Raw genomic sequence first — 57,671 nt, 5'->3', positions numbered from 1 at the left:
ATTAGCTCTTTTAGCCAGCGCCACTGTGCGCTTGACCTGCTCTACGGTAATATTTTTTTTGATCAGCTTCAATATTCTGTCACTGCCGGATTCGACGCCGAAAGAGATCTTTTTGCAGCCGGATGCCGCCATCTCTTGAAGCATCTCTTCGTTGACTGTATCTACCCGGCTGTCACAGCTCCAGGAGCTTAAACCCAACCTTCTGAATCCATCCAAGATACTGCTTACTCTCTTTTTATTTAACGTAAAAGTATCATCCTGGATGATAATATGATTATACTTATAACGTGAGATGCATTCTTCGATCTCGCCCAGGACATTATCTACCGTCCTGAACCTTACGCAATTCCCATAGGATATGTTCACCGCGCAGAAAATACATTTACCCGGACACCCCCGGGAAGTAAAAATCTCCGTTACATTATGATTTGCCGGCGATATGCCCCTCGTGGGATGACGATTACCAGGCGTACTTCTGGCCAGCAAATGCCTGGCCGGATAATCTAACTCATCCAAGTTTTTGATCAATTCCCGCTTTTCGGTACAAACAGCCGTGCCGCCTTCACGAAAAGCCAGACCATTCACATTCTTCAAGTCATTCCCGCTGGATATGGCGCGGCACAGTTCTGCGATAGTCGCCTCCCCTTCGCCGATGACCACTATATCAAAATGAGGGAACTCCGTTAAAGTATCGATAGGCAATGCAGAAGAGTGGGGCCCGCCGACTATTGTCATTATTCCCGAAAAATGTTTTTTGATGATTTCGGCCAAATAATGCCCCTGGATGATACTAAACGTCTTGCAATGGACCCCTATCGCAAACGGGTTACTCTCTCTGATCCGATTAAGAAAATCATTTTCAACGAACTCACCGATGCTGTAATCCCAAATTTCAGCAGAAAAGCCGGCCTTGATCACCGCGGCCGCCAGATAAGCCAGATTAATAGGTTGTTGATAAGATACAAATTTCAACGTTAAGGAATCAGCTGGCGGAATTATAAAGACGATCTTTTTATTATCCATGTTTAATCCGAGATTATGCGGCAACCCCACGCAGTCCAAAGATGGTGTTGGGGGCCTCTTCCCGTATATGAAGCTGTAAGGCCCTCTTATTTATAACAAATCTAATACTCCAACATAATTTGTGGATCAGTTTTGGGGGGGCAGGTTATCTATCTCTCGCATCAGGAGGAAACCATCGTCGAGGTGATCTTGGCATCCCGGAAATCTATCATGATGGCCCGGTTAAAATCCGGCCGGATCACCTCTTTTCGGCTTTCACCACTATTGAGCATCTTGGACCCCCAATTTAACGATTATTATTCATTATATCAGATAGTTATACATATTACAGGCAATTATTGCGGCATAATCCAGGGTTACAGCCAGCTTTGCAGCCCAATTGTCTCGTAGGGAGCCTGATAGCTTTGATTTTTATGATAACACAAATCCCCATGAAAATGTATTTCCGCCTTAAACTTGGGCTTACCACCCACTCAGCGGAGGGTCTTTCAGGCTGATGAAAAACTAGTTTTTTGTCATCCTGAGCGGAAACCGAAGGATTTCAACTATCAGGAAATACGAGATTCTTCGCTACGCTCAGAATGACATACCAGGGAAAATTGAGGTTTTGAAATGGCTTGTAGGCCGACACCACCCGGGATTGGTGGGACAGGAAAAAGGCTGCTGAAACATATGCGCCCCTGCGAAGAAGCCCCAGGAGCGGCGATAAGGGCGGCCCCCTTGTCTTACCTCCCTGGGGGATCGTTTTTAAGCTGGCCAGGGAGCAGACTACGGTTCCCTTCAAGCATCCCCTCAGGGGGGGGGCCCTTTTTGAGAGACAACATGTACTGGGCGCCCAGAGGGAAGAACCCTAGGTGGAACTCCAGCCTGCGGAAGAAGCTGAGGAACTTAGGAAAAAAGACAATGTAGCGCCTGCAGTCGACCTCCAAGTCACAGCTCCCGGCCAGTCGGATAAATTGAAGAGCGGAAAGCAGCTCGGCGTCAGCGTCAAAGGGGCAGGCCTTCACCACCCAACGGGTTAGAGGATTTAGAGGATTGTGCTCGAAAATAACCATCCTCCCGGTGGGCTTCAAGGAATCTCGTAGTTGGAGAATGACTCTTTTCCGGTCTTTAGGCTTGATGTGGTGGAAAACGTTGGCGGCAACAATCAGGTCGAACTGATGCTCGGTAAAGCTGTCCCCAAAGGTGAGGTTCTCAAGTGCCCCGCATCTAGCCCTGGCCAATTCCAGGGATCGGGAGGAGACATCGTAGCCATAGACCGCGGCGTGGCGGAAGGTTTGCGCCATGAGGGCTGCGAGCTTGCCAGTGCCGCAGCCAAAGTCGAGGATCGTGTCGGAATATTCTATTCCGGCTATCCACCTTTGGAGGCAAGAGAGTTTGTAAGCATGAAAGTAGTCGTGTTTTTCTCCGAAGAAGGCGATCCCCGAGTTAACCATCTCCTCATACTCATACGCGTAGCTATCAAATTCAACCCGTTCCACCTTCAAGCCCCTAGGTTGTTTCATTCACACCTCATCTTGCCGCCGGGCAAAGCCCTCCTAAAACCCCCGCATGCGATTGTCGGCGTGCCTCACCTCTGCTGGTCCTGGGACATCACCCCAGGAAACTCGCGGCTACCGCAGGATTGCTGCCTCGCGGATCAGCTGAATGCCGCCCCTAAACGTGATGACCAAAATTATCGAAGCAATCCGGTAAACCGTGATGGAGGACAAAAACCAAGTTCACTCCGCTGACGTCTCCACGAAATACCGCGGCCGGCCTTTGGTTTCGTTATAAATCTTGCCGATATATTCCCCGATAATACCGAGCGACAAAAGTTGCACCCCCCCCAGAAAATAAATTGGCAGCACTGTGGAAGCCCAACCCGGCACGACCTTGCCTCTCACTAGCGCATAATAGAGTATAAAACCGCCCATTAATAGGCTGAAGGAAAAAACCGCGAGCCCGGCAGCCGAAACGATCCGCAGAGGAACAACGCTAAACGAGGTAATACCCTCAAGCGCAAAAGCCATCATCTTTTTGAATGGGTATTTGGATTTTCCGGCAAAACGTTCCTTTCTATCATATGGAACAGTAGCTATGGTGAATCCAATCATCGGGAATATCCCACGTAAAAACATATTCACTTCCTTATAACTGAGGAAACAATTTAATACAGTTCGATCAATGAGACGATAATCAGCGTGATTATATATAATGCCAACTCCAATGAAAGAGATTAATCTATAAAAAAAGTAGGCTGTAGACTTCTTTAACCAAGTGTCTTTCTTTCTTTCCCGCCTGACAAAATAAACTATATTGGCTCCAGAATAATATTTTTCCAGACCGACCTCGATAACATTGATATCATCCTGAAGATCCGCATCTATGGATACCATACAATCGCATTTATCACGCACGTGCTCCATGCCCGCCACCAGGGCATTCTGATGGCCAAAGTTCCTGGAAAGTTTTAGTCCTCTAATCTTCCCCCCCACCCGATGGGCCTCCGAAATGACCCCCCAGGTCCGGTCGCGACTTCCGTCATCCACAAAGAGCAAGAAACTCTTTTCGGAAATTTTTTCCGCAACCACAAGTTCCTGCATCAGCCGCGATAACCTATTGATCGTCTCGGGTAAGACCTCTTCCTCGTTGTAACAGGGAACCACAATCGCCAGCACTGGTTTGTTATTCATTTCCTCTCCTAAGATTAACCGGTTTTCCGATTGCTGAAAGCTCATCATGGGAACCCGAAAGTCGTCAATCATCCTTGCAACTGGAGCTATGTTGAACTGATTTCTTCGTATAATTAAGACTATTTTTCAAGGGACTTTCGCAGAAGTCTCAATTGGACTTATTACTTTTATCATGGCAAGCTTGCTCAGTGGCAAAGCTATGCGAAAATTCCAAAAGAGGCTTTGTCTGATTTTCAAAATAAAAAACCCATACAACATATATGTATGGGAGAGTCAACCGGATAGCCCCATTAACTTAAATCCCTCCCCAATATTCCCGCCATATCTGGTAATAATAGGCGGCCCCCCAACGCCAGATCCGCAGCTTTCGCTCTCCACCGATTCTCGGGGGCTCGTCGCCGGGAATTTCGGTAATCCTGAGCCGCTTTTTCGCGGCCCGGGCGGAAAGCAGCGGCTCCCAGCTTATTTTGCAAAAAAAAAGTTTCTCCGGGGTGGTATACCATTTGTCCCGGTCCAGCTCCAGATCGTAAATAACCTGCTTCTTATAGGCCCTAAAAATCACCATAACATCGGTGATGTTCCCCCCATACAGCCATTGGACGGTCTTGGTGAATAGCCAGTTGCCGAAGCCGGTGATAAAGTCGTCATCCTCGCTCTTGGCGTCACCGAGATACCGGGAGGCTATGACCATGTCGTAGCCATCCCGCATCTTCTCTATTAATTGGGGGATCAATTCCGGGATGGAGTTGCCATCCGGGCTAAAGGTGATGATCACATCACCCTCTACATAGGGAAACGCCTCGAAGTAGGCAAACCTGAACCCTTTTTGCTTTTGCACATAGACGCGATAGCCTTGTTCTCTGGCCCATTCTATGGAGCCATCCGTGGAGCCGCCGTCCACCACGATGATTTGATCCACCCAATCCTTTTTGATCCGAGGCATAATGGCCTGCATGCCTTCGATTTCGTTTAAGGACATGACCAACAGCGTTACTTTCATGAAAGCAGATCCTTGCGCGTAGATTTAGTTGAGCCTCAACGGGGTAAGGTGCTCTTGCCAAACAGCCGCCGGGACAGCAGCATGATAACCACCAGAACTACCAGGGCCAGGGAAACCACCATAACCAGGCGCACCAGCCTGGTGGCCTCCCCCTCCAGCATGAACCCGCCTACCGAGTGGCCGATAATGGAAAAGACCATAGCGACGGGGGTCATAAAAACCAGCGACGACCAAGCATAACATGGAAAAGTAATGGAAGTCAGGGCCAAGACAAAATTTAATGGCCCGGAAGGAAACACCGGATTGATCCTGGTAAAAGCCACCAAACGCCAGCCTTTGGTGGCCAACTCTTTTTGCAGCCACTGGGCCATGGCATTATCGAAGCGCCTGGCCAGGGGCTGCCCCACCGCCGTGCGAGCCATGAGAAAGGCCGTCATGGCCCCTAAGCCGCAGCCGGCAACGGAAAAGACCGTTCCCCAGAGAGGTCCCCAGAGAAATCCAGCTCCTAAATTGAACGGCAAAGTGGGGATGAGAGCCACCACCGAGACCAGATACACGGTTACGAAGATGACCGGGCCCCATACCGGATAGTCATGGACGAATTGAAAGACTGTCTCTGGAGTCAGATACCCATGTTTGCGCAGATACCAGAGCACCAACAGAGAGGCCGAAAAAAGGAGGATAATGACAACCCTTTTGGGCCCGATGTAGCGGCGCAGTCCCTGCTTTTGCCGGAACCATCTCTGTTCGCGTGAAAATTCTTTGGTCAACTAATTCCCTGCATCGTCTAGCGTGTATATTAAAAGGAAGCCCCAATAGTCAACCCAAAAAGGCCCGTCGTCAAACTCCAACTCCTTCCAAGCAGGTAGGTGGGGTTCATATAGAAAAGCCAGCTATCTATATCGGCGTGGAATCAGAAGGAAGCGTATTTCCTCGGCAACTGCTTGGCTGACATCTCCTTGAGGTGGTTTGCTGTTTCCCTTCCGAATTTCCGACAGATCATCTCCAAATATCGGGGACTGCGGTAATAAACATCAAAGGCGTAATCCCTGAAGGCCAATACCTGACCGCCGGACAGGTATTTCGTTGGCAGGGGCAAGGACTCGTAAGCGTACTGCGAATAGCCCTGCCAGGTTTCCGGCAGGGGCCAGTTATCCGCCACCGCCAGGTCGTAGAGCCGGGAGCCGGGATATGCCATGGCCGAGTAGATGTTGGCCCACTCGGCGTTGATGTCCAGCATGAGTTTCAGGGTTGCATGCATGGAGTCTAAATCGTCTTCGGGTAGACCGAAAATAAAATTAGCGCAGATATGGATGCCCTGATCATAGGTCATCTTAACCACCTGTTCAACTGCCCCGGCCTGATAGCCCTTGACCGCGTCCTTAAGGACGCGGTCGGATCCCGATTCGAAGCCATAGGCCACCCAGTTGATGCCAGCCTCCTTCATCTTGGCCAGCATCCGCTCAGTGACGGTATTCACCCGGGCATAGGCCCATAGGTTCAAATCGTAGCGCCGCTCAATGATCAGGTCGCAGAGCTCTACCACTCGGGCTTCCTGCAGTGCAAACATTTCGTCGATGATCTTGATATTCTTCATCCCATATCGGTTCACCAAAAAGTCGATCTCTTCGATGACGCTTTGAGGGCTCCGGTAGCGGATGCCGGCGTTGCCGAAAAAGGCGTTAATGCAGCAGAAGCTGCAATGAAAAGGACACCCCAGACTCGTGTAGATGGCTACATAAGGCTGGCGCTGGTCCAGGTGCGTGAAGCAATGCCAGTTGTGGGCCCGGTATTCATGCAAGGGCAGGAGATCCCAGGCTGGCATGGGCAGTGCCGTCAGGTTGGAGTAGAGAGTGGCCCTGGGGTTAGAGACCACTTGGCCGTCTTGCTTATACCAGAGCCCGGGAATTTTAAAATCCGCTCCCCTTGCCTTAAGGATGTCTAAAAGTCCCGGCAGAGTGAAAAACCCCTCCCCCTGGCAGACAAAATCTACCTGCTCCTCCCGCATGGTGCGCTCGGGCAAGGCCGAAGGGTGCAGCCCCATGAGAAGGGTGTGGGTCTGAGGGCTGATGGCGCTCAGATGCTCTAAAATCGCCCCGGCCCCGGTCATGTTGCTGGTGGAGGCGGATGGATTGGTACCGGAAACTACGATGGCCGCCAGCCAGGGGTTGGCGTCTTTGATCTTGGCAGCGGTCTGTTCATAGGTAAGACGTTCCACTTCGGCGTCCAACAAGATCACGCCATACCCTAACTGCCTCAGATAGGCTGCCAAAAGCGCCGCCCACAACGGCGGCTCCAAGGCTGTCAGCTCTAAAGTGCTGAGTTCTCCGTAAAGCTGTTTCTGACTCCCTGGTTTGACCAGGACGATATCCGTGTCGGGCATTAATGACTTTCTTTATTTTTGATATTTTGTCCCACTACTGTTGGCCTGCCCCCATGGATTATACCAGAACTTAAGTTGGGACCAAGTTTTTTCTGGCAGTGTCTCTCCATCTGTTTTTCATTTCACCGTTTGCCAGCAAGCTTTAAACAAAGCATTTCCTGAAAAGTCCTTGAGTATAATTTCTAAAGTGGCTCGAAAATAAATAATATAAAAACAAAGCTCCCGCAGAAGCTAATCCGCCGGTGGCAATTACAATAAAAAGGTCAAGCGCATTCTTTTCGGCGGGCATAAACTGATTTAGGTATGCCAGTGATAGAATTAAAAAACTCAAGGGGATTGCCACTGGTCCAAGAATCTTTCGCACGAAATCGCCTGCTGATATATCCAGAAACTTTAGCGTAATAAATAAATAGAACAAACTACTTATTGACATGGCAATGAGCTTGAACAAGGCAAAAGATGTTAATCCTATATAAGGAATCGTTAAAAATATTCCGATCCAGTAAACAATAGGTGGTATGACGCTTGTTAAGTATAGTATTTTTATCTTTTCCTGGGCAATGATGAGAAAACTAGCTGGATAGGTAAAAAATCCATATATAAAGCCCAATATCAGCAATTGCGCAATGATAACTGACTTTTCATAATAGTTGCCAACCCACGAATGCACCAAAGGTTCCATTAATAAAGCTAAACTTACAATAGGGAAGACAACGAAAGGTAACGTCAAAGGAAGAATGTTCCTGTATAAATCACGCAAGCCATCCATGTCATGCAATCCGATAAAATGATTGAAACGAGCTAAAAAGGGGGCATAAAGAACCCCCAAAAGATTTCTTAGAAAAGAAAGGATTGTAAAGCCAACTGCATATATTGCGACACTTTCGCCCCCCATTAATTTTGCAATAGCAAATGCATCAAGCTCATAATAAAATATAAACATAATTGTACTGAACAAAGAACCAAAAGCAAGGGTTCTTGTTTTATTGAACATAGGTTTTGAAAATCTAATTGATTTGAAAAAAACGATAAAATTATATTTGTATTTAATTTTTGCAATTAATAAGCAGGAAAAGAGCGCTAATAAATATACCAGTTGGCAAAATAAGAAATAGCCCACAATATCATATTGTTGGTTTTTAAAAAAGTAAAATATGGATAATATTTTCAGTATATTAGCCGCAATCATGATCCGCTGGAGTATAAATTGTTCCAATCTAATTCCATAGACAATCTCTAATATCCTTTGAAAGATGATTGCTGGTGAAAATAGAGCAAGGATGAATAATAAATTAGAGGTAATATTAATCTCTGTGGCGCTATTTATATTTTTAATTAATATACTTGGATTTAGCGCAACATAAGAAACGGTCAACGCAAATATAATTACAAATAAAAAAAGGACAAACCCGATAAAACCAACAATGTTTATTTCTTCCTCCAGATTTTTCTGCGCAAAGCATTCACTGGCATATTTATAACCGGCCCCGGCAAAGCCTATATCTGCATAGGTCAAAAATATGTTTGCCGAGATGCAGACCACGTAAATTCCATATATCGAAGGATTATCAGCCAGGCGGGGTATGACGATAAACATGGAGAGAAGATTCAGTACAATTGCAATACCTTGCCAGAAGTATATTTTCAGGTAATTGAAAGTATATGATTTCTGCATTAGATCATTGTCTTTACAAAATATACTAATCGGAACATAAAATAAGTTGCCTTGCTAGATGCCCTGTTTTAAATCAGCCCCTACGTTCCCCATAGCCGATGCAATACAATTACTAGGGACGTATGAATTTATCATACGGTTGTGTCTGTGATTAGCGAGTTATAATCCCCTCTTTTGATATGCGTATAAATTCTTCTGCCCACTCGTTCACTGCATCCGATGATGTTCGGGCAAAGCGGTTGCAGAATATCCGACGGGCCTCCTGCCGCGCCGGATCGTTCCACCAAGCTACGACATTATCATAGACGACATTCACTCCATCGGTAGCGGCTTCCGGGGTGTCGTACAGTATCCCTGCAGCACGCAATCGATCATAATATGGTTGCGCTTCCGGCCTCATTTCGTTGATTGCAGGATCCCAGAATAAAATTGTAGGTTTGTCTGCTGAAAGTGCTTCCTGGAAAGTGGTTCCTATGTGATCACATACATAGAGGCGGCAATTCTCAAGACTTCGTATAAAAGGGGTATCCCAGGTCTCAACCCTTATTTCCGGGTATGAGGTCCGCCAGCGCTGGGCGATATCCCAACCGAAATCTTCCGCAAAAAACCGAACTCGAATTTTTGGAAGCAATCGCAAATTAAGCGATGCTAAAAAGCGTGATTGCCAGAGAAGGTAACGACTAAATCGGCATGGAGTATGGGGAATTTGTAACAGATATCGCGGGTCAGCTGTGGCCACGAAAAGAATCCCTGCTTTCTTGCTATCGGCGCCCAGTTGCTTTCTTCCCGCCAGCTTGGTCACGAACCAGGGGGTCACCTTGGCGCGATGATCAGAGCGCTCCCATCCCCCGGAAAAATATCGGTCAGTGATAGTAATTTCATGATCTTCTCCCGGGTGGTACGCCAAGACGCCATAGTTACCTCCGTGCTGTGCGCCGAGGAGCTGGGTTCCGGTTTCCGTTGAAACCGCCGCCCAGTGTTTAAAAGCTTCGTCGAAGTACCAGGCTCCGGAGCAAAATATTGCTTTGGGCATCGACGGATAGATGCGCTCCGCTTCATTCTGGAGTCCATCGAATCCCTCCATAAGACTCTGAGGGACATCTAACGGAAGCATTTGATTCAACAACCTTTCAAAGTCATTTTCTGCCGGCAAGACATTCTGCAGGCTCAATCTTGCAGTCGTGTTCGGTTTTAAATGGGGTATTTGCGTAAGGTCTTCAAATACCGGCCATATTCTGCCAAAGGTTTTTATGATTAGCTGTAATTCTACGCGTCGAGAAAAATATGAATCCCTAAAAATAATCGAATGGTTTGCCCTGCATCTCTTGCTTAATACAGCCAGTTTTGTGACCAAGAATTTTCTCAAACGGTTTTTCCCCCACGGCGAATTCCTTTCAGAGAGGGAAAATGGTGTGGCCACCACAGAAAATGTTTTTTGTGGAAAATCGTATCCTAATAGTTTTAGTATTCGACTATACAGTTGCAGATTATAGGGGTCTTTCTTGATCAATTGCACAAATTCCAGCGTATCGCACGGGGTTACCCACGCTTCCTCTCCCAACACGGTCGATGTAACAACAGGATAATCGTCTAACGCGGTGCGCAAGCACATGTATCTGTCATAGATAACCGGAAGGTAGAACAGCAGCCAGGGGCCGAGAATTATTCGCCAATAGCGTTTACTATGATTAACCTTGTGGGTGGAATTGAGGGCCTCTCCTAAAACCGGCAATAGTCGCTCGTATACATCAGCGACATAATGATAAGCCTTATGGAGTTGTTGTCTGTCATGCCATGGGTTGACCAGTACTTCTCCAATGAGCGGTTCCCAAAAAGATTTGCGATTGTAGCGTCTGCACCATTCTCCGAGAAACAAAAGCGGCTTTGACGTGTCCCAGAACTCTTCGAGGGCGGTTGTCGCCAGGAAATAGGTAGGCTGATTGTTCTCGGTCAATTTATTCATCAATGCCGAATTCGATGCACCGAAAATGACGGAAACTGTTACAAGTCATTGCAGAACCCATTAAGCCAAATAATTGTCATTCTGATCTCAGCTAAGAATCTTTTAAATTCAATTAGTTGTAGGCTGTTTATCCGAGTAATTATTTTTTCGGGCTAGATATTGCTGTCCACGGTCTTGATTAATTCTTCATACAGCAGGTTAACTGGCCATTTATCGTGTCCACGCTTAAATCCTTCGAACCCACTGTAATGCTCCCCTATCTCAGCCCTACCAGAAAAATCATTCTTCAGGCTTGGACTTGGTTCGATAAAAACTAGTTTTGATCAAGCTATCCGGTTGCAAATCCATCCCCAAGGCGCGGTTTGCACGGGCCATTTCATCTTTTACTATCGCTTCTAGTTCTTGATCCGGAATCTTGGTCATGTTCACGTGTAGATCTTGCCGGTCGCCCATGCTTAACAAATACTCCTCTTCATCCTGAATATACTTATGTTGCCGGGCATAATCGTACATGGGGGTTCCGGGTTGGGGTAACAAATATCCGATGCTGGGGTAAACTCCATTGTCAATGCAACAATCAATAGTGGCCTTGATAGTTTCTGGAGTTTCTTCGGGATAGCCTATTACTAAGCTGGTATGGACCGCCAGACCGGCGCGCTTACAAATTTTCACTTGTTGAGAAAATTCGAGGGGACCCACATTTTTATGCATCCGTTGAAGTATTTCGGGGGAGGTCGACTCCAAGGAGAAGCTTAAGGCTAAGCCACCAACTTCTTTCAGTTTCTTGGCCACCTCAAGATGTTCTTCTTTGGTAAACAGGCCGCTGCGACAACTGGCGGCCCAGTAAATTTTGAGTCTCTTGGCAAGCATGGCATTGGCAAATTCTTCTGCCTGTTTCACGGAAAAGAAAGAGAGTTCATCATGAAAATAAAAATGGTTAATATCATAACGGTTGTTATGATATTCCAATTCCCCGATTATAGACTCCACTGACCGCCAGCGGTATTTCTCCCCTTGGAATACGTGATAGCAAAAAGTGCAGTTATGCAAGCAACCCCTGGCGGTGTTGATGACAAAAGACCTGAGCTGATCCCGGGGGATTGGCGGTAAAGGCTCATCCAGGGCCTTCGACTGATTTTCGATGTAAGCTTCGATATCAAATAAATCCCAGTCTGGAATGGGAATGACATTTATATCCGGGATAATCGGGCGGTGAGGAGTGATTTTAACTTCACCATCTATCTTATAAGCAATTCCCCGGACTCCGCCCAATTCCCTCTTGTCCTCAATTGTTTTTAGTAATTCTACAATAGTTTCATCCCCTTCACCCAGTACGGCGATATCAACTCCGGTTTTCTGCAATAATAAAACCGGTATGGATGAAGCCACAGAATTTCCCACCACTATTGTGGATTCCGGATAATTCTCTTTAACAATACGGGAAAGCCATTTGACAAATTTGTACCCAGTGACGATGCAGCCCATGGCCACCACATCATAACGGTTAGTGCGAAGAAAATTTTCGACTTCTTCGGGAGCCTTGGGCTGGATGTCCAAATCCAGCAAATCGAATGAGAAACCAGCTCGCTTCATGGCAGAAGCAATGTAGCCTAAGCCTATGGGGGGATATACACGCGACGGTGGAGGGCGTAACGCGATATTAATTAATAATATTCTCATGGTATCTCCTAAGTTTGTTCTTTATCGTTATTACGGTTTGGATAGCAAGAAGTTAGGAGATTGGGAAAAATCATCGTTCCGTTGGCTCCATCTTTTGACCTGCGCCAACCATAATTCCAAATTAACCAGTTGCCACAAAAACATCATATGATTTTCGGCAGATTTACCGGAGGTTACGATGAGGTCGTGTTCATTAATAATGTTGGTTACTTCATGAAGATTATAGACCCCGTGCTCCCGAAATGATCGGGAATGAATCAAATCTATGAGTTGGTCTTTGCCGCGACCTGAAAACCATATATGACTAGGTGCATTCCATCCGGTCTTCTTAACCCGTCTTCTCGTTTCTTCGGGCAACATCCCACGCATTGCTTCACGGAGCAAGATTTTGGTAACCCCGTTACAAATCTTAAACTTGCCTGGGATCATGAACATGAATTCGACGAGGCGATGGTCCAAAAACGGCAAGAAGTTATCGAGTTCAAAGGCGATTGTCTGGCGGTCCTCAGCCCGGAGACAGCACGGGATGGTTTCCCGAAAGAGGTCCTGATAAGCACGGTTTTTGAGGTAACTCTTGAACGGATGATCCATTACCGGTTCAAAGTCGTTGAGTGTGAAATAATCAGGATTCAGGGCCCGGATATATTTGTTAAGGCGGCGGCGGTCAGGAAGACACCGCCAGGGGTGCGAAAGATCAACGAGGCGCGCCAGGGCATCTTCAGCTACAGCCCGGTTTTTCCGAAATATTGGATGGTCATGATATTGGACCCACATGCGGATTTCGTTCTGCAGCTCATCTTCACGACCAGCTAAACGCAGGTCGGCAAAATGGAAAAAAAAGTACTCATATTCTCCGGCGTTCAATTCATCCCCGCCCAAGCCTCCAAATAGGGACTGAAAACCATGCTTATGGGCCTGCTCGCATAGCAGAAAGTGTGAAAGCCAAGTGGCGGTGGCCACGGGTTCGTCGTGAACCTGGACCATTTTCTGGATCAAGTCGAAGGTGTCCGGCTTGTCTACCATCACCGGATGCCAATTTTCTGCCTTGGTAGCTAACATCGGCTGGATATCTTCTGATTCGTCAAAGGTCTTGTCTTCATAAACCGTGGAAAAAACGTGCTGTTTCCGGTTGGTTGCATATACTGCTGCGGAAAGAATGGAGGAAGAATCCATCCCGCCTGACAGGGTGAACCCTGGTTTTTTAGCAGCTCTCAGCCGTAAAGCGACCGCATCTGTCAGTAAAGCTCGATATTGTTCCGCCAAAGCAGCCTTGGATTCTGTAAGATCAGGCAGGTCTGCCAGCGACCAGTATACGGTTTTCTTTACTTGGTATTTAGTAACTTGGAGGAAATGGGCCGCGGGTAATTGAGCAATTTCGGTGTAAGGGGATTGCTCAGGCTGATTATCAAAATAGCGATAATGGGACGCTGCGAAAAGGGAGACGAATTTCCGGTTGATTTCCCCGACGATGTTGGGCAAGGCCAACAAGGGACGCGGTTGCGATGCAAAAGCAAAATGTAAGGGGGTAGACACGTAGTACAGGGGCTTGACCCCAAACCGGTCACGGGCCACCCAAAGGGTATCAATGGCAGGATCATAGAGAGCTGCCGCGAAGTCACCGTTAATTTTTCGCAATGCACCGGCAAACCCAAAACGGGTATATAATGAAATTAATAACAACGCGTCAGTGTTTTTCGTTCCAAGCTCTGCTCCGTTATAAATAAAGCCGTCCATGACTGCAATAATATTATCTGCCGAGGCAATATTGGGCCCCGGATACCATCCACACCAACCAAGAACGGCATGACCGGCGGTCTCCTCGCGGGACAGCCGGTTTTTGTCACTTGACAGAGACATCAGCATGGCTTTGAGAAGCCCAGCCCCTTGTTCAGGGGAATGCTTACAAAGTATCCCGGCTATTCTCGACATAGTTGAACCAGTTCCACTTGAAGAGAGATGGTGGAATTGACCATATCAGGAAGCAACTTCAACAGGACTCACCTTTTCGGCCACAAAGAATTTCCAATAGTGTGGGTATCCGATGACCATCTGGGATTTTCCTTTAGTATGCCAATCTATCACATATCTTACCTTAAATCCATAAGATTCGATGAACTCCATCAATTCCTGCATGCCATAAGCATTGACATATACTTTTAGATTTTTCCCAGGATCAAGATACTTGTCATGAACATATAAATATTCTGCCTGCTTTTTGACGGATTCTCGAATGATTACCGTCTTGCGAGCACATAACAGCATGCGTTCCAATGGGCGATGGTAATTATCGATATTGGACAGCACATTAATACAGACGATGTGATCTACTTCACCATCCATGTCTTCAATGCGCATTACCTGCAAATTTTCTGGCGGCAGCCCATATGAGGCCAGGCAATTCCTGCCGATGTCAATAAGTGAAGAGGCGGAATCAATACCGAAATATTCCACGAGAATCTGACGTTTCTTTAAGGAGTGAAAGAAATACCCGCTGCCACAACCTACGTCTAAAAGTATGTCGCCGGGCGTTACATAAGGAGCTAAGAGTTCGACGGCCTGGGACGAACAGTCCATTTCCGGTTCTTCGAGCCGGCAGCGCCGGGCATAAAGCTCTTTGACTTGGGTACTATGTTCCCAAATACAATACTTGATCCAACCGTCGCCTTTGATCATGCCGGTTTTCCAAGTAAAAGGAAAGCCGAGGCCATGAAGTAGCCGCGCCAATCTTCCGGGTCTTCCATGGCTAGGCTCTCTTGGCGGAACAACTCGGGTATCTCTTTCTCAAACATCGGGGGCAGGCAATGGTAGTGGTAAAATAATAGTTTTACGTCCTTAAACCCCTGAGAAATAAATTGCTCTTTCAGAAGCAGCGGATTGTGTGTGCGGGAAAGAATCTCATCATACCCCGGCTCACTTTCTTTGCCCTTACGGATCGGTGGCAGATCCATGTGAAACTGGTTTTCAAGACTCTTCATAAGAGAAATTAACTGAGTTTTTCCAGTGCCGGCTTTATCTAATAGATGCTCTCTCCGGATCAATTCTTCCATAAAAAAATTATACGAATACCGGTTCAGGGTAAAAAACGAAAAAAACTGGTTACGTGCCTCAACCACCACCAGACCTTTAGGCTTGACAGCATTTCGCAGGTTCTTTATTACCGTGATGTCATGGCCATGGGGAATGTGGGGCAGGACACCAATACAAATAACTGCATCAAAGCGCTTTACCCTCTTTTTCCCGGGCATATGAAAAGATGTTGGGTCAAGCACATTACCTGTCCAGAGATGACTGGAGGGGATACCATGTTTTTCCAATACCATCTGACCTTCAAGTACCATTTCCGGGGTCAGGTCAAACCCATACAAATCTAAATTCTCATCACCCAATTCTCGCAAGAATGAAGCGGGACCACAGCCAGCATCGAGTATGCTGTTGACTTTTGCCTCACGAAGTAAATATTTTAACAAGTCTCGATGTACCGGTGGATAGGCTTCTTTAGAGCCATAATAGTCGTTGTAATAATTTTGGCTCCAGGTGGAATAACAATTTTTGATAGAGGATTCATCATATTGGTCTGGCATGGCAATTACCTTTGTTATCAGAATGGTTATACATAATGGCCTTATAACAATATTAAGATACGCCCATTGTCTTAGCTCCTAACTTAGATTAAGAAAGCTCGTAGCGTATATTTGGTGCTGGGCTCCTGGAGTCGTTCCATGACAAGAACCGAAAATCCGGCGCGAGACGCCAGCATGGCTAGGGAGGCCATACTAAAAACATGGTGATGCTCAATGAAAAACTCTTCCCGCTCTGGCCCCTCCAGGGCAGCCCCTTCACCATCGGGCAGTTCAACATAAATAAAGCCACCGCGGCGCAAATTCGCTTTGCTTTTGGCCAGCATCGCCACCGGATATTCTACATGCTCCAGTACCTTATTGAAGGTCACCACGTCAAATTTTCCCAGGTTCTCCAGGGTCATGAAATCGCCGCAAACTGCTTTGACTCCCACGTTGTCATTGGCATGTTGACACAAGCGCGGGTCGTTATCCAGCGCGGTGCAGTCCCAGCCAGCCTCTTTCATTCTGTGCAGAAAGACGCCCAAACCGGAGCCGATATCAAGAACAGTTGGCGCCCGGTTTTCAGCGGTTGGCGCTTTGAGGTGAACGGCGGCAAACTCCAGGATCCGCTTTACCCGCCCAACATTGTCTGATTTGACCGGATCTAGAGAGATAATTCGCCTGAAGGCAACCAGGATCCCTTCGCTATCAGCATAGGTTGAGCTTACATAATCATTCTGGTACATGCCGGTCAGGTCCATATTATGAACTGACACAAAATGGTGGCATGTGGAGCAGCGCCACACCTCCCGGTAATATTGGCTAGCCGCGCTGAAGGGGAAATGAGTTTCGCCTGCCGGCCGCTCATTATAAGTGAAAAACTTGCGGAAATTGTCACTCCCGCAGGGGCAATGTAAAAGAGTTTGCCCGGCGCGCCTCTCAGGTCTCATCCAAGCTTTTCCTCAAGTTTTTCAAGCCTGGCGGTAGTGTCCATCCAACAGACCACTTTCAAGCCTTCCACGTCAAGATACCGTTCAAAGTCAGGCTCTTTCCCGCCTTCCACCAGCACCAGGAAATAGCGGTTGATACGATTCTTAAGAAGCACGGGGCGCAAACCGAAGTTCTCCAACCGCCCATTGAGCGAAGGCGTAGCGTAAAAGCCCCAAGATTTACGGGCCACATCGTACTCACCGCCGGACTCCGTGACCAAGGTTATCTGTTCATCGGGTTCCAAATGGATATGCGCGCAATCCTTCATCTGGATGATGTCGCCGAAGCCGACCTCAAAGACGCGGGGGGGATCCTTGGGAGTAAACTTCATGTCCAATTCCAATCCTGGATCAGAAAATCCGGCATGACCCATTTATTATTTTTCTTCACCCAGATAGACGGGTTGCGAAACTTTTCGATAAGGTTAAAAAAATCCTCCCTGGTAATGCCGATGAAATTACAGAACTTGGCTATATCTTCGTGAGGCGTTTCATCACCCCTTGCACGAAGGATTTGGATGGCTTCGAGGCGCGTCATCCGTCCATTGCGTATCTCCAGGGATAAGTTGTCAAAGGACCTCGTGAAACCGAACTTATACCACTTTAAAAAGTGGTGAATCGAGATAAAATCATCGTCAATATCGGCATAGTCATAATAGCCCGTCTTTGGACCTTCCTCCCGCACCTTAAAGCCGCGGGCCCGGGCCACCTCCAGGCTCAAGAGCGGATCCCAGGGAAAGTAATAGCCGAGGAACGCCGCCAGCACCCCTTTGCTCTCCAACTCCTCATCTGTAGGTCCAAAGTAGGGGGTCAGTTCCTTTTCGGTTAATTCTTCGGAAATCCAATCGCGAGCCGTGGTCCCATGGGTCACGCCATAAGTTTTCAACCAGGAGCGATCCAACCTAAACCCCTTGAGCTCCTCGTCCGTGCCGCCGTATTCGAAGGCAGAATTCTCCCCCCAGATGGCTAAGGGGATGTCAAACTTGACGGCAATGGTGAGGGGAATATTGAAAAGGGCCATATGCATCGGAATCGCAGGATCACCATATCGGGCCAGCGCCAGGCAGAGAAACTTTTTCTCCACCTTGGGATTCACCTGATAATCGATATGATCCACCCCCAGGCTCACCAAATTGGCCAAATTCCGGGCCCCGATCTCGGTGCGAGCCGGACTTTTCCAGGTCACCGCTAATGGGTGCAAACCATACTCCAGGGCTTTGACTACCTGCCAGGTGCTATCTTTACCGCCGCTTACCGGGATCAGGCAGTCGTATCCCTTGCTGCGCTCCTTGGCATGGCTTATTACGCTGAGAAAAGCGCGCTCGCGTTGGGCCCAGTCGATCTCGGTCTTGGTTGCGTGGGATTCACAAGCATTGCAGATCCCCTCAGCGCTTAACTGAATGTTGGGGCGGGTATCGGGGATGATGCACTTGCGGCAATATCTCATGAGGAAAATTCCTCCAAAAACAACTTGCTGCTGAGGAAATAGAAAAGGAATTTGCTTTCGCTATTCGGCAAGGTCGAATTCTTAATTAAAGCTTCGATCTTTTCGCGCCGTACGTGATCGAAAATGGGGCTCCCATCGAGTAAGTAGCTCAGAACTTCCGGATCTTGGACATTGAGAAACGAGAAGATGGGGGCGTTAAAGCCTACCTTGCGGGGATTATCCAGGATCCGCTCCGGGGCGATTTGGCGCATTGAATCGCGCAAAATGGCTTTAGCCACGCCATTGCGTATCAGATGCTTGGATGGGATGCGGAAACAAAACTCGAACAGCTCCCGATCCAGATAGGGGGATCGGTTCTCAATGGAGAAGTACATGGCATTCAGGTCATCTTCATGGAGGATGCAGGGAACGGCCTCATGGAACATCTCATTCTGCATGCGATTGCGCAGCAGGCTGTCGGTGAAGTGTTCTTCCGTGAATGCCTCAGCCCAATCAACCTTCAAATAGCCAGCGAATTTTGCGGCATCCAGGAAAATGTGGTCGCGAAACCCCGGATCTTTGATGAATAATTCTGGATCCCGCAGGTACCGATTTCTTACCAGGGGGAAGATGCCTTCCCTCCAATTCTGTTGTGATTCCGCCAACAAAATGGGGTCTTCCCTCACCTCATACAAGTATGCCAAATGATGGTCGTAATAGCCGGTAAAAAGCTCATCAGCCGCGGTGCCGCTGATAGCAATGCGATAACCATGTGCGGCCACGCTCTCCATCAACAGCCAGTGGGCAAAATAACTTATCGTGTACACCGGCGCGTCGTGCTGTTTTACCAGGGTCCGGAGTTTAGGAAGAAAGTTGGTGGTATCCACCGGGATGGAAGTGTGGCGGATGCCCAGTTCGGCGACGGCATGGTCCACCATGTCCTGCTCTTCGTAACGCTGGTCGGTGTTGGCAATCGTGAATCCATGCACGTCGTAGCCAAAGATGTTCTTGGCAATGCTGATCAGGGAATTCGAATCAACACCGCCGCTCATGCAGAAAGCCAGGGGGACATCGGCACGCAGGCGCAGCTTCACGGAGCGGATGAGTCTTTCCCGCACCCCTGCTACTGCCGCGGGATATGTTATGGTTTCATCCGGACAAAAACCCGGTCGCCAATACTTGTATTGCTCCTCTTGGCCTTCAGCATCCAGATGTAGGCATGACGCCGACGGTAGCTCGCCCAGACCTTTGAAAAAGGTGTGGCTATCTTTGTAAAGCGCCTTATAGCCATTGACCAGGTAGCGGTAAAGATGGTCAAAGTTCACCTCCAGCCGCCGGCCCAGGAGAGCGGTGATAAACTTGATCTCGGAACCGAAATAGACTCCGGAACCGGTACGGTAAAGGTAAAGGGGTTTCTCACCGAAGCGGTCCCGACAGAGGGTCAGGGAACCATCCGCCTCGTCGTACACCGCAAAGGCCCACATCCCTTCGCACCGGTCCAGGGCGGACCAGCCATGGCATTCCAGGGCGTTCAGCAGGACTTCTGTATCGGACTCGGTGGTAAAATGGCGGCCATGCGCCTGCAGGTCCCGGCGCACCTCCAGGTAATTATAGAGCTCGCCGTTGTAGACCAGCCATTTCGACCCGACCTGGAAAGGCTGGTTGGCCCGGGGGTCCAAATCAATGATACTGAGACGGCTGTGCAATAAATAGACGTTCCGCCCTGCCGGGTTGGTCCAGTGTCGGAAAGCCTCGTGGTCCGGGCCGCGACGGCGCATCAATGCCAGGCACGCCTGGAGGCGCTCCGGGTCAAGCTCTTTCAGGCCGAAGTAGCCAGCAATACCGCACATTATGAGATTTAATCCAGGATTTTTCTCAAGCCTGCTGCCATCAGGTCATTAACCGCATTTTCAAATTTCCAGATGGACATTGTCATGAGGGTTGCAATATTTACCAAATCGTGCCGACGGTCCACAAAATTCCGCAACTAACGCTATTATTTAAAGTAACGGCTATTTTCTTTCTGAGCTCCGGTAAAATTTTTATCGGATTTAGGTAGTTCTATCTTGTCTTCTCTATTGCTCAAGGTGAGATTCAAGAATTAAATCATGGGCCTTCAACGATACGACTAATTTCCTTCCAAGCAACGATATCGCGGCTGCCGGCGCTAATCCATGCCGCGGGCGGACATAATCCAAATCATTTACAGTTAACCGGGTCCCCTCCGGCAAGTCCCGGGATGCCACTATACTGCGCCGGGCGGCGAGCGCGGCCTCCTGCTCTGCTGGCGACGGCACCTTTTCTCCACTGCCCAATATCAAATCCACGTTGTGTGCTACATTAGCTAAGCACCGAAGCTCCTCGGGATCAGAAGAAATCGCATGATCCCTGAAGGCGCGGTTCTTATCAAGGGTGAAATGCTTTTCAATTATCCGGGCTCCCATTGCCATGGCCAGAATTGACGCCTCAACTCCCTGGGTGTGGTCCGAGTAGCCTACGGTTAGATCGAAGGTATGACGTAATGTTTGAATAGCCCTCAGGTTGGCTGCCCCGAGGGGGGTCGGATATAAACTTATGCAATGCAATAAAGCCAGCTTTTCATATAATGAATCGCTGGTTATTTGACTCTCAATAATCTTTACAGCTGACCTCACCTCGCTTAGGGTACTCATTCCTGTCGAAAGGAGGAGGGGTTTATTCAGACTCGCCGCTTTGACCAGTAATGGCACAAAATCCAGATCACCAGAAGCGATCTTTATAGCTGAAACCAAATCCGCGATGCTCTCTAAGGACTGAATATCAAAAGCGGAAGCTATGAATAACAAGCCTTTGGTCTGCGCCAGTGAAGCCATTTCAGCAAAAGCAGACAAAGGCAACCGAAAAGCTGATAATTGGGCGATCCGCTCAACTTGAGAGCGATTAACCAGCTTTTCCGGATTGATTATCTGGACTTTTACCGCGTCGGCCCCTGCTGCCGCGGCCGCAGCCACCATTTCCAAGGCCAAGGATGGGTCACCTTCGTGGTTATTACCAATCTCTGCCACCACCAGCACTTTGTCATCCAGGTTGAACCGGCCGATATGCATAGTTTCAACGATTCCCCGGCTGCGGCACGTGCCGGTGCATGACGTAGGCTGATTTGATCAACGAGAAGCCGAATTTCGGATACAGCCGCATAGAAGGCAGGTTGGCAATCTGGGTGCCCACCTGGAGGAAGTCGCTTTGGTCTCTATAAAAATCCACAAAGAAAGCCACAAGGGCTTGTCCGATGCCCCGCCCCTGGTACTCCGTGGTCACCCCGATTAAGTCGATGGCGCGATACCGTCTCCCGGCCTCTTCGCCGGCAATGACCGCCAAAAATCCCGCCGGCCGCTCAGCCACGGTAGCTACCCAGAGGTGCTCCCCCCGCTGCTTGAGAATATAATTCAAGATCCAGTCATGCTTGATCTGATTGGCCGTCTCGAGTGGAATGAGCGGGTCCAGGTGAAAGCGCGAATATCGGAAACAGGACTTGGCAATGCCCAATACCGCCTCCCGCTGGGTGGGGTGAAATACACCAATCCGGCAACTGGACCTGGCTTCCGGTGCAATGCTCCGGGGTTCGACCGCCTTATCCAGGCCAAAGGTTACTTGCATGTCCACCACATAGAAACCTAACGCAACCAGGTGCCTCACCAGGTCAATCCGGGTGGAACCAATTTTGGCGTAATAACTGCCCACCGCGTGACGTTTCAGATGCTGAGCTATCCGGTCACGCCAGGGAGCGCTTTCCTCTTCCCGGATAGCGTCGGCGTCATCAAAGTTAACCTTGAATACGCTATGACCGACGACAGCCGAGAGCCAACGGTCTTCCGAGAGGTCCATTTTGGGGTTTGAGGAGATCAGGGCGCGTCTATCCGCAGGTTGCGATACCACCCGATATATTTTTTCATTCCCACTTCTAAGGGGTTTTGCGGCGCATAACCCAACAGGTTCACGGCCTTATCGATACTCATCGTGCCGCGAAACGGCATTAGCCCGTCGCGCTCCACATATTCCGTCTCCACCTCGGGAAAGTACTCCTTGATAGTCGTCGCCATTTCCAGGATAGAGCGGGCGTTGCCATTGGTCATATTGAATACCTGGTTCTTGGAGGCTGGGTTGGCAATCGCCCGGCAAACACCGTCCACCAGATCATCAATATAGGTAAAGTCAAGCTTCTCACTGCCGTCCCCGTCGATCCGCAATTTTCTGCCCCTCAAGGCATTCTCGATGAAGATTTGGATGACCCGGCGGCTGATACACCTGGGGCCATACAGGGCTGAAGGGCGAATGATGGTATAGGGCAGGCCGAATACCTGTTGATAGGCGATGACTAGTTTTTCTCCGGATAATTTCAAGGCCCCGTAAATGCCGATGGGGTTGAGGGGGTGTTCCTCATCCACTTTCGGCGTCAGAAAATTCCCGTATACCATACTGGAGGAAAAGAAGATGAAATGCTTTACGACGGTCTGGGCGAAGTCCAGGGCGTTTTCCAAAGTCCGTAAGTTATGATCAAAGGTACTAAAGGGATCTTTGTTGGAGCGTTTGGCGTGGGCAATAGCCGCCAAGTGGACTATAACCTCCGGCTTGATCTGATTCAGGATATTGGAAAGTTTAAAATAATTCCGAGCGTCCTGAATAAAAACCTGGATACCGGCAGCCCTTAATAACTCCATGCGCTGATTGAGGATTTGCAAGTACAAATCCCGGTTTTCCGCCACCGTGCCGTTAGAATGAACCCAGAGAAAGTTATTGACATTCAGGCCGTCAATCACCGATACCTGAGCCCCGTATTGTTTCAGGGTCAGGGCCAGATTGTGCCCGATGAATCCTGCCCCGCCAATCAGGGCAATCTTACGGTCCTGTAACTGATCGATCATGCGATTGTTCCTTTCAGGGCCATGTGGACCTGCTCTACGATATATGCCACATCGGCCTCGTCTATATGCGGCCCCACCGGTAACGCTATGGCTTGATCGCTGATCCGCGTCGCCTGAGGGAAGTGGCTGAGGTCATACCCATACTTGTTCCGGTAATAAGCCAGCCGGGGCACCGGATGGGGGTAATAGATGCTGGTGCCAATCCCAGCGGCATTGAGGCGGGTGACCGCCGCATCCCGCTGTTCCCGGTCAGCCCGGTCCAAAACCAGGCTCAAACAATAATGGCTGTTCTGAGACTCGGCAGAATGGCAATCCAGGACGGTGAGTCCGTCAACCCCGAACAAGCCGCGTTTCAAGGAGTCGAAATTAGCTCGGCGCCGATCCAGGATTTCCTGCACCCGACCCAACTGCACCCGACCCAGAGCCGCTTGCATTTCGCTCATGCGATAATTAAGACCGAGGACGGGCACATCATAAATCCCCGGGATAGTCCGCTCGGCGTAACTCCGATCCACTCCGAAGGCCCGCAGTTTTGCCACTCCCTGGGCGACCTCTTCGTGGCGGGTGATAAACATTCCCCCTTCACCGGTAGTTATGTGCTTGGCCGGGTAGAAAGAAAAACAGCCGACATCCCCAAACAGGCCCACATGCCTGCCCTGATAATGCGCTCCCACCGCCAGAGCACAGTCTTCGACTACCTTCAGACCATGTCGCCGGGCTACCTCCATAATCTCCGGCATGGCACAGGGGATTCCAAGAAAATGCACCACCGATATTGCCTTGGTGCGCCGGGTGACCGCCGCGGCAATATCCTCTGCCGTCAGATTTCCCGTATTCGGGTCGCAATCCACAAAAACCGGCCTGGCGCCTACCCACTCCACCGCATGCACCGTGGCCACGTGGGTTTGCGCTGGCACGATCACTTCGTCTCCATCCCCGATGCCAAAGTGGAGATAGGCCAGGTGTAGAGCTGCCATCCCGGAACTGACCGTTACACAATGGGCCCCATCTCCCACGAAGGCCGCGAACTGGGTTTCAAAAGCCTTGCACTGGGGGCCATGGGTTAGGATGTGGCCGTGAAGTACTTCCATTACGGCACTGCGCTCTTCGTCGGTGATCCACGGGCGTCCAAATGGAATGCTACGATACTGTGTCATACATATTCAACCTTTAAGGCCTCCCCAGACATTAGCGCTTGGGTAATGGCCGCACAAACGCTTATTACATCAAATTCATGTTGTGTCTCGGCCTCCATGTTTTCATCCAGCATTACCGATTTTACGAAATTGGGAATCAGATCTCCCTTGGTAGCGGGTAGGGTCGCCAAACCCATGACCTTAGCGGGGCTCCCAGGGTCGCGGCTCATCTGCAGCCTGGGTCCCTGGTCATCGTAAATAAAAGTCCCTTTGGTCCCAAATACCCGTATCACATGTTGATGCGGGTGAACACAGCCGAAGTTGGCGGTGATTCGCCCGATCATACCGTTGCCGGCCTGTAACATAGCTTCAACGTTGTCCATATAACGAAAGTCGGTCCCCTGGCTGCAGATTCGATTGCCAAGGGCTAAAACCTTAACTGGCCTTTCTCCGGTAAGCCACAACATAAGATCCACCAGGTGCACTCCTCCACCCAGTATCACCGAATAATCCACTACATCTTTGCGCCAGCCATGAGTAATTTTATCCAATCTGCCGTAAAGGTAATCTGCATCAAGAGAGTAAATCTTCCCCAATTCACCGGCTTCGATCAGTTGCTTCAAGTATCGGTAGACGGGGGCGGCTCGTAGAACCAAATTGGAATATAATTTTGCTTTTCCATGCTGCTTCGCCCAGGCCCGCTTAATTATCCGCAACTCCTCAACTGTGCAGCACAAGGGTTTTTCCACAAAAACACTTTTGCCGACCTTCAAGGCCTCGACCACTTGCTCAAAATGCGCATCATCATAGGAAGCTATGGAGACAATCTGAACTTCCGGGTCCTGGAGAATGGCTCCGTAATCTTCTGCAACCTTACCTCTCTCAAATTCGCCTGTCAAGCGCCTGGCTTTTTTCAAGTCCAGGTCATAAAGCCAGCGAAGTTCACACCTGCCAGTCCTGAGATAAGCCCTGGCATGCTGCTCACCGATCCCCAGTCCAACTACGGCAACCCCGATTTTCCCTTGCCTTGGAGTCATAAAACTCTTTCCAAACGTTTCAGGTCCTCAATGGTATCCACGCTGAAACTTTCTTTAGCCAGGGCCGGGTTGCCGGATTCGAGGTTGATTATCTTAAATCTGTCGGAATGATTATAATAAACCTGAGTCAGGTGCTCCTGTTCCTCCTTAGTCAGATTAGCGGAGTCAATGGCTGCGAAAGGTTTCGAATTCACCATTTCCAGGCTCCTCCCCGGCGGAAATGTTCTCGGGAAGACATTGGTCACCAGATCCACCTGTGTTCGGTCGCAATAGTTCATAATCTTCTGCATCAAGGAGCTGTCCAGGAACGGGCTGTCGGCACAAATCCGGAAAAACCATGTGCAAGGAAATTCCCTCAAGCACAGCTGAAACCTGGAAAATACATTGTCAAGTGGCCCCCGAAAAACCTGAATGCCATTTCCCCTTAGGTAGTACGCCAGTGGATCGTCTGACTCTTCCTGGCTGGTGGCCACCACCACCATCTCCGAGGGGATTACCTGGGTTACTCGAGCTATAACCCTGGCAATTATCGGCTTGCCTCCCAGTGGAGCCAGAACTTTTCCTGGAAATCTCTCGGAACTCATGCGGGCTTGAATGTAGGCGCGAATCATAGAGTTACTATCTTAGGCTTCTTTGCCTATTGAATAAGGAAAGACTGGCTGGCCTGCTTCGACCATGACTTCGTAACGGCTGTGGGTGTGGATTATATACCAGGGCAGGTTAGGCAATTCTTCCGAGGGCGTTGGTAACATAAGTAAATTGCTCTTTAGTGAACCCACGTAAGCCCTTAGGCTTGATTAATTTTATCAATGAGTTCTCCTCGCTGTCAATATAAATGAAAAACCTGCCTTGTATTAAATTATTATAGGGTGTCACTGCTGTCCAGCACGCTTATTGAATAGTAAAGATTATCAGTCATCTGGATCCCGGAGACCAAGCATCGCTCACCGGTCCAGGCGCTCCAGAAGCATGGTTTGGGCCAGGCGGGTAGTTCCAGGAGCCCCCAGCCCGCTTTGCTCTTGAACCTGAGCCAAACCAGGAGCAGGCAAGCGATCAGAGCGGTCCAGATTTGGATGAGCCCGGCATTCTTGGAGGTGCCGTAAAAGGCCTTGATTTTCAGGTTTGACTTGATCTTGCAAAAAAGTTCATTCTGCAAAAAGATCATTTTAAATGTTTTTCTAAAAATAACCTTATTTGCTCCAAAACATATTCCATTTCTGGCAGGCCTAAATCTTGGTGAACTCCGATGTGTATGCCATTTTTACCCATATATTCGGCGTTTGGAAACTGCCCCAATTGATAGCCCAAATAATTGAATCCCGGACATTGGGTAGGCATCGACGTAAATAACGTTCTCGTTTCGATACCATTTTTTTCGAGGTGCTCAGTTAACTGAGCTCGGGTAAACGGTGCTTCTCTCTGCAAGATTATTGGTATGGCATGGGGTCCTATTTGTTCGTGGGGTTCCTCTTTGATTGTAAAGAGATACGGGCTGAACTGTTCAAATCTATTGAGCACATAGAGCAGGTTCTGCCGGCGCTTCTCCAAGATTTCATAATAAAGGTCAATGTTCCCGATCCCGATGGCCGCTTCAAGCTCATTCATCTTGCAGGAGTAACCGATTCTTTCGAAAATAAAGCGAATATCTTCACCACCATTGCCTTCGAAACGTTTGGAACAGTACTTTGAGGCAAGATTGATCGTACATTGTTTACATTTGCAAGCCCGGCCGTGGGAACGAAGCGAGCGCAGAATTTCGGCAAAGTCTTCACGATGTGTAACGACAATGCCCCCTTCTCCCGTGGTGATAATGTGGGCTATATAAGTACTGAAGGCAGCCATGTCAGACAGCGTGCCCACGGGTTTTCCTTTATATAAAGCCCCGTGCGCTTCTGCTGCATCCTCAACAACAAAAAGCCCATGCTTCTTGGCGATGGCATTGATTTTATCCATATCCGCCGGTTTGCCCATGAGATGCACCGGCATTATCGCCTTGGTCTTGTCAGTAATGGCGGCTTCAATTAAATCTGGGTCAATATTTAAGGTGTCCCGCCGAATATCCACGAACACCGGCTTGAATCTCGCATGCACCACGGCGTTGCCGGTGGCGACAAAGCTGAGTGCCGGGATAATAACTTCGTCATCCCGTTGCGCCCCGAAGTCATGGAGTACAGCCAAAGCCAGGATATCGGCGTCGGTCCCGCTGCTCACGGCCACCGCCTCTTCAACCCCCAGCAGCTTGGCAAACTTCTCCTCAAATTCCCGGACATATTTGCCGCTGGAGATGCGCTTGGCTCCCAAAGTCTGGAGAATCAGCTCCTTGGACTTTTCTGGTATCGAGATGGTGCCGAAAGGAACTTTAATCTTCTTGGCCATGGATAGTATTCCTTACTAGGCGGAACCATGCGGCAATGCAGCCAGGTTCCGGGTTACCTTCCTGGAACGATTATTTACCTTGCAACCCGTGGATGATAATCAACCACAGCGCAGATGGCTTCCTTAATATCTTCCGCGGTGGTATAGAAAGCCTGCTCCAGGGTAAATCCCGCCGGGGTTGGCAAATCAGGGGTCGCAACTCGCTTAAGGGGCGCCTTAAGATATGGGAAAGCTTCTTCAGCAACCATGGCCCCGATCTCGGCACCAACCCCTGCCGTTTTCCAGCCCGTGTCAACTATGACTAAACGCCCAGTTTTGGCCACGGAGTTGAGGATGATATCCTTGTCCAGGGGACGAAGCGTCATAGGGTCGATTATTTCCACCTCGATTCCCTCCTCTGTCAGCTCCTGGGCAATGTTAAAAACTTCCAAAACTTGATGAGAGGTGGCCACCACGGTGACATCCCGGCCATTTCTCCTAACCACTCCTTTACCTATGGGCACCTGGTAAATTTCTGGGGGGACTTTGCCTTTTTGTCTAAAATTCAGCCGGTGCTCCATGATGAGGACCGGATTGGGATCGGCGATGGCCGCCAGGAGCAGGCCCTTGGCGTCATAACAGGTGCTGGGCATAATTAATTTTAGACCCGGAACATGCATGAACAGCCCCTGCAAAGCCTGGGAGTGTTGAGCCGCAGATCCCCATCCCCGACCTATGCAGGTCCAGATCACCAATGGGACATTTACCGCGCCCCCGAACATATAGGACCATTTTGCCGCATGGTTGACCAGTTGATCCATTGCCAGCAACAAAAAATCTGGCCGGTTGTGTAAATAGACCGGCCGCATACCAGCAATCGCCGCACCTACCGCCACCCCTGTTAAGGCATTCTCCGCCAAGGGCGTGTCAAATACCCGCTCCCCGCCAAACTCTGCGTGGAGACCACGAGTAATGCCGAACATGCCGCCGGGAGCGTCTACATCTTGCCCCATAACAAACACGTTAGGGTCAGCGCTTAAGGCCTGAAATAACCCTTCCCGCACGGCTTCCACATAGCTGAGAATCCGATGTTCTTGGCGACACTGACTGAATTGGTCAGGTTCGCCTATGTCATATTTTATCTTGGACCAAGGCACTATTGTTTACTCACAGAAAAGATAATGATGCAGGTCTTCCTTTGGGGGAAGCCGGTCTTTCCTGGCGGCAGAAAAGGCGTCATCCAGTTCATCCTCAATCCTTTTCTTCATCGCGTCAATTTCGGCAGGAGAGATTACTCCGGTATCGAGAAGCTTTTGTTGCATGGACTTGATGGGACAACGGGCTTCCCATTTTTCAACTTCTTCACAAGTCCGATATCCTTGGGCATCTTGGGACGGGACTCCGGCATGACCGCGCAATCGATAAGTTTGATATTCTATGAAGGATGGACCCAGGCCATTCCGGGCGCGCTGCACTGCTTCCCCGGCGGTTCGATAAACCTCCACGACATCGTTACCGTCTACCTTCCCGGTTAGCAGTGATGCCTCCGGCATAGCATGGAAAGGATTGTCACCGGCCTGACGGGATGAAACGTGGGAACAGACAGAATAGTGGTTGTTTTCTAATACAAAAAATACCGGCAGCTTCTTCAGGATGGCAAAATTGACACTCTCATAAAAGACGCCTTCATCTGCCGCCCCGTCACCAAAGAAAATGACACTCACGCTGGTCCGTTTTTTCATCTTAATAGATAGCCCCATCCCTGTGCCGATAGGAATACCGCCGCCGACGATGGAGGAACTCCCATAATGCCCCACGGAGACGTCCACCAGGTGCATGGATCCCCCGCGCCCTTTGGAACAGCCGGTCTCCTTGCAGTAAAGTTCGGCCACCAGGGCCTTAAGGTTTCCACCCTTGGCCAGATAGTGCCCATGGCTGCGATGAGAACTGTTGATATAGTCCTCTCGGCTCAAGTTGGCGCATACTCCCACTGCCACGGCCTCCTGACCAATGTACAGGTGAATGGGGGTTCTCATCTCGTTTTCCAGATAGTGCGATTCTATCCGGAGCTGAAGCAGGCGGATTCGCAACATCTCATAATACAAGCGTCGTAATAATTCGCTATTCAAATCCAAGGAATTTGCCTTTGACTATTGTGGGATGAGTTCCCTGAAAGGAGTAATTGGATTAGTAGCACGGTCTCGATCTAAAGCGGCATAATCCTCTTTGCTTGGTTCGTAGAAGATAACTTGACTGCCTGAGGATTCAAAGGCAAATGGAACATAAATCAATTCCTTCAAGGCCTTCCTTACCCGTGCTTGCGCCGAAAGAGGGACGAAAAGCAGTAAGAATCCACCACCGCCAGCCCCGGTGATCTTGCCCCCAATGGCTCCATCCGACCGAGCCCGCTCATAAAGCTGATCAACATGGCCATTGGAGATTTGAGGGCTCAATTTCTTCTTTAGCATCCACGTCTTATGGAGTAACTCTCCAAAGTTGCAGATACACCGGTTGCCACTTAAAACCGAGAGGGCCTCCTGGACCAACTCATTCATGATACAGAGATTTTCCCCTTTGCTTTCGATATCTGTCACATAAGTCTTGGCGATATCCGAGGCCGTGCGTTTGATGCCGGTATAGAAAAGCATTAAGTGAGAGGAAAGTTCTACCAAGCGCTCTTTGGTAAGGATTATAGGTCTGATGGTAATCTCGCCGGTGGTGTTGAAGATAATATGATTCAGACCGCCGTAAGCGGCCATTACCTGGTCCTGGGAGCCAACTGTTTCTTTAATCAGGTTCTGCTCAATATGGATACTCTCCTTGGCCAACTGATGCTTGCTGACCATAACTCCGCTCAGGGCATAGAGAGCATGCAAAAGGCCCACCGTAAAACATGAGCTTGACCCCATACCGCTCCTGGCGGGCAAGTCTCCATCATGATGGACTTCCAACCCCCGGTCAATTTCCAAAAAGCGCATGGTTTCCCGTACCGCCGGATGCTGGATCTCTTCGAGATTCCCACAATTCTCTATTTTGGAGTAGACTACGCGAGTCCGATGTTCAAAAAAAGGAGGCAGGTAGCGGCAGCTTATGTAACAGTATTTATTGATTGAAGTAGCTAGAACATTTCCACCATTCTTGAGGTACCAGGAAGGGTAATCTGTTCCTCCGCCGAAAAACGAGATTCTAAAGGGTGTCCTAGTGATAATCATTAATTTGCATACCTTTCAGTATAACTGATCTTAAGCATCGTTAGACCTTCTATATTCCCTGTTACGTTTTGTTGGCCCCAAACTTCCCTTTTGTCCAGCCAATTATCTTGCTATTTTAAAAAATTCCTCTGCCGATAAATATGATTCCGGTGTACCTATGTCAATAAAACTGCCCATAGTTAAGTATCCATAAAGGCTTTTCCCCGTCAACTTTGGAAAAAGTTGCCGTTCCAAGGAAAAGCGCCTACCTTCCGGAATGGATAACACCACATCCTTTTTTAGAATATAAACCCCAGCATTGATCAGTCCAGCATCGTGATGTCCCGATTTTTCTTCAAAGCGCATAATCAGGCCATCTTCCCTAACCGTCACTCTCCCAAAGCGACTAGCATCGGGGACCATGGTGAGAAGTATTGCCGTTTCCAAATCGTTTTCATAAAACCATTCACAATAGCCACCTAAATCGGCATTGATAAACGAATCGCCATTCAGAACCAAAATCGAATCAGAAAAACAGTATGGCAATGCCTGCCGTAAAGCACCGCCGGTTCCGAGCGGTTGAATTTCCTCAGAATACTTGAGCGTCAAAGACCTAAATCTATCACCAAAGGCTCTCCAAATGGACTCAGCCATATAACCGGTGCACAGCACCACCTCACGCATTCCGGTTTGGTCCAGTTGATCTAAAATGTAAGCCAGAAAAGGGCGGCCACCCACTTCAGCCAAAACCTTGGGGCGATCCATGACGACCGGGCGGAGACGTGTTCCCAATCCCCCTGCCAGCACTACGGCAGCCATGGATTCCAATCCAGGTAATTTCTCAGACATTGACAAAGCGCTGGGGATTGAGAATCTGAAAACCTTTCAGCAACTCTTTGATACCGTCATCCAAAGTATGAACCGGGAGCCATCCCAGCGCTTCAATTTTATCATTGCTGACGAGGTAATCCCGTTTGTCCGGATCTTCCCCAATGGGAGCGCAGTAAATATAAAATTCGGGTACATGTTCCTTAATTTTCTCACATAATTGTTTTTTGGTGAGGTTAGCGGAACTCAAACCAACGTTAAAAGGTTCACCTTGCATACTCTGGAAGTTGTCAATGGCAAAAATGAAGGCTCTCGCCACGTCGGAAATATGAATAAAGTTACGTCGGAAATTTTCTTCAAAAAGAATAATCGCGCGATCTTTATAAGCTCTATAAGTAAAGTCATTGACCAGCAAATCCATCCGCATACGAGGACTAATGCCAAAGACCGTGGCAAGCCGAAAAGTAACGGCATTCCCCCTGTCCAAAAAAGCCCGCTCTACTTCTACTTTGTCCCTTCCGTATTCAGAAACAGGTCTTAAAGGAGACTCCTCAGTGCAAAAAGCATCCTTCTCGCCTATACCGTAGCCACTGTTGGTTGTGGGAAATACCACCCGCTGGTCTTTGGAAACTTTCTTGACGATATTCATGTTGGCATGATAGTTCACCAAGTTGGAATGGGTGGGGCTTTTCTTGCATGCGGGAGCACCGACAATAGCTGCTAATGGAATAATAATATCCGATCGGGCCATAAGCTTCTCTATTAGGGCTGCCTCACAGATATCTCCCCGGATAAACTCGAATTTTGGGTTGCTGCAGCATTCCAACAGAGGAGTCTGATTAAAAATGAGTGCATCCAGGACCGTTACCGAATGCCCCTGATTCAATAAGGCAGGAACCAGTGTAGAACCAATATACCCTGCGCCGCCTGTGACCAACACCTTATATGCAGCCATGAAATGATTCCTTGAGTTTTAACCCAGATTATGCGGCAACCGCGGCCACCGCAGAATAAAATGGTTCTGGGGACCTCTTTGCCCAGGGGAAAACCCCCAAAAGTTCCTTCTCTTGACGCCAAATCCTCTCGCCGACAGCATAATAACACAAATTGTTAAAAAAGTAATTCTCCCAAAAGCTTGGACATACCACCCACCCTTCAGAACCCAGGTCGCCCGAGACCGTGCGAAGCTGGGCCGCCACGCCGCCCTGGCGTTACCCCCCGAACAGTCGCTAGGGCTTGAAGCCCGCATTTGCAAGGACAGTTAAATGGCCTGAATAATATCAGGTAATAACATGGCGCAAACCAGCCTCTGAGCCAAGGGCCTTCTCGGCGGTCTGGTAGCCGGCCATGATCCCCAGCTGGATGTGAAAAATCCAATTAACCGGAGGGAAGAGGAGGGAGTCGTAGCTCATGGAATGGATGGCTAGGCCGACCAGGACAAGCATCCGGTACCAATCCGTGAAGCTGGTTGCCGGAGTGGACCACAAGGCTCGACCATATCTTACCATGATAACGATGACCAGTCCCAAGTATGCTAAGGTCATCAAGCTGCCCAGTTCTACGATGGCAGTAAGCACCATATTGTCTAAGGTTTGGAGCTTTGCGACACTTTGACTAAAATCTATAAGATTCTTATTATATTGATGGTAATCTTTTAAGTACCTGGCATGAGTTAAAGGGCGTAAGCCGATACCCATAAGCGGGTGGGTTTCCCAAATGTGCAGGGCAAAGTTATAGAGCTCCACGCGTTGCAGGACGCTGGCATAACGATTGACGCTGGGGTCGAGGCGGTCATAAAAACGCTTGGCTTGAACAGATAGGATCAGGGCCGCAACCACCAGTAGGGTTGCCAGAAGGCAGCGGCGGCGGCGAGTCAGGAAAACTATCGCCAGCACTAACATGACGGTCAGTGCAATCCAGGTGCTGCGCTTGTGGGTAACAAAAATCAGCATGAGGCTTGAGGAGACCAATAACAAGCTGAACAGATTCACTTTGAAACTTTTTGATACGAGCAGGTGAATGGGGCCGGGTGACAGCAGGATTATAAGAGTTCCTAAGGGGATCGGATGCAACGTAAAGATCTGAAACGAACTATAATAGTTCCCAATCAACCAGAAGATAATTTCCACCGGCACGATAATGGCCAGGCACCCACAACAGAACCAGTCGAACACTTGGCGCCGGTGGCCGGTGTTTATCAAAAACATTGAAGGCCATAATCCAAAGATACCGGTAACCAAGAAGATTCGCATTTCCGGAATCGACCTAGAGACTTCATCGCTCAACACAACATTAACTATTCCCAAAATAATTATCGAGACCATTAATATTATTACCAAACGATGTTTTCTGCTCGTCACTACTTGCCAGGAGTAAGCCAAAAACACTATAACCAAAGGGAATATGTGGATATAGACCTTTGTCCAGTGACCAAGGTGCTTCCCTAAAATATTTGGAGACCATAAGATGATAGTAAAGGCGCTAGACCCCAACAGAGAATAAAAGGCAAGTCGATTAAGTAAAGATAATTTACCGATATACGAAAAATATTTCATATGAAACAGTACTGTCCGGCTAACTGATTAAGAAAAGTCCATTAGATCCATGGACTTGCTTAAAATGAGTTTGCGTATCAGTTATTAAATAGAAAAGAGAATTCGGACTATGGCCCATTGTCACACAATCTCGCATCAGATGCTTAACCTTATCCCGAGACCACTACTGTCCGGCACGACGGGCGGCATTCTCGTCATGGAATTTGGGGTCTGTAAATGCTTCGCTCAAGATTTTAACCCTTTACATTAAAGTAACTTGCATTATATATCTATCTTGCGCGGGCGAACTTTTTTAATTTAATTATGTAATTTCCTATATATATTCTGGGGAAATGCATTTGTTAAGTATATAATCGCCAAGAATTAATATTACCTGATATTTTTTATTTCTGACAGGAGGAAATTCATGGCTGAAGATATTCTGGAAAAGGGCGCCATTGTGCAGCGCGATAAAGAAACCTATGCTGTTGCGCCTCATATTCCCGGCGGGATTATCACCGATTTTAACCTGTTGCGCCGGTTGGCCGACGTGGCGGATAAATATGGCGTCAAGGTGATCAAACTGACCTCGGCTGAACGGTTCGCCCTGGTGGGGCTCAAGCCCGAAGACCTGGACCAGGTGTGGCAGGAGTTGGGCCTGGTGCCCGGCGCGGCCATCGGACTGTGCGTGCGTTCCATCAAGATCTGTCCTGGCACCACCTTCTGCCGGTTTGGCCAGCAAGACGCGGTGGGGGTGGGGCTGCACCTCGACAAAAAGTATCACGGCATGCCCTTGCCGTATAAGTTCAAGATCGGAGTCTCGGGATGCCCCAACAATTGTTCTGAATCCGTTATCAAGGATTTGGGGCTGGTGGGCGCGCCCAAGGGTTGGCGGATGCTGGCCGGCGGGTTCGCCTCGGGGCTGAAACCCCGCCTGGCGGATGTCATTGCCATAGACCTGACGGATGCGGAGGCGCTCTCCCTGGCTGAGCGGGTGTTGGAGTGGTTCGAAAAAGCCGGCAAGAAAAAGCGCCTGGGCAAGATCATTGATGAAATCGGCCTGGGCACGTTCAAGACGGAAATAGGCCTGCCGGCGGAATGAGCTAAATTTCGATCACCGAAGTGCATCTCATGCCTCGATCCGAAGGCTGTTAAGGACTACTCCAGATTTCTATAAGGACACCGGGCAACAATCCCGGTGTCCTTATTTTGCGCAACTTGGTGGTATGTATTCCCCCTTTTCCCAGCTGTGGTTGGCCAGCTTAGGACCTGCTCCTCCAAAAAGCATCTTGTGAATACGGAGATTCAGGTTTATAATAAAAGATTGAAAAGATTATTGACGGGAATTTGCCGCGGACCACAGCCAGCCCAGAGCCACCGGATGGGGAATAATGTCCGGCCCGGAACGCTGTCATCTCTTGTGAAAAATTCTTGATAATCGGTAGCACAGGCGTCCCGCCGGTGCTTTTCTGTGGTGCGTAGGACGCGTCCTACAAGGCGGCACGGCCCGCTCTATATTTTATGGCACGGTTTGCCGTGCCCTTAGTCTTGGTGGAATTATCGGAGAGTTTATGAGTGTACGGGAAGACTTACGCAACCTGGCCATCATTGCCCACGTGGATCATGGCAAAACCACCCTGGCGGATGCCATGCTCTGGCAGAGCGGCATTTTTAGGGAAAATGAGCAGGTGGTGGAACGGGTCATGGACAGCATGGACCTGGAGCGGGAAAAGGGTATCACCATCATGGCCAAAAACATGGCCATTATCTATAAGGGCGTCAAGATCAACATCGTGGATACGCCGGGGCACGCGGATTTCGGCGGCGAGGTGGAGCGCACCCTGAACATGGTGGACGGCGTCCTGCTCCTGGTGGACGCCACCGAAGGGCCCCTGCCCCAGACCCGGTTCGTCCTGGGCAAGGCCCTGGAGCAGGGGTTGCCTGCCATCGTGGTCATCAATAAAATTGACCGGCCCGACCGCCGCATCCAGGAAGTCCTGAACGAAGTTTATGATCTGTTCATCGATTTGGATGCCACCGAAGAGCAGTTGGAATTCCCCGTGGTCTACACCAACGCCAAGGCCGGGATCGCCCTCACCGAACCCGACGGCCAGGGCCTGGACCTGGTCCCCCTGTTTGAAACGATCCTGAAGGGCATCCCGGCCCCCACCTATGACCCGGAAGCGCCCCTGCAGTTTCTGGTCACCAACCTGGATTACAGCGACTACGTTGGCCTCATCGCGGTGGGGAAAATCGTCAATGGGGCGCTGCGCCATGGCCAGGAAGTGGCGCTGCTCAAACAGGGCCGGATGGTCGGCAAGGCCAATCTCAGCCAGTTGTATAGCTTTGATGGCCTGGAACGCACCTCTCGAGAACTCCTCGAAGCCGGGGATCTCGCCGCATTGGCCGGGGTCCCCGAGGCCTTCATCGGAGATACCCTGGGTGACCCCATTGACCCGCGGGCCCTCCCCGTGATCACCGTGGAAGAGCCCACCATCTCCATGGTTTTCTCGGTGAATACTTCACCCTTGGGCGGCAAAGAAGGCCGCCACTTAACCTCCCGGCACATCAAGGAGCGCCTGGACAAGGAAGTGCTCTATAACGTCAGCATTCGGGTGGAGCCGGCGGCAACCCGGGATGCCTTCAAAGTTAGCGCCCGGGGAGAGCTGCAACTGGCAGTGCTCATCGAAATGATGCGCCGGGAAGGCTTTGAACTGTCGCTGTCCAAGCCCAAGGTCGTCACCCAGGAGATCGACGGCAAAGTTGTGGAGCCCCTGGAATTGGCGGTAGTGGATATTCCCGAGGAGTTCGTGGGGATTGTCACGGAAAAGTTGAGCGCCCGCCGGGGCCGGCTGACCAAGATGGTCAATCATGGCTCCGGCCGGGTCCGCCTGGAATTTGAAATCCCCTCCCGGGGCCTCATTGGCTTTCGCGGGCAGTTCTTAAACGATACTCGGGGGACGGGACTGTTGAACGCTCTTCTCGTGGGTACCACCCCCTATGTGGGAGAAATCGTCGGACGGATCAACGGTGTCCTCGTATCCGATCGGCCGGGTAAGGCCGTGGCCTATGCCATTTTCCACTTGCAGCCCCGGGGCACCATTTTCGTGAAGCCGGGCGACCCGGCGTACCGGGGGTTGATTGTAGGCGAAAATACCAGGCCGGATGACATGGTGGTGAACATCACCAAAGAGAAGAAACAGACCAACATCCGGGCCGCGAACACTGACGAGGCCCTGCGCCTGGTGCCGTCTCGCCAGTTCACCCTGGAGCAGGCCATGGAATTCATCAACGACGATGAGCTGGTGGAGGTTACTCCTAAATCCATACGCCTGCGGAAGCGTCAGCTGGGTTAGTTTGGGTTTTTGGTTTTTGGTCAGGAAAAAGCGGGGAAAAATTATAAAAACCCTTCCAAATTTGGGATGTTATGCTTATATTATTTCCAATGTTCGCTTCAAAATGCATTAAGCTCAATATGAAACTTATTGCAATTCTGTTTTATTTTAACCAAAAACCAAAAACGCAAAACCAAAAACGCTCTTATAGGGAGGTCTTCGATGGAAGTACGCACCATCCTCTGGCCCACAGATTTGTCCAAGAATTCGATCAAGGCCGCCAAGCATGTGTCCTCACTCGCCGACAGGTATAAGGCCAAAGTCATCCTCTTGTATGTAGGGGTGGATTTAATGTCGCATTTACTGGCCTATGGTGATCCTTCTGAGGTGCAAGTGCACCATTTCCAGGATTGGGAATTGAAGCAGGCTAAAAAACAATTGGAGTCGGTGTGCGAAAAGGAATTGAAAGCCTGCCCCAATATCGAGGTCAAGCTGGTGCAAGGAGACGCCGCCGCCGAGATCCTGAAGGCGGCCAAGGCCACCAAAGCCGATATGCTGGTCATGACCAGCCATGGCCGCGGCCATGACGAGCTGGACCAGAAAAGCGCCGATTTCGGCAGTGTGGCCCAAAAGGTGCTGGCCAAATCACCGGTGCCCGTCCACTTGGTCAATCCCTATACTAAGTAGTCCGGGCAGGCTTTACTAAGACTAAGAGCCGTCAGAGCTCACCGTGAGCCAGCCTTAGCGCGAGGCAACCACGTCCATTTAGTGAGAGGCCGCGGGAAGCCCCCTACCCTTCAGTCAGTCGCCAACAAAAAACGCCGGTCTGCAGTCAGGCCGGCGTTTTTCATTGGCACAAAATAATCAGTTCAAGTTTCAGTCACGGTAACGGCGCTCGAGGGGCAGGCCTCGACACAACTCTCGCAACCCAAACAATCATCGAGATTAACCGCCACGGCTTTGTCGCCTTGCATCTCGATCACGCCCACGGGGCAAATATTAACGCACTCTTCGTCGCCGGTGCACTTATCGGCATCGATTTCAACTTCCCAACCCATGAGATTCCCCTCCCAATTTTCTGGTAGCAACACACCTAAATGTGCGCCCATTTGAGGGCGGACCCTTGAGGTCCGCCTTTCCAACACGTCTTTTCAAACATAACAAGACGCCGACCTGGTGGTCAGATCGACGCCTTGGGGTCTGCCAAATTGGCTTAGGTTTCAGTTATAGTGATGGCACCCGAGGGGCAGACTTCTATGCAGCTCTCGCAACCCAGGCACTCATCTTCATTCACCGGCACGGCTTTCTCGTCTTGCATCTCGAACACGCCTACGGGACAAACGTTGACGCACTCTTCATCGCCAGTGCACTTATCGGTATCCACTTCGACACGCCAGGCCATTACGTTTCACCTCCCTTTAGCATAAAAGTCAGGCACCCCTATGCCTTGATTTCTTCTTTAATGGAAACCGCTACCTTGTAAAGCAAGGTAAGGATCAAGAACCCCATGGCCCAAATGCCCAGGGCGATGAGGGCTTCGGGCGCGGTGGGCCAGTACTCGGTGACGTGCTCCATGGGATTGGGCACGAACCCACCGGTCATCAGCCCCAACCCCTTGTCGAGCCAGGTGGTGATGATCACCAAGCCGCATAGCGCCGCCAGGGTGCTCTCGTTTTTCCGGAGCTTGGGGTTGACCAGGAATAAGGCTGCCACGGTCATACCCACGATGGAGAACCACATGAGCGGAACCAGTTGGCCTTTGCCGTCGAGGCCGACGAACAGGTACTTGAAATGGGCCATATGGTCGGGGAGCTGACTGTAGAACACCGTAAAGACTTCGCAGAAGAAGAAGAACACGTTAATCAAGGTGGCATAGGTGACGACCTTGGCCAGCGACTGAATCTGCTCTTTGCCGGGATCAAACTTGCTGTATTTGCGGACCAGCAGGCACAGCAGGATAAGCAGCGCCGGCCCTGCGGCAAAGGCCGAAGAGAGGAAGCGGGGCGCCAGGATGGCGGTGAGCCAATAGCCCCGTCCCGGCAGGCCAGCGTATAGGAAGGCGGTTACCGTGTGAATGGAAACAGCCCAGGGGATGGACACATAACTCAGGAACTTGACCCATTTGGGCGGCGCGATCGAATGACGCTCGCATTCCAGGACGTTCCAGCCGATCAGGATATTGAGGACAAGATAACCGTTTAAGACGATTATGTCCCAAAACATGACCGAACCGGGAGTAGGGTACTTAAAGACGTTGAAGACCCGGTCTGGACGTCCCATGTCAACCAGGACGAACGTGACGCACATGGACACTGCGGCCACCGCCAGGAATTCACCCAGGATGGTCACGCGGCCGAAGGCCTTGTAATTGTGGAGGTAGTAAGGCAACACCACCATGACTGCCGAGGCCGCCACGCCGACCAGGTAGGTGAACTGGGAGATGTAGAACCCCCAGGAGACGTCCCGGCCCATACCGGTGATGCCCAAACCTACATGTAACTGCTTCAAATAGAAGAAAAAACCCAGCGCGAAGATGCCCGCCAGGATCGCCAGCAATCCATAGTACCGTTTCGTACCGATCAGAGCCTTTTCAAGCATGACCTACCTCACACGATGTAGTAAACTTGCGGGTCCGTACCGAGATGGGCCTTCCGCCGGATGGTGAAGTACTTCCGGAGGTACTCCCGCACCTGGGACTTCTCATCCTTCAGGTCTCCAAAGATCAAGGCTCCACTGGACGCTTCCACACAGGCCGGCATCAACCCCTGAGCCAGGCGCTCGGCGCAGAAGGTACACTTTTCCACTACCCCGATTTCCCGGGTGGGATAGCCGGGGTAGAGCTCTTTGATATACGGGCGCGGGTCGCGCCAATTAAAGCTGCGGGCGCCGAAGGGGCAGCCGGCCATGCAAAAGCGGCAGCCGATGCAGCGGTGCATGTCCATCATGACGATGCCGTCTTCCCGCTGGAAGGTAGCCTTAGTGGGGCACACCCGGACGCACGGAGGATTGGCGCAGTGATTGCAGAGCGTGAGGAAATTCATGTGCTCTACTTTTTCCGCAAGCTGAGGCGACTCCTGACCGGGGAAGACATTGTGGAAATGATCGGTCCAGATCCATTTGATCTCGTAGCGCTGGGCTACCTCGGGGAGAAGTTTCAGCTTGTCATCCGGAGGATTGAGGTAATCCGGGACATTATGGGTCCGGTTACACGCGGCCACACACCGCTGGGCGGTGGCATCATCCAGCTTCTTTTGATTCACCACCATGGCCCAGCGCTTGCCATGCAAGGCTTTCGGCTCCGGCAACATTTCCGCGTCCACCTTGCCGGGGTTCAATAATTCGAAGGCCCCTTTGCCTCCCAGTCCCAGGAGGGTGGAGAGTCCGGCTATTCTGATGAATTCTCTTCTGTCCATACCCATCACTTCGCCTCCGCCAGCTTCTTGCCTGTTTCCTGGTGGCACCCCCAACAGTTAGGCACTACCGCAGCATAGTTGTGACATTGATCGCAAAATTGGGCTTTGTTGGAGTGACACTCCATGCAGGTATTGGTCAGACTGGCAAGGTATTTCTTCCCGTCGGGCGACACAAATTCCCGGCCCCGTTTGACGGTAACCTTCTGCTCCTCATCGCGGACCACGTTATCCCGCCAATCGACCAGCATCTGCATGTGGTTGGCCCGCATCCAGTCCGTGGGCATCACGCATTTCTTGTCCTTCGCCGCCAATTGTTTAATAATCGGCGTATCCAGGCTAGGCGCCGGCGCGGCCACCGTTTTCCCCAGGTTTTGCCATAACGGGATGGTGATCAGCACGACGAAGATGACCAAGCCGGCGATGACCCTGTTGCGATCGAAGAGCTTCTTCTCGACCTTCGGACGCTCCCCAAAAACCCCGAATTCGTTTTTGTAGTCGGCCATATTATTCCTCTTCCTCCCCGCCTTCCTCCGCCTCACCAAAGCCTACCAGGTCGCGGTCACGGAGATCAGTGGTACGCTCCAACTCGTCCGGGAATATCAGGGCATTGCCCACCAGTTCGGTGATGCCGGTGATCTCTACTTCCGGCACCCAGTACTGCAGCAGGGTAGGCAGGGTGGCCCGGTCCAGGGCGCAGATGCAGCCCAAGTGGTTCACCCCGTACTTTTCGTGGACGAACCGCACGGCGTTGGCCCGGGGGAAGCCGCCTTGCATACGGAGTTCCATGTTCTCGTTGGCGTTGATGCCGCTGGAACTGCCGCAACAGAAGGCCTTCTCCCGGATAGTGTTGGGGGGCATCTCCACGAAGTTACCCTCGGGCAACACGTTGTTGATGATGTAACGCGGCTCTTCCAAGATTCCCATGCCCCGGGCGGTGTTGCAGGAATCATGGAAGGTCATCTTGATATGGGCGTTGCGCTGGGGATCCAGATTCAATTTGTCGTGATGGATCAGGTCGGCGGTAAATTCGGAGATGTGCACCATCTTGTGGACCGCGGCGTTCTCGAACTTGGTGCCGGTGATGGGGGATACCGGTTTCTCCAGGAAGTCCACCGGCCCCCACCAGGTGGGCATGTACTGGTTGCACACCCGCCACATGTGGCCGCACTCGCCGCCCAGGATCCACTTCACGCCTAGACGCTTGGCTTCATGGTAGATCTTGGCGTTCAAGCGTTTGCCCATCTCGTGGGAGATGAACCAGCCAAAGTTGCCGCCTTCCGCGGCGTAGGTGCTGAGCGTGTAGTCCAGGCCGATGTGCTCGAACAACAGCAGATAGCCCATCATTGTAAAGGTGCCGGGGTCGGCGAAGTAGTCGCCGGAGGGCATGACAAAGAGGACCTCAGCGCCCTTACGGTTAATTGAAGGGATAGTGTTAATGCCGGTGATGCGCTCATTTTCCTCGGCCAGGAAGTCCACCATGTCTTTGAAGGCCTGGGGAGTGGCGCCGATGTGGCTACCCTTGTCGTAACACTGAGCCACCGAAGCCATGGCCCAGTCGATATTCAGGCCGATGGAGGCCAGCAACTCCCGGCCCAGGAGGGTCATCTCCGCCATGTCGATGCCGTAGGGGCAGAAAAGCGAACAGCGCCGGCAGATGGTGCACTGGTAGAGGTAGAAAAACCATTCCTTGATAACGTCTTCGGTGAGATCACGGGCTCCGGCGATTTCACCCAGGACCCGGCCGATCTTCTTAAAGTAGCGGCGGTAAACCGACCGCAAGAGCTCGGCCCGGAGGACCGGCATGTTCTTGGGGTCGCCCGTGCCCAGGAAGAAATGGCATTTGTCGGCGCAGGCCCCGCAGCGCACGCAGATATCGAAAAAGACCTTCAGGGACCGGAAGCGCTGCAACCGGTCTTCCATGCCCTGGAGGACGATTTCCTTCCAATCCTTGGGCAGTTCCCACTTATCCTCGGGGATCGACCGAGGGGCCGGGTAGGGGTAGTCGATCCATTCCATCCACTTAGGGCTGGCCGGATTACAATAGGTGCCCGGCCGGAAGTCCGGCTTGACGTCCATCCAGCCTTTCTCCGGCGGCTTATAGCTTACAGGGAGTATCTCTGCTGGTGTCGGAACTTTGGCCATAAACTCATTGCTCCTTTTCGACCGGGATCCCGGCTTCGATCATCGGTTCCCTAAACTTATCTTCATATTCGTCATAGTGATGGAACTTGACGGGATAGTTCCAGGGATTGACATGCAGGACCCAGCGGTTATTGGCGATCATATTCCGGCTGGGGCTCATGAACACCCCGGGGGCATGCATCAGCTTGCTGAAGGGGAAGTAGGCAAAGAGCGCACAGACTAAAAAGAGGTGCACATAAAAGAGAGGGCTGATGGCTACCGCCGGAATCTTGGGATGCAAGGTCACCAGGCCGAGGGCCAATTCTTTCACGGCAATGATGTCGGTCTTAAAGAAGTACCGCATAAGGATGCCGGTAATCCCGATGCCCAGAATCAGGAGCAGGGGAAAATAATCCGCCGCCAGAGAGATGTAGCGCATGCTGGGGTTGGTGATCCGCCGGGCCAGCAGGTAGGCCACGGCCACAACCAGCACGACGCCGCTCAGATACACTGCAGGCGTGAAGAACTGGAAGAAGCCGTCCACCTCAGTGAGTAACGCGAGGGGATACGGCACCGGCTCCATGAAGAACCGGAGATGGCGCAGGATGACCACCAGAAAGGCGTAGTGGAAGGCGATGGCCCCCAGCCACAACCACTTATAGGACCAGTGAATCAGGCGGGCGCCTTCGGGGTTGTCCGGGTCCTTGACCAATTCCGTTCTCAGGTTCCGGAACAGGCTCCGAAAGGCCAAGACTTCCAGGGCCATACGCCCCATCAGATACTTGAAGTCCGAGGGATTGTCCAGCTTCTCTCCCAGGTCCCTCTCGATCCAGGGCAGGGTCCGCCCCTGGCCGCCGGTGGTGGGAATCCTAAACGGCACCGGTGACCGAGCCCACTGGATGACCTGGTAGATGAGGCCCTCCACAAAGATGAGCGCGGCCATGTAGGGCACTACCACCCCGAACAGGAGTTGCAGATTGCCTTTAACTCCCACATAGGCGATCAATATCAGTCCCAAGACCGCAGCCAAGGCCACAAAGAAATGACGCTTAAAAAAATCCATGCACTGTCACCTCGTTTCAGTTAACCGGTTGCTACCAATACCTACATTAGGCCTTCGTCGTCGAGGCCTGCCTTGCGCATTAACCCGCTGACCCTTCTTTTCGCCTCGTCGGCCTTGATTTCGGAGATCTTCTCCCGGCGCTTGGTGTAAACATCGAATCCCAAGAGGGCCAGGCCGTCGATGCAAGACTCCAACTCCAGAACCTCCGCCCCCAGGTTTTCTTTCCGGATTTCGTCGGCCAACTCCTGGCGAATAACATTCTTCAATAAAAAAATGAAGGCCAGGGCCTGGGAGGGCGAAAAATTCTGGAGCGCCCGGATGCGGATAATTTCGTCAAGATAATTCAGGAGCTTATCTTTCTCCATGTCCTGGATGAGGGCGTTGTATAACCCTTCCAGTCCCTCGGAGATCCGGTATCCCATGGGATTATCGAAGCGGTTCTTTTCTTTGCGCAAAAAAATTGCCGTCTCGGGGGGATAGCTCTCATAAATCATGGTGAGCCAGCGACCCAGGATGGCAGATTTCTTCTCAGTTAAGCGTGTGGTTAATTGCATCAGAGGATTTCGTTTTCACCCAAAACCGGATTAGAGCTTTTGAATGTTAAAACATTCACAAATTTAGTGTCAAGGAAAAAATGACCGCCGGCGTTCCTCTGCACCTCATATCTCAGCCATGGCAGGACGGCTCTGCCGCCATAATTCGCCATAGTCGGCGCTCTTGCTTTTGTTAAAGGTCAGGAGAATTTTCTTACATGACCGCGCTGACCCTGAGCCCGCCGCCGCAGTGGATATTTTTTAAGCGCAGGTCGCCAGACCTGCTGGCGCCCCAAACGGTTCAGGTCTGGGGTGGAACCCGGTCTTCTTGGGGCTCTGCCTGGGCGGGCGCGGGATCAATCGGGCTTTGGGCCTGCACGTTGCCCGCCTCGGCCGGAGAAGCCCTGCGGTCCCGGAACACCAGGTAGCTGAACCAGTAAACATTGACTAAAAAGAGGATAGTCAAGCCGACCAGGTAGCCCCGGCCCTCTACGTCGATGGCCTGCAAGAGAAATCTGGCCCCCACGAAGCAGAGGAACAGCCGCAGGAAGAAGCTGAACGCGGTGCTCATGGGCTCATCCTACCAAACCGGCAGGAAATGGCAAGCGCTGAAGCGTTCCGGAAGTCACCATTTCTCTGGGAAATCGACCTCGACTCGGCTAAATTAGAGAAAGATATACTGACGTCATTATGGAAGGACAAAACCATGCCTCGCGACCTCCCCGTAGGTAACGGCAAACTGCTTATCTGCTTTGACCAAAACTACTGCATCCGGGAGCTTTATTACCCTCATGTGGGCCTGGAAAATCACGTCAGCGGCAAGTTTTGCCGCTCAGGGGTGTGGGTTGACGGCCAGTTTTCCTGGGTGGGGCCGGAGTGGAAGCGGGAGCTGCGCTATCTGCCGGACACCTTAGTGACCGACGTCCAGCTCTCCCATGCCGGCCTCGGAGTGGCCCTCACGTGCCGCGATGCGGTGGATTTCCATGAGGACATTTATCTCCGGGAAATCGTGGTAACCAACATCTCGCCGCAGCCCCGGGAAATCCGCCTCTTCTTTACCCTTGACCTGGGCATCTATGGCAATGAGTTGGGAAACACCGCAGGCTTCGATCCCAAGACCGGCGCGGTCATCCACTACAAGGGCGCTCGCTACTTCCTGGCCGGCGGTATGGCCGGGGAGGGGGAGGGGCTGAGCCAGTATGCCGTGGGGCAAAAAGATTCCGGGGGTCTGGAAGGCACTTTCAAGGATGCCGAAGACGGCGTGCTCTCCGGAAATCCCATAGCCCAGGGTTCGGTGGATTCGGTTATCGGCCTGACGTTGACCCTGCCGCCGTATGAATCGGGCCAGGCTTACTACTGGCTGGTCGCGGGCCAAAGCTGGGAAGACGTCTTGCGCCTGGACTCCCTCATCAAACACAAGCACCCCCGGGGGCACCTCAAACGCACCGAAGATTACTGGCGCTTATGGGTTCGGAAAGAATCCCCGGGCTTGGACCAACTGCCGGAGCCGGTGGCGGAATTGTACCGGCGCAGCCTCCTGGTAGTGCGGACTCAGGTCGACTGGCAGGGTGGCATCCTGGCCGCCAATGATTCCGATGTGGTCTACTTCAACCGGGATACGTACTCCTACATTTGGCCCCGGGACGGCGCCCTGGTGGCCTACGCCCTGGACCAGGCCGGCCATCCGTCCGCGGCTCGAAATTTCTTTCAGTTCATCTCCGGGCTCCTGCAGCCGGAGGGGTGCTTGCTGCATAAGTTCAACCCCGACGGCACCCTGGCCTCATCCTGGCACCCGTGGTACCACGAAGGCCAGGCCCAATTGCCCATCCAGGAGGATTCCACCGCCCTGGTGGTTTGGGCCTTGTGGCAGCACTTCGTCCTGTACCGGGACCTGGACTTCATCAAGCCCCTGTACCGGCAACTGGTGAAACGAACTGCGGATTTCATGTGCCAGTACCGGGACGCCGAAACCGGCCTGCCGGCCCCTTCCTATGACCTCTGGGAAGAACGCCGGGGCATCTTGAGCTTTACCGTGGGCACGGTGTTCGGCGGGCTCACCGCCGCGTCCCTGTTCTGCAAAGTCTTCGGTGAGGACGACAGGGCTGCCTATTATCAACAAATCGCTGCGGAGATTAGAGACGCCGCCTCCATGCATCTTTGGCGCCCTGAGCTCAACCGGTTCTGCCGCATGATCCACCGCAATCACGGCGGCCCCTGGGAAGTGGACGGCACCTGTGACGCCAGCTTCTGGGGCCTGTTTGCCTTCGGCCTCTACCATGCCGACGATCCCCGCCTGGCCGCCACCATGACGGCCCTGCGGGAAAAATTATGGGTCAACACTCCCATCGGCGGGCTGGCCCGCTACGAAAACGACACCTATCACCGGGTCACTCAAGATGTCCCGGGCAACCCCTGGTTCATCTGCACCCTGTGGCTGGCCGACTATCTGATCGAAAAGGACGGCGACGACGACGAACTGGCCCAGGTCATGGACATTTTAAGCTGGACCGCGGCCCACGCCTTGCCTTCCGGAGTGTTGCCGGAGCAAATCAACCCCCTGACCGGGGAGTCCCTCTCCGTATCCCCCCTGACCTGGAGCCACGGCACTTATGTGGCCACGACCCACCGCCTTTTGCGCCGGCTGGCCCGGAAGCAGGCGCAAGCGGGGGCAGCCGTTACGCCCTATCTGCGCCAGGAGGACTGGATCGAACGGCTCTATCGCCAGACCTGCGATTCCATCCACGGGATTTGCAAAATCTAGAGCAGTCACTCATGTTCTTTCGGCTCTCCCAAAACCATGGAAAATCCGGTGAGGCGTACCCGTCGCATTTGGTGGCTCAGGTTTTCCAGCCTGTGCTGGTGCGCCGCGCCCCCCTACCCTTTGGCCAACTTTACTGACCCCTGACCACTGACCACTGGCCACTGGCAACTTCATGAGGGCATCTGAACCTCCCGGACGTCCTGGAACCGCCTCACCACGATGCCGAAAACCGCTCCGATTGGGCGTGGATTCCGGTCATTTCTTGACCTTCCGCCCCAAGCTCAAGTCACTGAGCCTGGGAACCTGGCCCCGAGACCACAAAATGACCTCGAAAAGCTCCTGGGCCATTTTGGGGTTCAGATCCTTAAGCCGCTCATATTCTTCCAGGGCGGCGCCCCGATTACCATAATCGGCATATGCGCTTCCCAGGGCAAAATGGGCCCCTGCATCATCCGGCTTTATCCGGATAGCCTGTTTCAGAGCGGCTTCAGCCTGGTCAGACTGCCCCAACTTGCCCAACGCTTCTCCTAACCCCGTCAGCGCCTGGACATAATCCGGCCGCAGGCGCAGGGCGTTCTTAAAGGCCTCGGCTGCTTCCCGGTAATCTCCCCTCAAAAAGCGCATCACTCCTAAACCATAGTAACCCTCTGCCTGGTCGCGCCTTAGGTGAATGGCCTCTTGCAAGACCTTCGAAGCCTGATCAACGCGGCCCAAATTGCCATAAACCGCAGCTAAGGCCAGGCGGGCTTGGGCATTTTGGGGATTGCGCCGCAGGGACTCTTGAATGGCAGATACCGCGTCGTCATAACGGCCGAGATTGGCATAAACTTCGCCCCGGCCAAGGAGCGCCAGGGCATTGTCCGGTTCTAACATGAGGGCTCGATCATAGGCCGCAAGGGCCTCCGGATAACGATTCAGGAGAAAATGCGCCGCGCCCATGCTGACATAGGCCTTGGCATTATCGGGTTGCAGGCGGATGGCCTGGTCCAGCGCCACCAGGGCTTCTTCAGGTCGACCCAACAGAATATAGGCCGACCCTAAAATATTATGGGCCTCGATATAATTAGCCTTAAACAGGATGGCCTGGCGTAAGGCCTTGATGGCATCTTCATAACGCTCCAGCTTGATATAGACCAGAGCCAGCCGGCATTGGGCCGCGGGATCATCGGGCCTGAAAATGATCACCTGCTTGAGAATTTTAAGGGCCTGGTCATATCTCCCGGCGCTCAACAGAGTGTCGGCTTGTTGCGCCAGCTCAGTGGCCAGGGCATCGCCGCCTCCCTGGGGGGGCGTTGCCCCCACTTGAGCCCTGGCCACCCCGAGACCTGTAATCAGGAGCAGAAACGTCATGACCACCAGAGTCCCGCATAAAACCGCCACATCGGAGGCCCAAGGATATGCTCCCCCTCCCCTCCTCCGAAGTATTGCCCCGCTTCTAACCCGGCCGCTCCCCTTAAACACCGTCACCCTATCCCACAAATAATTTTTTCTTCTTCAGGTTCCTAACAAAACACGATACGATATCCCGAATATCTGCCCCCTATTTTATTTTAATCGGCACTTGAGCGCAGTTAAATAAATCAGTCGAGAGTTTCTTGAGATTTTTTTTGATTTTTTGGTGCTGATTACCGATGAACTTGAGTAGCGATGAACTTTTCGCATGATCCTGCCATGGGCCAAAAACCCTTACCAATAAACGGGCCTCGGTCGCGGCGCTTTCTCATGATCCTCGCGATTGCGGGTTCTTTCGGGTCAATTCACACCTATGGCTAACGGCCTCGCTCCCATTGCGTATCTGGCGCGCAACCTGCCCGCGGTGGCGGAAACCTTCGTGGTGCGGGAAATTACCGCACTCCGCCGTCTGGGACTTGAGATCAAGCCCTTCAGCCTCCGTCAACCCGATGCCGGCGTGCACCATCCCGAAGCGCCAGACCTGGATAGCGAGGTGGAGATCTTGGTGCAACCTCGCAACCCCTTGTTCTGGCTGGCCCATCTCCTTTTTGCGCTCCGCTTTCCCCGGCGTTACTTCCACTGCCTTTACGCCTATGTCTTTATCGCCGACAGAACCTGGCAGTCCCGCCGCCGCAGCCTGTCTTACTTCATGGTGGCTCCCTTTGCCGCCTGGCGCCTGGGCCGTAGCGGCATTAAACACCTCCACGCCCATTTTGCCAATGCCGCCGCCAGTGTGGCTTTGATGACAGCTAGCCTGGCTGGCATTTCCTTCAGCTTTACCGCCCATGCCTTTGACATCTTTATCGATAAACTCCTGCTGCCCACCAAGCTCTCGGCCGCGGCGTTTGTGGCCTGCATTAGCCGGTATAATGTGCGCTATCTGCGGGAACACTATCCCGAAGCCGAAAAGGCCCATCTGGTGGTGGTCCGGAACGGCTTGGATACCGCCAGATTCTGTCCTTATCCCCACCCGCTGGGGGAGCCCCCCTGCATCATCGCCGTGGGGCGTCTGGTTGAAACCAAGGGATTCCATACCCTGGTTTCGGCGTGCGGCCTGCTGCGCGACCAGGACCTAGCCTGCCGGTGTCTCATCATCGGTGCAGGTCCAGAAGCCGAGCGCCTCGAGAATATGATTAAAGATTTGGGGGTTACTGACCGAGTAATAATGAAGGGGAAACTGCCGTCGGACGTGTGCCTGTCTTACTACCAACAGGCAGATGTGCTGGCCATGCCTTCCTGTGTGCGAAATCAGGATGCCGACGGTATCCCAACGGTGTTAATCGAAGCCATGGCCATGGAAATCCCGGTGGTGGCCACCCGGGTTTCCGGCATCCCCGAACTGGTGCTGGACGGCGAAACCGGTCTTCTGGTAGCTCCGGATGATGCGGCGGCCCTGGCCGAAGCCCTGGCCCGATTGATCCAGGATCAGAACCTGGCCCGTCGCCTGGCCCGGGCCGGACGTGACTTGGTGGTTGCTCAATTCAACGGCGAGAACAGCGCTCGACAGCTTCAGGGCCTCTTTGCGGCCGCGCTGGAATCCCAACAGAAATCTTAATACTATGTGCGGTATCACCGGTATCTTGCATTTGAATGAAGAACCTGTCGATCAGGGACTGCTGCGGCGCATGACCTCGGTTTTAAGCCACCGCGGGCCCGATGATGAAGGTTTTTTCATGGATCGCGGTCTGGGACTGGGCTTCCGGCGCTTGAGCATCATCGATCTGAGCGGCGGGCGCCAGCCCATGTCCAACGAAGACCAGACCGTCACGGTGGTCTTCAACGGCGAGATCTATAATTTTCAGGAACTTCGGAGTTATCTCAAACAACAAGGCCACACCTTCCGCACCTCCTCCGATACCGAAGTCATCGTGCACGGTTTCGAAACCTGGGGCGATGAGGTCGTGGACCACTTAAACGGCATGTTCGCCTTCGCCGTCTGGGACAGCCGCCGGCGCAAACTGCTCCTGGCCCGGGATCGCTTGGGCGTCAAGCCCCTTTTTTATACCCGGAAGTCCGACACCTTTGCTTTCGCCTCAGAAATCAAGAGCCTCCTCCTGTTGCCCGGATTTGATGCCGCGGTCAATCAACAAAGCGTCTTTGAATACTTCTCTCACCATTTTATCCCGGGCTCAGGCACCATTTATCAACAGGTCCACAAGCTCCAGCCGGGCGAGCTGTTGACCGTGACCGACCGGAAGGTCAAGACGCGAAAATACTGGCGCCCCATGGTTACCCCGACGCCTGAGAGGACTCTGGAGGATTGGTGTGAGGACCTGCGCCACCGCCTCAAGGAGGCAGTGCGCCTTCAGTTGATGGCGGATGTGCCTCTGGGGGTCTTTCTCTCCGGCGGGCTTGATTCCAGCGCAGTGACCGCGGCCATGGCTGAATTGGGCCTCAACGAAATCCGCTCTTTCAACGTGGGTTTTGAGGTCCCCAAGTATGATGAGACCCGCTATGCCGCCATGGTCAGCCAGCATCTGGGCACCTCCCATGAAACTTTCCGGGTCACCTCGGAAGCCACCGACCTTCTGCCCAAGCTCCTGTGGCATCTGGATGAACCCCTGGCGGATGCCACCATCATTCCCACTTATCTGCTTTCCCAGGCCACCCGCCGGCGGGTCACGGTGGCCTTGAGCGGCGAAGGCGGAGACGAAATTTTTGGCGGTTACACCCATTATCAGGGTCTCCAGCTCAACCGCTGGCTGGGCCTTTTGCCGGTGTGGATACGCCGTTCCCTGGCCGCGGCCACCCGTCATCTGCCCACCTTCGGTTCACCTCGCCTGGGTTACTGGGAACATCGGATGGAACGGATCGCGTCCTCCTCTCTGTACCCCTTGTTCCAGGGATATACTCGCAAAGTGGCGTTTTTCACGCCCGAGGAGCAGCAACGCCTGTTCTCCCCGGATTTTCGCCGCCAGACTGCCGGACTCCCTTATCTGGGACACTTCTGGGCCGTACCCGTTGCCTACCCCGGCCTCGATCCCATCGCCCAAGCTAATATGGCAGACCTGTCGGTCTATCTGCCAGATAGTCTGCTGGTCAAGGTGGACCGGATGAGCATGGCCTGTTCCCTGGAAGTCCGGGTGCCCCTGCTGGACCATACCCTGGTGGAATTTGCCCTCTCCGTACCCATGGACCTCAAATTAAAGGGATGGGAAACTAAGTTCCTCTTCCGTAAAGCCCTGGAGCCTGCCCTCCCCCCGGTCATCATAAATCGGCGAAAACGCGGCTTTAATCCCCCGGTGGAATTTTGGCTCCAACAACACCTTCTGGATTATGCCAAGGAACATCGCCTCATGGAGACCCTGGCTGAGACCGGGTTCTTCAACCTGGCCTATGTTCAGGAAATGACCGAGGCGCATATCCGCGGCCAGCGGGATTTTGGCAAACAGTTATGGGCCTTGCTGGTTTTTGCCATCTGGTGGCGACGGGTTCGCGGCCGGGGGGAGTGGGAGACATGAAACGCCGGCTGGTGATTATCAGTCCCTGTCGGGATGAGGAGCAGTTCGTTAAGGTTACCCTGGACTCCGTCATCAAACAGACCTATCGCCCCGATCTTTGGATTATCGTCGATGATGGCAGCCAGGATAGGACCGCCGAGATCGTCGAATCTTACGCCATCGAACATCCCTGGATCAGGCTGGTCCGGCGGGAGCGGGGGGGCAGCCGACAGCTAGGACCCGGCGTGGTAAGCGCCTTTAACGCCGGTCTGGTTGCCCTGGGAGATGAACCTTTCGACGTTATCGCCAAACTGGATAGCGATACCGAGTTCGGGCCGGAAACTTTAGCAGCCGTCATGGCCCACTTTGACGACCCCATGGTGGGCATGGCCAGTGGCAATACCTATCTGCTGGTGGGGCATAAACTCGTTTTCGAACTTTATACCTCCTTTCACGTCCCGGGCAACGCCAAATTTTACCGCCGCGAATGCTTCCGGGATATCGGCGGACTACAGCCGGTCTACGGCTGGGACGTCATTGATGAAACCGATGCCCGGCGCCATGGTTGGATCACCCTCAGTGACCCCAAGATCATTTTCATCCACCACCGGATGCAAGGCTCCAGCTTCGGGGCTATCCAGGGGCGGGTTATCTGGGGACGGTGTGCTTATGCCATCGGCAGCCACCCCCTCTTTGCCATAGCCCGGGGCTTCTACCGCATGGCGCAGCGACCGTGGTTGGTGGGAGGGTTGGCCTTCATTTGGGGTTTTATTTCCAGTTACTTCAACTCCGGCATCCAGCGCCTCTCCGATACGGAGCTGATCCGGTATTTGCGACAGGAACAACTCTACCGGCTCACCCATGGCAATCGTTTGCCAGCCGCAGCTCAGCATGTGGTCGGGAGGTCGTGCGTTTTCTAAAGCGTTGGGCAAGTGGGGTTATGAGTTTGCGAAAGGAATATAAGATATGCAGCGCCGCTTAGTCGTTATCAGTCCCTGCCGGGATGAAGCGCAATTTGTGCAGTTCACCTTGGATTCGGTAGTCAAGCAGACCTATCGGCCCCATCTCTGGATCATCGTGGACGATGGCAGTCGGGATCGCACCGCCGAGATCGTAGGGCGCTATGCTGCGAAGCACCCCTGGATCAGGCTGGTCCGGCGGGAGCGGGGGGGTAGCCGCGAGCTGGGGGCTGGCGTCGTCAGGGCCTTTTGCGCCGGCCTGGAGGCTTTGGGAGATGAGCCTTTCGATGTCATCGCCAAGTTGGATTGCGACTTGGAATTTGAGGCCGAAACCTTCGCCGCCATCATGAAGCGCTTTGACGATCCCAAAGTGGGGATGGCCAGCGGCACTACACTGCTCCTGCTGAAAGGAGACCTCGTGCCCGAGCGCTGTGCCGACTACCATGTGCCGGGGCAAGCCAAGTTTTACCGGCGGGAATGCTTTCGGGATATTGGCGGTCTCCAATGCGTTTATGGCTGGGATATTATCGATGAAACCGACGCTCGCCGGTATGGCTGGGTAACCCTTAATGATCCTCAGATTATCATCATTCATCATCGCCTGCAGGGAGCTACCTTTGGGGCGATCCGGGGACGGGTCATTTGGGGGCGGTGCGCTTATGCCATCGGCAGCCACCCCCTCTTTGCCATAGCCCGGGGCTTCTATCGCATGGCCGAATATCCCTGGCTGGTGGGTGGGCTGGCCTTCATCTGGGGGTTCTTCGGCAGTTACTTCGAGCCCAATCTCCAGCGCCTCACCGATCAGGACCTGATCCGTTATTTGCGAACGGAACAACTTTACCGGCTCACCCATGGCAATCGGTTACCTTCCAAGAGGTGTTGATTGTGGGCAAAGAAGAATGCGTCAATATTCTGGGGGTGCCAACAGGCATTTTCACCATGCCCACCTTGCTGGCCCGCATCGAGGCATTGATCGCGGCCCCCGGTTGTGCGGTGGGTCATGGCATCAATGCCCATGTGCTTAACCTCACTTATCATCACCCCGAGTTTCTGAAAGCCTTGCGCCAGGCTGACCTGTTGTATGCAGACGGGGCTTCTCTCATTCTGGCCTCCCGCTTGTTAGGCAGGCATCTGCCGGAAAAACTGACCACTACCGATGTTTGGCCCAAGTTATGCGAGGTTGCGGTTCAGAAGGGCTATCGTTTTTTCCTCTTGGGTGGGGAACCCGGCCTGGCCGAACGGGCCGCCGGTCAGGCTCAGGAGACCTATCCGGGTTTGCACATTGCCGGCACCCAGCATGGCTACTTCGATTTTCGGGATGAGCATATTATCGCCGAGATCAACGCCGTCCGGCCGGATGTTCTCTGGGTCGGGATGGGTGACCCCCGCCAGGTCCTCTGGACTGCAAAATGGCGGCAGCAGTTGGAGGTGAGCCTGGTCTTGACCTGCGGGGGGATGTTCAAAATTGTAGCGGGTGAGTTGGAGCGCCTATCTCCCACATTGCGGCAAAATGGGTTTGAATGGGCTTACCGTCTCTGGCAGGAACCCGCCACCTGGCGGCGTTATCTTCTGGGTCTGCCCCTTTTTGGGGCGAGGGTCCTGGATCAGGCCCTAAAAAATGGAGAACGCCATTAAACTCGGGCATAAATTCTCGTCTGGCCAATGAAGATCTCTTATTTCAACTATCACCATGATATTGAGGGTTCCGCTATCGGTGCGGCTACCCAGATTCGGGCTATCGCTGGCGCGCTGACGCGGCTCGGTCACCAGGTGGACGTGCAGTTCCTCACTGCTAAACAGCCTGGTGAGGACCGGGAATATCTGGGACTCAAGAAAATCCAGACGCTTCGTCGCTTCGGCCATGTACCCCGCATCTTCCTGCGGAATTTTGCCCTCATCCGGGAGGAACTCAATCTCCTGGACAGGTTCCGCCCCGACGTCGTGCTGGCGGTGAGTTCTTTTGTCAACTTTGCGGCCCTGGTTGCGTCTCGCCGTCGACGCCTGCCCTTGGTACTGTTCGCCGAAGCGCCCCTGGAGTACGAGTATCGCCTCTTTTATCCCCAGTATTATCGGTACCCCTGGCTGGCTCGCAAGATAGAAGGGATCAATGTGCAGGGCGCCGATCAGGTTATCTGCATATCGGAAATTTTGAAGGGATACCTGATGCGCTATGAAGCGCCTGCCGCCAAACTCCATGTCGTACCCAATGGCGTCGACCACATCACCTTTACTCCCATGGAGCCCGACCCAGATCTTATGGCAAGCTTGCGCCTCGAAGGCCGGGTGGTGATCGGCTATATCGGGTCTTTCGAATTCTTTAGCGATATCGGGCGGTTTCTCTCGCTGGCTCGCAAAATTATTGCAGCCCATGACCGGGTGGTTTTCCTCTTCGTGGGTAAAGGCAGGGTTGATGATGCCCTCCGTCTCGGGGCTGCAACCGCCGGCCTCGGGCCGCATTTCATTTTTACCGGAAGCCAGCCCCACGAGCTTATTCCACGCCTCCTTAGCGTCATGGACATCGTCATCAGCCCTTACAAAGAAGACTACCTGTTCTACGGCTCCTCCATGAAATTATTGGAGTATATGGCGGCTGGCAAAGCCGTTCTCTTTCCGGCCCTGGGGCAAATCAAGGAACTCGTTTGTGACGGCTACAATGGCATGCTTTATGAGCCGGGCGATCGAGACACCATGGGCTCTAAGCTCCTGGAATTAATTACGCATGATGACCTGCGCCACCGGTTTGGCGCTATGGCTCGCCAGACTATCGAAAATAATTGGACTTGGGATATCCAGGGGACCCGCTTGGCCCAGGTCCTGCAAATGGCTCGGGACGGCCGCAAGGGTGAACCTTCGTGAGTTTTCACCTCTCCCGGGGGCCCTTTCTTAACCCTGCAAACCGCGCCACACCTTAAGGGTTCCTCGGCTTATTCCATCGAAGTCATGAGCCCCAAACGAGATTCCCTGAAGCTATAAATGCAATCACTATTCGGTTTGTTTTAGGAGTCGAAAAATGCGCAACATTCTGCGTACCTGTTTATATCTCCTCTATACCTTCCTAATAATTTTTTTCTCCTTAGAAATATTGGTCAGGGTCTGGGGCTATGCCGATATGTATTTTTATGACCCTATCTATATGCCTTTTAGCAAAAGCCAGGAAATTCCTTATGTTATGAAACCAAATCTCAATCATGTCCGGGCCCACGGCATCGTCTGGACAAATACCGATGCCTTGGGGTTGCGCAGTCCGGTGCCGGGCCGCACATATGGGAACAAGCAGGCCAACGAATATCGCATTGCCTTTGTGGGTAACTCGGTGACTTTTGGGGTCGGTGTGCCTACGGAACAGACCTATCCGGAAATCGTCGAAAAGACTTTGAACCAGCTACAACACCATTGTAACGTTACGGTATTCAATTTTGGGGTCTCTTCTTATAGCGTTAAAGAAATGGTCGAAACCCTGAAATACCGGGTTCCTGAAGTCAACCCGGATTTGGTGGTCATGGGCCTAGTGATCGATGATTTCGACACCAATCGCACCCCTCAGGTAGACAAATGGGGCTATAATACCCATGGTGAAGCCTCTCAATTGATCAACAAATATCCTACGTTAAAACTAGTGCTGAGAAAGATTCATCTAAGTTATTTGCTTCGTGATATTTTGTCCCGAACGATGATGCGCCAAGAAATTAATTATGAGCCGGCCGATGGCAAGCTTCCACCGATAGTCTCTAATTCTTATAAATTTGTTGATAATTTTAAAGAGTTATCCCAGGAATACGGTTACAGCTATTTGGTTCTGACGTTGCCATCGGCAGAGGGGAATGGATCGGAGTTTACTCCAGTAATAAAGAATATGATACATGATCAAATAGATTATTATAATGTTTCATTTTTAACGCCGCAATTTACCTATAAAGATTTCCATGCAAGTAAATATGACTGGCATCCTTCTGGCTTAGTCCATAAAAAAATCGGTATAATGTTGAGTGACTTTATCCTCAATCATTTCCTTGAAAAAGCCTGTAATAACCAATCATCTCCTTTTTCGAAACAATAACCTTTCCATTGTTCATCTATGGATATGCCATTCCCGAGAGTTTCCCCCTTTGCTTCGCCTTATTCCTTCAGGTCCCAGGGGACTTCGGTTAGGGTGGCGGGGCCGGAGCCTTCCGAGTCCAGGTTTTTCCAGGCTTTTTTGATGATCCCTTCTTTGCATTTGACCTTCAGGTAGAGGGTGG

51 protein-coding genes and 1 pseudogene (1 of these 52 running past the window's edge) are annotated in these 57,671 nt (G+C 51.8%); 11 read left to right on the top strand and 41 right to left on the bottom strand.

From position 1 onward, the window contains the following. The 31 genes and pseudogenes from WC600_12710 to WC600_12560 form a co-directional block, all read right to left on the bottom strand. On the bottom strand, positions 1–1,023 hold the 5' portion of the coding sequence (locus WC600_12710; GenBank protein ID MFA4903589.1) for a radical SAM protein. Its footprint begins 411 nt before the window's first position; the window shows 1,023 of its 1,434 coding nt (coding positions 1–1,023); it begins with the start codon at positions 1,021–1,023; its stop codon lies beyond the left edge, outside the window. A 725-nt stretch (positions 1,024–1,748) separates the two neighbouring features. Then, positions 1,749–2,528, bottom strand: a complete 780-nt coding sequence (locus tag WC600_12705; protein ID MFA4903588.1) for a class I SAM-dependent methyltransferase — start codon at positions 2,526–2,528, stop codon at positions 1,749–1,751. Between the two features lie 216 nt (positions 2,529–2,744). Further along, entirely contained in the window at positions 2,745–3,698 is a 954-nt protein-coding gene (locus WC600_12700; GenBank protein MFA4903587.1) for a glycosyltransferase family 2 protein, read from the bottom strand. Positions 3,699–3,993: 295 nt separating this feature from the next. Beyond that, positions 3,994–4,698 (bottom strand): glycosyltransferase family 2 protein, encoded by a 705-nt coding sequence (locus WC600_12695; protein ID MFA4903586.1) that lies wholly within the window; start codon positions 4,696–4,698, stop codon positions 3,994–3,996. Positions 4,699–4,733: 35 nt separating this feature from the next. Then, positions 4,734–5,468, bottom strand: a complete 735-nt coding sequence (locus WC600_12690; GenBank protein MFA4903585.1) for a VTT domain-containing protein — start codon at positions 5,466–5,468, stop codon at positions 4,734–4,736. A gap of 143 nt (positions 5,469–5,611) precedes the next feature. Then, positions 5,612–7,081, bottom strand: a complete 1,470-nt coding sequence (locus tag WC600_12685; protein ID MFA4903584.1) for a radical SAM protein — start codon at positions 7,079–7,081, stop codon at positions 5,612–5,614. A 142-nt stretch (positions 7,082–7,223) separates the two neighbouring features. Continuing rightward, complete coding sequence (locus WC600_12680) at positions 7,224–8,756, bottom strand: lipopolysaccharide biosynthesis protein (protein MFA4903583.1); 1,533 nt, start codon at positions 8,754–8,756, stop codon at positions 7,224–7,226. A 151-nt stretch (positions 8,757–8,907) separates the two neighbouring features. Beyond that, the gene (locus WC600_12675; protein ID MFA4903582.1) at positions 8,908–10,719 is read right to left on the bottom strand and encodes an LIC12162 family protein; all 1,812 of its coding nucleotides are present in this window, start codon (positions 10,717–10,719) and stop codon (positions 8,908–8,910) included. A gap of 279 nt (positions 10,720–10,998) precedes the next feature. Beyond that, a complete protein-coding gene (locus WC600_12670; protein ID MFA4903581.1) occupies positions 10,999–12,399 on the bottom strand; it encodes a radical SAM protein in 1,401 nt (466 codons plus the stop codon). Between the two features lie 30 nt (positions 12,400–12,429). Beyond that, on the bottom strand, positions 12,430–14,328 hold the full coding sequence (locus tag WC600_12665; GenBank protein ID MFA4903580.1) for an asparagine synthase-related protein: 1,899 nt from the start codon (positions 14,326–14,328) through the stop codon (positions 12,430–12,432). A 45-nt stretch (positions 14,329–14,373) separates the two neighbouring features. Then, a complete protein-coding gene (locus WC600_12660; protein ID MFA4903579.1) occupies positions 14,374–15,072 on the bottom strand; it encodes a class I SAM-dependent methyltransferase in 699 nt (232 codons plus the stop codon). Continuing rightward, a complete protein-coding gene (locus WC600_12655) occupies positions 15,069–15,980 on the bottom strand; it encodes a class I SAM-dependent methyltransferase (protein MFA4903578.1) in 912 nt (303 codons plus the stop codon). Before WC600_12655 ends, WC600_12660 begins: the two co-directional genes overlap by 4 nt. An 83-nt stretch (positions 15,981–16,063) precedes the next feature. Continuing rightward, positions 16,064–16,720 (bottom strand): class I SAM-dependent methyltransferase, encoded by a 657-nt coding sequence (locus WC600_12650; GenBank protein ID MFA4903577.1) that lies wholly within the window; start codon positions 16,718–16,720, stop codon positions 16,064–16,066. Positions 16,721–16,905: 185 nt separating this feature from the next. Further along, positions 16,906–17,280: a hypothetical protein gene (locus tag WC600_12645; GenBank protein ID MFA4903576.1), complete on the bottom strand. Its 375-nt coding sequence runs from the start codon at positions 17,278–17,280 to the stop codon at positions 16,906–16,908. Further along, on the bottom strand, positions 17,277–18,395 hold the full coding sequence (locus tag WC600_12640) for an N-acetyl sugar amidotransferase (GenBank protein ID MFA4903575.1): 1,119 nt from the start codon (positions 18,393–18,395) through the stop codon (positions 17,277–17,279). The genes WC600_12645 and WC600_12640 overlap by 4 nt, the downstream gene beginning before the upstream one ends. After that, complete coding sequence (gene asnB / locus WC600_12635) at positions 18,392–20,224, bottom strand: asparagine synthase (glutamine-hydrolyzing) (protein MFA4903574.1); 1,833 nt, start codon at positions 20,222–20,224, stop codon at positions 18,392–18,394. The genes WC600_12640 and asnB (WC600_12635) overlap by 4 nt, the downstream gene beginning before the upstream one ends. Before the next feature lie 225 nt (positions 20,225–20,449). After that, positions 20,450–21,460, bottom strand: a complete 1,011-nt coding sequence (locus tag WC600_12630; GenBank protein MFA4903573.1) for an N-acetylneuraminate synthase family protein — start codon at positions 21,458–21,460, stop codon at positions 20,450–20,452. Positions 21,461–21,464: 4 nt separating this feature from the next. Continuing rightward, positions 21,465–22,238: a GNAT family N-acetyltransferase gene (locus WC600_12625; GenBank protein ID MFA4903572.1), complete on the bottom strand. Its 774-nt coding sequence runs from the start codon at positions 22,236–22,238 to the stop codon at positions 21,465–21,467. 17 nt (positions 22,239–22,255) lie between these two features. Then, positions 22,256–23,275, bottom strand: coding sequence for an NAD(P)-dependent oxidoreductase (locus tag WC600_12620; GenBank protein MFA4903571.1), 1,020 nt, complete (start codon positions 23,273–23,275; stop codon positions 22,256–22,258). Further along, positions 23,272–24,432 carry a DegT/DnrJ/EryC1/StrS family aminotransferase gene (locus WC600_12615; GenBank protein MFA4903570.1) on the bottom strand — a complete coding sequence of 387 codons (1,161 nt, stop codon included), beginning with the start codon at positions 24,430–24,432 and terminating at the stop codon, positions 23,272–23,274. Before WC600_12615 ends, WC600_12620 begins: the two co-directional genes overlap by 4 nt. Continuing rightward, a complete protein-coding gene (locus tag WC600_12610) occupies positions 24,429–25,448 on the bottom strand; it encodes a Gfo/Idh/MocA family oxidoreductase (GenBank protein ID MFA4903569.1) in 1,020 nt (339 codons plus the stop codon). The genes WC600_12615 and WC600_12610 overlap by 4 nt, the downstream gene beginning before the upstream one ends. Then, positions 25,445–26,032, bottom strand: coding sequence for an NTP transferase domain-containing protein (locus tag WC600_12605; protein ID MFA4903568.1), 588 nt, complete (start codon positions 26,030–26,032; stop codon positions 25,445–25,447). Before WC600_12605 ends, WC600_12610 begins: the two co-directional genes overlap by 4 nt. A gap of 39 nt (positions 26,033–26,071) precedes the next feature. Continuing rightward, the gene (locus WC600_12600) at positions 26,072–26,200 is read right to left on the bottom strand and encodes a hypothetical protein (protein MFA4903567.1); all 129 of its coding nucleotides are present in this window, start codon (positions 26,198–26,200) and stop codon (positions 26,072–26,074) included. 287 nt (positions 26,201–26,487) lie between these two features. Continuing rightward, a pseudogene (locus WC600_12595) lies at positions 26,488–26,601 on the bottom strand (IS4 family transposase). An 8-nt stretch (positions 26,602–26,609) separates the two neighbouring features. Further along, the gene (locus tag WC600_12590) at positions 26,610–27,824 is read right to left on the bottom strand and encodes a DegT/DnrJ/EryC1/StrS family aminotransferase (GenBank protein MFA4903566.1); all 1,215 of its coding nucleotides are present in this window, start codon (positions 27,822–27,824) and stop codon (positions 26,610–26,612) included. A 74-nt stretch (positions 27,825–27,898) separates the two neighbouring features. Next, positions 27,899–28,960: an alpha-ketoacid dehydrogenase subunit beta gene (locus WC600_12585; protein MFA4903565.1), complete on the bottom strand. Its 1,062-nt coding sequence runs from the start codon at positions 28,958–28,960 to the stop codon at positions 27,899–27,901. Positions 28,961–28,966: 6 nt separating this feature from the next. Then, positions 28,967–29,896: a thiamine pyrophosphate-dependent dehydrogenase E1 component subunit alpha gene (locus WC600_12580; protein MFA4903564.1), complete on the bottom strand. Its 930-nt coding sequence runs from the start codon at positions 29,894–29,896 to the stop codon at positions 28,967–28,969. 57 nt (positions 29,897–29,953) lie between these two features. Beyond that, positions 29,954–30,781 carry a hypothetical protein gene (locus WC600_12575; protein ID MFA4903563.1) on the bottom strand — a complete coding sequence of 276 codons (828 nt, stop codon included), beginning with the start codon at positions 30,779–30,781 and terminating at the stop codon, positions 29,954–29,956. A gap of 336 nt (positions 30,782–31,117) precedes the next feature. Next, entirely contained in the window at positions 31,118–31,813 is a 696-nt protein-coding gene (locus WC600_12570; protein ID MFA4903562.1) for a nucleotidyltransferase family protein, read from the bottom strand. Between the two features lie 22 nt (positions 31,814–31,835). Then, on the bottom strand, positions 31,836–32,777 hold the full coding sequence (locus tag WC600_12565; protein ID MFA4903561.1) for an NAD(P)-dependent oxidoreductase: 942 nt from the start codon (positions 32,775–32,777) through the stop codon (positions 31,836–31,838). Between the two features lie 325 nt (positions 32,778–33,102). Continuing rightward, entirely contained in the window at positions 33,103–34,107 is a 1,005-nt protein-coding gene (locus tag WC600_12560) for an O-antigen ligase family protein (protein MFA4903560.1), read from the bottom strand. 676 nt (positions 34,108–34,783) lie between these two features. Between WC600_12560 and WC600_12555 the strand changes: the two genes are divergently transcribed. The 3 genes from WC600_12555 (at position 34,784) to WC600_12545 (ending at position 38,378) form a co-directional block, all read left to right on the top strand. Further along, a complete protein-coding gene (locus WC600_12555) occupies positions 34,784–35,458 on the top strand; it encodes an NAD(P)/FAD-dependent oxidoreductase (GenBank protein MFA4903559.1) in 675 nt (224 codons plus the stop codon). Positions 35,459–35,927: 469 nt separating this feature from the next. Beyond that, the gene (typA, locus tag WC600_12550) at positions 35,928–37,712 is read left to right on the top strand and encodes a translational GTPase TypA (GenBank protein MFA4903558.1); all 1,785 of its coding nucleotides are present in this window, start codon (positions 35,928–35,930) and stop codon (positions 37,710–37,712) included. A gap of 201 nt (positions 37,713–37,913) precedes the next feature. Further along, complete coding sequence (locus WC600_12545) at positions 37,914–38,378, top strand: universal stress protein (GenBank protein MFA4903557.1); 465 nt, start codon at positions 37,914–37,916, stop codon at positions 38,376–38,378. Positions 38,379–38,560: 182 nt separating this feature from the next. Here WC600_12545 and WC600_12540 read toward each other — a convergent pair whose 3' ends face one another. From WC600_12540 to WC600_12500, 9 genes are all read right to left on the bottom strand, one after another. Beyond that, positions 38,561–38,749 carry a 4Fe-4S binding protein gene (locus WC600_12540; GenBank protein MFA4903556.1) on the bottom strand — a complete coding sequence of 63 codons (189 nt, stop codon included), beginning with the start codon at positions 38,747–38,749 and terminating at the stop codon, positions 38,561–38,563. 155 nt (positions 38,750–38,904) lie between these two features. After that, a complete protein-coding gene (locus WC600_12535) occupies positions 38,905–39,093 on the bottom strand; it encodes a ferredoxin (protein ID MFA4903555.1) in 189 nt (62 codons plus the stop codon). A 38-nt stretch (positions 39,094–39,131) separates the two neighbouring features. Then, positions 39,132–40,289 (bottom strand): NrfD/PsrC family molybdoenzyme membrane anchor subunit, encoded by a 1,158-nt coding sequence (nrfD, locus tag WC600_12530; GenBank protein ID MFA4903554.1) that lies wholly within the window; start codon positions 40,287–40,289, stop codon positions 39,132–39,134. Positions 40,290–40,297: 8 nt separating this feature from the next. Then, the gene (locus tag WC600_12525; GenBank protein MFA4903553.1) at positions 40,298–41,104 is read right to left on the bottom strand and encodes a 4Fe-4S dicluster domain-containing protein; all 807 of its coding nucleotides are present in this window, start codon (positions 41,102–41,104) and stop codon (positions 40,298–40,300) included. 5 nt (positions 41,105–41,109) lie between these two features. Beyond that, entirely contained in the window at positions 41,110–41,607 is a 498-nt protein-coding gene (dsrJ, locus tag WC600_12520; GenBank protein MFA4903552.1) for a sulfate reduction electron transfer complex DsrMKJOP subunit DsrJ, read from the bottom strand. Position 41,608: 1 nt separating this feature from the next. Then, on the bottom strand, positions 41,609–43,246 hold the full coding sequence (locus tag WC600_12515; protein MFA4903551.1) for a (Fe-S)-binding protein: 1,638 nt from the start codon (positions 43,244–43,246) through the stop codon (positions 41,609–41,611). Between the two features lie 4 nt (positions 43,247–43,250). Further along, positions 43,251–44,288, bottom strand: a complete 1,038-nt coding sequence (gene dsrM, locus WC600_12510) for a sulfate reduction electron transfer complex DsrMKJOP subunit DsrM (protein ID MFA4903550.1) — start codon at positions 44,286–44,288, stop codon at positions 43,251–43,253. A gap of 41 nt (positions 44,289–44,329) precedes the next feature. After that, positions 44,330–44,842 carry an RsbRD N-terminal domain-containing protein gene (locus tag WC600_12505; GenBank protein ID MFA4903549.1) on the bottom strand — a complete coding sequence of 171 codons (513 nt, stop codon included), beginning with the start codon at positions 44,840–44,842 and terminating at the stop codon, positions 44,330–44,332. A gap of 280 nt (positions 44,843–45,122) precedes the next feature. Further along, positions 45,123–45,392, bottom strand: coding sequence for a hypothetical protein (locus WC600_12500; GenBank protein MFA4903548.1), 270 nt, complete (start codon positions 45,390–45,392; stop codon positions 45,123–45,125). 135 nt (positions 45,393–45,527) lie between these two features. Between WC600_12500 and WC600_12495 the strand changes: the two genes are divergently transcribed. After that, the gene (locus WC600_12495; GenBank protein MFA4903547.1) at positions 45,528–47,582 is read left to right on the top strand and encodes a glycoside hydrolase family 15 protein; all 2,055 of its coding nucleotides are present in this window, start codon (positions 45,528–45,530) and stop codon (positions 47,580–47,582) included. A 255-nt stretch (positions 47,583–47,837) separates the two neighbouring features. Here WC600_12495 and WC600_12490 read toward each other — a convergent pair whose 3' ends face one another. Continuing rightward, positions 47,838–48,962 carry a tetratricopeptide repeat protein gene (locus WC600_12490; GenBank protein MFA4903546.1) on the bottom strand — a complete coding sequence of 375 codons (1,125 nt, stop codon included), beginning with the start codon at positions 48,960–48,962 and terminating at the stop codon, positions 47,838–47,840. Positions 48,963–49,347: 385 nt separating this feature from the next. On the opposite strand from WC600_12490, the gene WC600_12485 reads away from it, so the two are divergent. From WC600_12485 to WC600_12455, 7 genes are all read left to right on the top strand, one after another. After that, complete coding sequence (locus WC600_12485; protein MFA4903545.1) at positions 49,348–50,589, top strand: glycosyltransferase; 1,242 nt, start codon at positions 49,348–49,350, stop codon at positions 50,587–50,589. A gap of 4 nt (positions 50,590–50,593) precedes the next feature. Then, positions 50,594–52,495 carry an asparagine synthase (glutamine-hydrolyzing) gene (asnB, locus tag WC600_12480; GenBank protein ID MFA4903544.1) on the top strand — a complete coding sequence of 634 codons (1,902 nt, stop codon included), beginning with the start codon at positions 50,594–50,596 and terminating at the stop codon, positions 52,493–52,495. Next, on the top strand, positions 52,492–53,394 hold the full coding sequence (locus WC600_12475; protein MFA4903543.1) for a glycosyltransferase family 2 protein: 903 nt from the start codon (positions 52,492–52,494) through the stop codon (positions 53,392–53,394). The genes asnB (WC600_12480) and WC600_12475 overlap by 4 nt, the downstream gene beginning before the upstream one ends. Positions 53,395–53,440: 46 nt before the next feature. Then, complete coding sequence (locus tag WC600_12470) at positions 53,441–54,316, top strand: glycosyltransferase family A protein (GenBank protein ID MFA4903542.1); 876 nt, start codon at positions 53,441–53,443, stop codon at positions 54,314–54,316. A 2-nt stretch (positions 54,317–54,318) separates the two neighbouring features. Then, positions 54,319–55,068 carry a WecB/TagA/CpsF family glycosyltransferase gene (locus WC600_12465; GenBank protein ID MFA4903541.1) on the top strand — a complete coding sequence of 250 codons (750 nt, stop codon included), beginning with the start codon at positions 54,319–54,321 and terminating at the stop codon, positions 55,066–55,068. Positions 55,069–55,095: 27 nt separating this feature from the next. Further along, on the top strand, positions 55,096–56,289 hold the full coding sequence (locus WC600_12460) for a glycosyltransferase family 4 protein (GenBank protein MFA4903540.1): 1,194 nt from the start codon (positions 55,096–55,098) through the stop codon (positions 56,287–56,289). A gap of 154 nt (positions 56,290–56,443) precedes the next feature. Then, positions 56,444–57,490: a hypothetical protein gene (locus WC600_12455; protein MFA4903539.1), complete on the top strand. Its 1,047-nt coding sequence runs from the start codon at positions 56,444–56,446 to the stop codon at positions 57,488–57,490. The last annotated feature ends 181 nt before the right edge of the window (positions 57,491–57,671 follow it).

This window comes from Desulfobaccales bacterium, from assembly GCA_041648175.1.
Taxonomy (GTDB): Bacteria; Desulfobacterota; Desulfobaccia; order Desulfobaccales; family 0-14-0-80-60-11; genus 0-14-0-80-60-11.
This window is presented reverse-complemented; position numbering and strand designations above follow the sequence as displayed.

What these genes read in the sequence shown, in the direction of transcription:
- dsrJ (MFA4903552.1), bottom strand. Translation starts at nt 41,607, where the DNA reads ATGGCCGACTACAAAAACGAATTCGGGGTTTTTGGGGAGCGTCCGAAG.
- WC600_12680 (MFA4903583.1), bottom strand. Translation starts at nt 8,756, where the DNA reads ATGCAGAAATCATATACTTTCAATTACCTGAAAATATACTTCTGGCAA.
- WC600_12640 (MFA4903575.1), bottom strand. Translation starts at nt 18,395, where the DNA reads ATGAGATATTGCCGCAAGTGCATCATCCCCGATACCCGCCCCAACATT.
- typA (MFA4903558.1), top strand. Translation starts at nt 35,928, where the DNA reads ATGAGTGTACGGGAAGACTTACGCAACCTGGCCATCATTGCCCACGTG.
- WC600_12700 (MFA4903587.1), bottom strand. Translation starts at nt 3,698, where the DNA reads ATGAATAACAAACCAGTGCTGGCGATTGTGGTTCCCTGTTACAACGAG.
- WC600_12590 (MFA4903566.1), bottom strand. Translation starts at nt 27,824, where the DNA reads ATGGCCAAGAAGATTAAAGTTCCTTTCGGCACCATCTCGATACCAGAA.
- asnB (MFA4903544.1), top strand. Translation starts at nt 50,594, where the DNA reads ATGTGCGGTATCACCGGTATCTTGCATTTGAATGAAGAACCTGTCGAT.
- WC600_12630 (MFA4903573.1), bottom strand. Translation starts at nt 21,460, where the DNA reads ATGCATATCGGCCGGTTCAACCTGGATGACAAAGTGCTGGTGGTGGCA.
- WC600_12685 (MFA4903584.1), bottom strand. Translation starts at nt 7,081, where the DNA reads ATGCCCGACACGGATATCGTCCTGGTCAAACCAGGGAGTCAGAAACAG.
- WC600_12645 (MFA4903576.1), bottom strand. Translation starts at nt 17,280, where the DNA reads ATGAAGTTTACTCCCAAGGATCCCCCCCGCGTCTTTGAGGTCGGCTTC.
- WC600_12675 (MFA4903582.1), bottom strand. Translation starts at nt 10,719, where the DNA reads ATGAATAAATTGACCGAGAACAATCAGCCTACCTATTTCCTGGCGACA.
- WC600_12515 (MFA4903551.1), bottom strand. Translation starts at nt 43,246, where the DNA reads ATGGCCAAAGTTCCGACACCAGCAGAGATACTCCCTGTAAGCTATAAG.
- WC600_12705 (MFA4903588.1), bottom strand. Translation starts at nt 2,528, where the DNA reads ATGAAACAACCTAGGGGCTTGAAGGTGGAACGGGTTGAATTTGATAGC.
- WC600_12540 (MFA4903556.1), bottom strand. Translation starts at nt 38,749, where the DNA reads ATGGGTTGGGAAGTTGAAATCGATGCCGATAAGTGCACCGGCGACGAA.
- WC600_12455 (MFA4903539.1), top strand. Translation starts at nt 56,444, where the DNA reads ATGCGCAACATTCTGCGTACCTGTTTATATCTCCTCTATACCTTCCTA.
- WC600_12505 (MFA4903549.1), bottom strand. Translation starts at nt 44,842, where the DNA reads ATGCAATTAACCACACGCTTAACTGAGAAGAAATCTGCCATCCTGGGT.
- WC600_12660 (MFA4903579.1), bottom strand. Translation starts at nt 15,072, where the DNA reads ATGATCAAAGGCGACGGTTGGATCAAGTATTGTATTTGGGAACATAGT.
- WC600_12575 (MFA4903563.1), bottom strand. Translation starts at nt 30,781, where the DNA reads ATGCGCTTTTTGGAAATTGACCGGGGGTTGGAAGTCCATCATGATGGA.
- WC600_12655 (MFA4903578.1), bottom strand. Translation starts at nt 15,980, where the DNA reads ATGCCAGACCAATATGATGAATCCTCTATCAAAAATTGTTATTCCACC.
- WC600_12525 (MFA4903553.1), bottom strand. Translation starts at nt 41,104, where the DNA reads ATGGACAGAAGAGAATTCATCAGAATAGCCGGACTCTCCACCCTCCTG.
- WC600_12695 (MFA4903586.1), bottom strand. Translation starts at nt 4,698, where the DNA reads ATGAAAGTAACGCTGTTGGTCATGTCCTTAAACGAAATCGAAGGCATG.
- WC600_12545 (MFA4903557.1), top strand. Translation starts at nt 37,914, where the DNA reads ATGGAAGTACGCACCATCCTCTGGCCCACAGATTTGTCCAAGAATTCG.
- WC600_12475 (MFA4903543.1), top strand. Translation starts at nt 52,492, where the DNA reads ATGAAACGCCGGCTGGTGATTATCAGTCCCTGTCGGGATGAGGAGCAG.
- WC600_12470 (MFA4903542.1), top strand. Translation starts at nt 53,441, where the DNA reads ATGCAGCGCCGCTTAGTCGTTATCAGTCCCTGCCGGGATGAAGCGCAA.
- WC600_12625 (MFA4903572.1), bottom strand. Translation starts at nt 22,238, where the DNA reads ATGGACCTCTCGGAAGACCGTTGGCTCTCGGCTGTCGTCGGTCATAGC.
- WC600_12460 (MFA4903540.1), top strand. Translation starts at nt 55,096, where the DNA reads ATGAAGATCTCTTATTTCAACTATCACCATGATATTGAGGGTTCCGCT.
- WC600_12615 (MFA4903570.1), bottom strand. Translation starts at nt 24,432, where the DNA reads ATGACACAGTATCGTAGCATTCCATTTGGACGCCCGTGGATCACCGAC.
- WC600_12665 (MFA4903580.1), bottom strand. Translation starts at nt 14,328, where the DNA reads ATGTCGAGAATAGCCGGGATACTTTGTAAGCATTCCCCTGAACAAGGG.
- WC600_12485 (MFA4903545.1), top strand. Translation starts at nt 49,348, where the DNA reads ATGGCTAACGGCCTCGCTCCCATTGCGTATCTGGCGCGCAACCTGCCC.
- WC600_12565 (MFA4903561.1), bottom strand. Translation starts at nt 32,777, where the DNA reads ATGGCTGCATATAAGGTGTTGGTCACAGGCGGCGCAGGGTATATTGGT.
- WC600_12535 (MFA4903555.1), bottom strand. Translation starts at nt 39,093, where the DNA reads ATGGCCTGGCGTGTCGAAGTGGATACCGATAAGTGCACTGGCGATGAA.
- WC600_12605 (MFA4903568.1), bottom strand. Translation starts at nt 26,032, where the DNA reads ATGAGTTCCGAGAGATTTCCAGGAAAAGTTCTGGCTCCACTGGGAGGC.
- WC600_12570 (MFA4903562.1), bottom strand. Translation starts at nt 31,813, where the DNA reads ATGGCTGCCGTAGTGCTGGCAGGGGGATTGGGAACACGTCTCCGCCCG.
- WC600_12620 (MFA4903571.1), bottom strand. Translation starts at nt 23,275, where the DNA reads ATGATCGATCAGTTACAGGACCGTAAGATTGCCCTGATTGGCGGGGCA.
- WC600_12495 (MFA4903547.1), top strand. Translation starts at nt 45,528, where the DNA reads ATGCCTCGCGACCTCCCCGTAGGTAACGGCAAACTGCTTATCTGCTTT.
- WC600_12610 (MFA4903569.1), bottom strand. Translation starts at nt 25,448, where the DNA reads ATGACTCCAAGGCAAGGGAAAATCGGGGTTGCCGTAGTTGGACTGGGG.
- WC600_12670 (MFA4903581.1), bottom strand. Translation starts at nt 12,399, where the DNA reads ATGAGAATATTATTAATTAATATCGCGTTACGCCCTCCACCGTCGCGT.
- nrfD (MFA4903554.1), bottom strand. Translation starts at nt 40,289, where the DNA reads ATGCTTGAAAAGGCTCTGATCGGTACGAAACGGTACTATGGATTGCTG.
- WC600_12580 (MFA4903564.1), bottom strand. Translation starts at nt 29,896, where the DNA reads ATGTTGCGAATCCGCCTGCTTCAGCTCCGGATAGAATCGCACTATCTG.
- WC600_12600 (MFA4903567.1), bottom strand. Translation starts at nt 26,200, where the DNA reads ATGTTACCAACGCCCTCGGAAGAATTGCCTAACCTGCCCTGGTATATA.
- WC600_12500 (MFA4903548.1), bottom strand. Translation starts at nt 45,392, where the DNA reads ATGAGCACCGCGTTCAGCTTCTTCCTGCGGCTGTTCCTCTGCTTCGTG.
- WC600_12555 (MFA4903559.1), top strand. Translation starts at nt 34,784, where the DNA reads ATGGCTGAAGATATTCTGGAAAAGGGCGCCATTGTGCAGCGCGATAAA.
- WC600_12650 (MFA4903577.1), bottom strand. Translation starts at nt 16,720, where the DNA reads ATGGACCTGACCGGCATGTACCAGAATGATTATGTAAGCTCAACCTAT.
- dsrM (MFA4903550.1), bottom strand. Translation starts at nt 44,288, where the DNA reads ATGGATTTTTTTAAGCGTCATTTCTTTGTGGCCTTGGCTGCGGTCTTG.
- asnB (MFA4903574.1), bottom strand. Translation starts at nt 20,224, where the DNA reads ATGTGCGGTATTGCTGGCTACTTCGGCCTGAAAGAGCTTGACCCGGAG.